Raw genomic sequence first — 57,671 nt, forward strand, 5'->3', positions numbered from 1 at the left:
AAAAAAACAATATCTGGCGAAAAAAATTAAACTCCAAGAATATTTGGGGAAGCTTTATAATTTAGCGATTTTTTATAAAAGGCGCGCAGATAAGGATGTGACCGGCGCATTTTCAAGAACATTTTTGGAAGATATTATCAAAATTGAACATGCTCAGGTTTCGAGAAATCCAAATCAATTTATGTGTTTAATGTTAATAGACATCGATTATTTTAAAAAATATAATGACACTTTTGGTCATCGTGCTGGCGATGATTTATTGAATAATTTAGTGGCATTGCTTAAAAAACATTCCCGAAAAAGTGACATTATTTGTCGATATGGTGGTGAGGAATTTGCCGTTATTTTAACTAATACTAATGACGAAATTGCCCTTAAGATTAGCAAACGGTGGCGAAAATTGATAAAAGATAATTTAAAAATTACCATTTCAGCGGGTATTTGCCAAGATATGGAAAAATATTCAATCGAAGATTTGATTAAAAATGCCGACTCTGCCTTATACCAAGCAAAGGAGTCTGGCAGAAACCGCGAGGTGATTTTTAAATGATTAAAATAATTTCAAAACAACTGAAACTTGTGCCCAAAAAGCCTGGGGTCTATTTTTTTAAAAACCAAAAAGGCGATATTTTGTATGTTGGAAAAGCGCAAATTCTAAAAGACCGGGTTTCATCATATTTTGCCAAATCAGCCCAATTGGAAGCTCGCATTAAATTAATGGTTTCGCAATTGGTAAAAATTAGTTGGGTTAAGACTGATTCGGAAATTGAAGCGTTGATTTTAGAAGCAGAGATGATTAAAAGGTTTAAGCCAAAATATAATATCAGGCTGCGCGATGATAAAAGTTATTTATATTTAGGCATCACCCGAAAAGAAGATTTTCCGCGCGTTTTTTTCGCCAGAAAAGGTGATCTTAATAAAGTTGAGGCGGAATATTTTGGACCATACACCTCAGCTCGGGATTTAAAAACTGCGGTGAAATTATTTCGAAAAATTTTCCCAACCCGAAACTGCCAGCGGATGCCCAATAAAGTTTGTCTTTGGTATCATTTGGGTCGTTGCGAAGGACCCTGTGAGGGTAAAATTTCCCGCGCTGAATATCAAAAAAATATTCGACAATTAATTTTATTTCTAAAAGGCCGGAAAAAAGAGGTAATTTTAAAACTAGAAAAAGAAATGGAAAAGGCAGCCAAAAAATTAGATTTTGAAAAAGCACGAATTGCTCGGGATAAACTAATAGCTTTGCGGCACTTGGCAATAATTTGGTTGGCGACGGCACAAACAGACGAAAAAATCCCGAAAAAGATTGAATGTTATGATATTTCTAATATAATGGGAAAAGAGGCGACGGGTTCAATGGTAGTTTTTGTTGACGGAGAGCCAGATAAAAGCCAATACCGTCAATTTAAAATTAAAACCGTTCAGAAAATTTCTGATTACGAAATGCTCGCCGAGATTTTAAAAAGAAGATTTAAGCACCACGAATGGCCTGAGCCGAATTTAGTCATCATTGATGGTGGTGTCGGTCAATTGAATATCGCGCGAAAAATTATTTTAGAAAAAACGAATTTCAATATTCCTATTATATCTATCGCTAAGGGTCCAAAAAGAAAAAGAGATTTACTCTTTTTTGCCGGTAAAAAAATTTTACAGGATAAAAAATTAATTCAGCGAATTCGCGATGAAGCGCATCGTTTTGCGATTAAATACCATCGACTTTTAAGATCTAAAAAATTATTTGAAGATTAGCTAATGCTGGGAGTTATAAAAATGAGAGGACCAAATATTGTCGTGATTGGTGGAGGTTCGGGGTTAGCGACGCTTTTGCGTGGTTTAAAGAATTATTCTGATTCAATATCGGCGGTGGTTTGTATGACCGACAACGGTCGAAGCTCTGGAAAATTACGAGAAGATTTAAAAATGTTACCGCCGGGTGATATTCGTCAATGTTTGGTCGCACTTTCATCTCAAGAATCTTTACTATCGGAATTGTTCAATTTTCGTTTTAAAAAAGGCCAGCATCTTAATGGTCATTCTTTAGGGAATTTATTATTGGCGGGATTGACGGAAATGTCTGGAGATTTTCGAAAAGCGGTGAAATTGATGAGCCAGATTTTAGATATTAAGGGTCGGGTATTACCGGTGACCTTAGAGCAAATTCAATTAGGGGCCAGACTCGCCAATCGTAAAAAAGTGATTGGTGAAAGCGAAATGTCTCTTGCGGGGCATAAATCCCCGATTAAAAAAGTCTTTTTTGTGCCCAGAAAAGCTCGCGCAAACAGAGAAGCGGTGATGGCAATTAGGGAAGCAGATTTAATAATAATTGGTCCTGGTAGTTTGTATACCAGTATTATTCCTAATTTTCTATTTCGGGAAATTACAAAAAGCGTTTCTGACTCATTAGCGTTAAAAATTTTTATTTGTAATGTTTCAACTGAACGCGGTGAAACTGAGGGGTTTAGTGTTAAAGATCATATTCAGGCAATTGTTTCACACGCAGATTCAAAAATATTTGACATTTGTCTGATAAATAGTAAGATTTTAAAACGAAGCCGAAAAGCGGGTGAAATGGGTGAAGTTTGCAACATTTCATGTGTAGAAAAAATAATTGGAAGATACAAGATTAAAAAAGCCAACATTATTAATTTGGAAAACGCTTTATACCATGATAGTTATAAATTAGCTCGTGAAATTATGAAAATTTATTGGGATATTTTGTAAATTTTGATATAATAAGGTTGTTAATTTTAATTAAGGGGGGAAGATGGGTGACTTAGAACAGGCAACTGATGCAAATTTTGATTTAGAGATCGCGGAAAATGAGTTACCGGTTTTGATTTATTTTACTAATGCTTGGTCTCGAGATGGCCGTGAATTGTTGGAAATTTTACAGGATATTATGGAAAAATATCAGGGTCAGCTTATGTTGTACCGGATGAATACCGATCAGAGTCCGAGAATTTCTTCAAGGTTTAATATTTTAACCATTCCCACTATTATAGTTTGTGATAAAGGTGAAGAAATCCAAAGATTTGTTGGTGAAATTAATTTTGTAGAATTGGAGGGATATTTAAATGAGTTGCTTCGACAACGTCTGGAAATTAAAGATAATGTTAATCATAACCATTTTAAGATTCAACCCAAAATAAATTATAAACCAGCTTCTAAGTCAGATCGCAAAACTAAAACAAAAGTTAAAGCCAAAATTAAAGCTAAAAAACAAGTTAAACAAAAATCAAAACCAAAAATAAAGGAGACCCAAGTTAAAAATAGACCAAAAAATATCTTAAAAAAAGAAACATTGAAAATGTCTAAAAGGAGTAAGAAGTGAAAAGAAAAACAACGGTGGTTGCAAATTGGAAAATGAACCTAAACCACGACGAAGCCATTAAATTGGCAAATCACATAAAAGATAGCTTGGTGAGCTTAAGTACTGCTGAGATTGTAATTTGTCCTTCTTATTTATATTTATTGGAAATTGAAAAAATTTTCAAGGACACGGTGGTAAAAATTGGTGCCCAAAATGCTTATTGGGAAACTAAAGGTGCTTTTACGGGTGAAGTTTCGGTTTCGCAATTGAAAGGAATTGTCGATTTTATTATTTGTGGTCATTCAGAAAGACGTGAACTTTTTGGCGATACGAATGAGCAGGTTAATGAAAAAGTCAAAAGCATCTTGGAAGCCGGAGTTTTACCAATAATTTGCGTTGGGGAAAGTGTTGAAGCTTGGAGAAAAGGAGAAATTGATACAGTTTTGGAACAAGTTGAATCATCGATGTCGGGAATTTCACCTGAAGAAGCGGAAAAAGTAATTTTTGCGTATGAACCGGTTTGGGCAATTGGGACAGCAAATCCCGCTTCTGCCGGGTATGCAAATAAAATCTGCATGCAAATACGTTTAATGTTAGATAGTCTATACAGCCGAGATATTGCCAAAAAAATTAGAATCTTGTATGGCGGGAGCGTTACAAATGACAATGCCAATAAATTCGTTGCCGAATCAGAAATTGATGGTTTGTTAATTGGCGGTGCGAGCCTTAAAGCCGAAGAATTTATTGAAATATGTAAAAATGTGAGTCGAATTAAAACATAATCAAATAGAAAGGCGAATATTATGAGATGGGAAAAGTGGCACTTCGGTTTAGTGGCCCTAATAGTGGTGGTGGGAATAGCTATCGGAATTTGGCTTATAGCTAAAAATTCTAATGGCGAAAAAGTTTTAGGAAACAATTCCGAACAATCAGAAACTACCACGACCGATACCTCTAAATCATATTTTGATGATAATGCGAATGTAATGTATTTTTATTCTGATGAATGTCGTTGGTGCATTGAAGAATCGAAAGTTTTTGAAGAGATTGCACCTTTAGGCTATAAAGTAAAGCCAATGAATATTGGGACGGATCGATCTTTGGCTTCAAAATATAATATAGAAGGAACCCCGACATTTGTGGCTAAAAACGGCGAACGCAACGCTGGTTTTATGGAAAAAGACGCGCTTATAAAATGGTTGGACGCGCATAAATAGAATAAAATTCGAAATCCCAAATCCCAAATCATAAATCCTAAACAAATCACAAATTAGCAATAATAAATATGTTTAAAAAATTGGAAAATTAGGCTTTGGGATTTATTTGGAAATTAGATATTAGAAATTAGGATTTTCGACCGAAGGGAGAACTTATGTGTTTGGCAACACCAGTTCAGGTTAAAAAAATTTTGAACAATTTTGCGGTCGTTGAAGGTGGAAAAAAAATTGATGTTTCTTTAGTGCCTAATTTGCATAAAGGTGATTATATTTTAGTTCATGCCGATTTAGGAATTAACAAATTAGAAAAAGAGGAGGCTTTAAAAATTATCGCCCTGTCAGCCGAATGCCATCATCAACATCCTGAAAATCATATCGCTGCAGGAGGTGTTGTTCATGCAAGAGAATAGGATTCCTAATCTTTCGGTTGGCGCCGTGCGAGGATTGGCGAGAGCGAATTTGGGCGGTCCAAATTGTAGCCCGGCAGGTGATTTGAGACCATTGCTAAAACAAACACGCTCAATGTCGTTAAAGGAAATTGCTGTTCTTTTTGGTGAAATGGGACCAGATACATTTTTGGCAAGCTATGCGGTTCAGAACAATAAATATTCCTTACGGAGTGCTGATATTGCCGAGGCGTATTGTTTTGATCATATGTCGATGGTTCAAGCTGCTGAGAAAATATTTTTTGAACGGGGTTTCGAGGATGATTACTTTCGTCAAATGCGTGAAAATCGCTTTGTGGTTACACCTGAGAATTTGCCCGAATATCTTTTTTCTTGTCTTGGTAAAATTGGTAAAATTGTCGAAAGAGGAAGAAATTGGGTGATGATAGATTATTTTTATTTTGATCATGGTTCTTTCGGAAGAAACACTATCGAAAGGGACATTGCTATTTCGTTATATGGCGTGGTATTACCTGATGATGCTTGTGAAGGTGATTATGTGGCAGTTCATTTTGCTTCTGCATTCTTGTGCAACCTGGAATTTCCACGAAGCATCTCATCCGGACAAGTCACAGATAATAACCTTCTTAAACTATTGAAAACATTATCAAGGGGCAAAAAAACAGTTAAGATTGATTATCATAATGTATTTAGTCGGGATCTGACTGAATGGACGCAAAAAAGATTATCGCCAAAATCGTGATCAAATTCTTCGCCTGTAATTTTAAGGGGTAAATCGCAGGCGATTTTTTTATTGCATCGCTTGCAAGGCGAAGCCGCAGCCCCGAAGGGGTAGTGCAAGCACGTAACAAGGTTCTCGAGCGAAGCGAGGGGTTCTTATTTTATAATTATTTAGTGTGCCGAACAAGTCAAGCACGGATCATAGGCGCGGATTAAAGTTTCAATTTGGGCTTTAATTTCTTCGGGTTTAGCGTTGGATTTAGATTTTTTAATATCTGCCACTAAAATTTCGACATCTTTCTCAATGTTGGTTAGCATTTGGTTGGTGGGAGTAATAATATCAGCTTTGGCAATTTTACCATTGGCGCCGACTTCATAATAATGATAAAGAGTGCCGCGGGGAGCTTCAATAGCAGCAACCCCATGTGATTCGCGGGTTTTGTATGGTTCGGGTTCAATATTTAATTTCTTTTTTTGCAAAATTGAGGTGAGCTTAATAGCTTCTTCAATTAAGTGTAAAATTTCAATCGTTTGGGCTAAGATGTTGTCAAAAGTATTGAAACTGCCAATTTGAAAATCAAGAGCATCTAATTTAGCTCGAGCTTGAGGATTTAAGAATTGATAGCCTAAATTCAAACGAGCAATCGCCCCGGTCATGACCGGATTTTTCCGCCAATAAGCTAATTTGGCTTTGGAATTTTTGAAAATTTCTTCGGTAAACTCCGATTGGTATGAATTTGCATCAAAATCAATATTTTTATTTGAGGTGACGGGTCCGTCGTAAACCTCATATTCATCTTTAGATTTTAAAGCTAAATATTGAGTTGGATTTTTTATAATCGGAAATTTTATTTTCGAAAAAAGATCAATCGTATATTTGGCATCATCGACAACATTTTCGAGATCAAATTGAAGTTCAGAAAGCTGATGATGGGTGACAGATTTGGAAAAACCATCAATAACGGGGTTTACAGGGTGAATTGAGCGACCGCCAACGGTTTCTAAAATTTTATCCGCCATCCTTTTTAGGTTAATCGCAATGTGAAATTCGTCAGGATATGAATTGGCAAGAATTTGGCCAGCCTTTAAATTTAAATAATCTGGCAAAACCAAAAAATATAAATGCAGATTATGACTTTGAATAATTTGTGCCACAATAAGTAATTTGCGCAAAAGCACTGTGGTTTCAGTAGGTTCAATTTTAAAAATTTTCTCCATCGCTTTAATGGCAGCTAAATGATGAGCAGTTGGACAAACACCGCAAATACGAGCTACCAAAAAAGGAATTTCTTCTGGAGTTCGGCCCAAGACCAACTGTTCAAAAAGCCGTTCGCCTTCAGCAACTTCAAAATTAGCTTTGTTTTTAGCAAAATCAAAATACAACAAGCCGTGACCTTCAATTTTAGTGATATATTCAGAATATATAGGTTTCATTTGCCCCCTTGATTAAATATTCCTCCAAACCGTATTGAATTGATTTTTAATTTCTACGTCGGTGAGCCCAATTTTTTTAAGGCGATTTTTTTCCGCCTCAAAATTTGCATCATCTATAGGACCCAAACAACCGAAGCAAGAGGCGCCGTGAGATGGGCAAACAGCATTACAACCGGCGGCAGTGATTGGTCCTAAACATGGTTTGCCTTTTAAGAGTAAGCATTGATTTTGTCTGGCACGGCAGGGGAGACAAACCGGATATTTTTTATTGGTGAATATTTTTCCAGTAATCGCGTCTGTAAATAATTTCTCTAAATCTGAAAAATTTACTGGACAGCCCCAAATCACCCCATCGATTTTAATATAATCTGAAATAGGTTTTGCGGGCAAGGAATCATATTTTAGGCCAGGATAAACTTTGGCAAAAGCCGAGGCTCTTTTTTGAGGATCTAATAAGGCGGGTATGCCGCCAGAACAAGCGCAAGTGCCTAAGGCAATCGCATTTTTAGCATGCTTTCGGATTGTTTTTAAAAGTGCAACCTCCTCATTTTTAATGGGCGTACCTTCAATTAAAGCAAAATCCATCTCTTCCCATTCATCATCATTTTGAGATAGGTTCCAAGCAGGGGTACCCTCCACGACCGCGAGATTAACTTCACCCCATTTTTTATTATCTTGCGCTAAGCGCCAATTAATAATTTGAATTTTTTCTAATAAATCTGAAAACTTTTCTCGAAAATTAAGCATTTCTAATTCGCAACCTTCGCAATCAGTTAGATCGAAAATTCCTACCTTAATATTGTTCAGCATTTAAACCTCAAAAGATTATTAAATAAATTACCCTAAAAATCATTCGCGATTTCGCTATATTGAAAAACTGGTCCATCTAAACAAGTATACTTTTTGCCCAGGGTGCAGTGTTGACACTTACCTACCCCGCATTTCATTTTCGCTTCCATGGAAACTAAAATTTGCTCAGGTTTTATATCTAATTTTGCTAAAGCCTCAGCGTTGTTTTGATACATTAGGACTGGTCCGCACATTACTACCGCGGTGTTTTGAGGGTTGACTTTGATTTGGTCGCGATGGCATAATCCAGTCACAAAACCAGTCTTGCCTTCCCAGTTAGCATCTTTTTCTTCAACGCAAAGTTCTATATTTATTTTTTTCTGCCATTTTGTATAATGATTTCGAAATAGTAGCTGCGAAGTGGTTTTTGCACCGTATAATAAATAAATTTGATTAAAACTGCGTCGATTTCTGAGTAAAAACTCAATTAATGATGCTAAGGGTGCAATTCCCATACCGCCAGCGACTAATATCAAGTCTTTTTTGGATAATTTTTTGAGCGGAAAGCCATTGCCGAATGGTCCACGAATATCAACAAAATCATATTTTTGAAGTTTTTCTAAAGCGGTGGTGACGATCCCAACCCTTCGAATTGATAGTTGGAATTGGTTAGATTTTGCCGGGTCCGAGCAGGGAGCAAAAGGCGCTTCGCCAAAACCTGGCAGGCTTAACATGACAAATTGACCGGGAATAAAGCTAAAACCTGGCAGATTGAAAGTATAAAGATTAATTCCCTCTGCTTGTTTTTTGATGGAAATTAATTTGGCCCTATTGCCTAAATATTGATTGGTAATTTTTTTCATTTTAACTCGCAGGTTTTCTGCTATTTTTAATTAATTCTTCTAAGACTTCTCGAAAATTAATTTTGGCTGGGCATTGGGCAAGGCATCTGCCACAACCAACACAACCTGGATGGTCATATTCTTCGGGCATTCTCACAAATTTATGATGATACCAATTATAAATCCGATCGCGCAATTTCGGTTTGGTGCAATTCTTGTTGGCAATTGTCCAAAAATCCGCTAAAAAACAAGCATCCCAACGACGATATCGGCATTTTTGGCGGTTATCAAGGCCGATCTCGTCTGAAGTTTCAAAACAATAGCATAATGGGCAGACATATGAACAAACTCCGCAGCCAAGGCAGATTTTGGCAAGTTTGTCCCAGACTTGGCTGTCTTTATTTTCTTCGATGATTTTGGCGGTTTTGGGAGAAAAGACAAAATCTGGTTCGAAATCTTTGACTCGTTTAATTTTCCAACTCGAATCTTCAAAAAAGGGCAATTCAACTAATTTCTCGCCAATTTTTGAACCGACAGTAACGATAAAAAAACCTTTCATTTGACTTAAAAATAAATCAAAACCACCTTTTAATTCAAAAGGGAAATAGTGGTCGAAATGAAGCGGAGTGCGTTGATTTTCGATGCCGATAATAATCGTTCTTTGGCGGCGGGAAAGATAATAAAAATCTTCAGTAGGTTTAGACATGACTTTATCTAAAATATTGATTGCCTGAATATCATAATCATGAACGCCAAACAACACTTGAGTAGGTAATTGGTCGATGGTGGCGCGATTTTTGGGTTTTGTGAAATCTAGCATTAACTCTTTGGGTGGCATTAGGGCGATTTTATTTGGTGGCAACATCGTGGTGGGGTAATCTAAGGCGATTTTGGGGATTTGCGAAGGTCGACCATAGTGAGGATTTATCAATTCAAACACAAATTGAGCCTCTTTTTTAATAGGGGCAATTACTAAATATTTTTTTTCGAGCCAATCTAATAATTTTGGCACCTGAGAACGCCGAATAATCTTAGCCAACCCACTCCTTATCCCGCCAGGGCGGGGAATTTCTAAATACTAAGCACTAAATCCTAATCAAATTCAAATTTTTAAATTCTAATAATCCAAACAAATTTAGAAATTAAAATTTAATATTTAGATATTGTTTAGAGTTTAGAAATTAGGATTTAGGATTTTTTACCTATCCTTATTATATCAGAAAAAATCTTTGAGTAAAAAGAAAAGAGACCGATTTATATACCGCTGCCCCAAAGGGGCATTGTTGGGAGTGAACCCAACAGGTCTCGCGGTTTGGATCTGGGTGTAGGTGTTAGTCGAAGAAATCGAGCGTCCAACTGTCAGTAGACCACTGTTTCGTGATCGTTACAGACGCTCGGGTCAGTCTTGCTGTGCCGTTCCATACTCTTTCGAATTCCCCTGTCCGCAGATCGTCAGAACCCGACGGTTTTTCGACCGTGCACCAGCCGGAGTAAACCGTAAGGTTGAGAGTGGCTTCTTCACCAGTCGACTCATCCCGTAAAGCCATCCGGACATCTCTCTTGGTCCGGGCGATTGGAGTAGGGGCCTCCCTTATAATGATGGAGCTGGAGGTTTCTTGCTCGACCCCTCCCCAATCTATACGGAAAATATTGAGGAGTGGAAGAAGCGGCCAGTCGGGGAGATGAATGCAGATCATCTCCGATGCCACCTCAAGTGCGATCCTGTAGCCCAACGGAAACGGTCGGAGTGACATTTGATACACCTCGCATAGTGCGAGATAGGTACGCTAAAGCGTACCATTCACCATAGTGGTGAAGTAGCTTTATTATAGCATATAATATATATTTTGTCAATATTATTTACAATTTTCTACGAAATACAAAAATCAATACAAAAATACAAAAATTAAGGAGAATAAAAAAAGCTGCTGGTAAGAATGATGAAAATAATGGAATTATTTTGCTTATACCAGCAGACGGGATTAATGGAATTCGATAAAAAGCTTAAATAATGAGATCTTAGGATCCTTTTTTGTTATGGAAAGCTTCTATCATTCGAGCGGTTTCTTGTCCTTTTTGGATCTCAATTAAATTCCTTTGGGCTTTATCAACTTTCTGTGTAATCAATTCGAGACGATGATGCAATTCTGCGAGAGATTGTACGTGTTGTGGTTCAAGGATTTCAAGAATTCCCAGAATCAATTCCCAAATTATCTGTTGTTCGCGTTCTTCGGGAGTGGATGTTGGGAAGGTGTGAAGGGTTGTTCGAGTCATCAATGATTTTGCAAGATTGACCATCTCATGCCAGGTGTAAATCGGTTTGGTTTTTGGAATATCACAAATGCTTCGAGGTGCGTTTCTTGATCGTCTAATTCCGGGAGTTCCAATACCTGTCGATTGTAAAGTTCGAATATCCTGGAGAAGATTGGCTCTTCGTTTTCTTGCTTTTTCCGGGATTCTCAAGGTATAGTCCCCCTTTTTCGGGTCGCAGTAGCCATAAAACTAAAATTAGTATATCATAGGTGTCCTTAATGTCAATATTTTGTTTTTTGGTTTCCTATTATATAATGGATTTGAGGTAAAAAAATGAAAACATTACAACAAGTCGATGTTAAGAATAAAAAAATATTAATGCGTGTTGATTTTAATGTGCCAATTGAAAATGGAAAAGTCAAAGAAGAATTTCGCTTAAAAGCGGACACGCCAACGATTGATTATTTAATTAACGAGGGAGCTTCACAAATTATTTTAATTTCACATTTAGGTCGACCAGAAGGCAAAGTTGTCCCAAAATATTCGCTCATGCCAGTGGCTGAGAGTTTTCAAAAAATTATTGGCGCTAAAGGTGGAATTAAAAAAACCGAAATTGATAGTTTCCCTGCTTTTGAAATATCTCCTAAAATCACCTTATTGGAAAATATCAGATTTTATCCAGAAGAAGAAGCGAGTGACCCGGTTTTTGTCAAAAAATTAGCCCAATTAGGTGATATTTTTGTTTTTGATGCTTTTGGGGCGGCACATCGAGAATCAGCATCGTGTACGGGATTGGCGAAAATTATGCCGTCATTTGCGGGATTTCTGTTGTTGTTGGAATTAGAAAAATTAAATCATTTATTGGTTGATCCTCCCAAACCCTTTGTTTTGATTTTAGGTGGAGCAAAAATTGCGGATAAGTTGCCGGTGATGAAAAATTTATTTGGCAAAGTTGACACTTTTATGGTGGGCGGCGCGATCGCAAATACTTTTTTGGCGTCTAAAGAAATTTCAGTCGGAAAATCATTAATTGAACCTGAATTAAAATCTGAGGCGGCGATAATTTCCAATATGATTTTGGACGATCCCAAAAAAGATATTTTTATCCCACAAGATGTGGTGGTTTCCAAAGACACAAGCAAGGCGAAAGAATTGCGCGATATTGCCAGAAATGAAGTTAAAAATGATGATTATATAGTTGATCTGGGGATGAAAACTATTGAAATGATTCAGCCGAAAATAGCCGAAGCTGGGACCATTTTTTGGAACGGAAGTTTGGGAATTTGCGAGGTCCCGGAATTTGCTAAGGGCACCAAATTAGTGGCAGAGATGGCGATAAAAAGTAAAGCTGAAAAAATATTAGCTGGCGGAGACACAATTTTGGCTGTAAATTCCGCTGGGTTTTTAAATAAATTTGATTTTGTTTCAACAGGTGGTGGTGCGGCTTTAGAATTTTTAGCTGGCAAAAGACTGCCTGCAGTTGAAATGTTAGAATAGTTCTATTTGACACAATTTATTTTTTTGGTAAAATAACACTATCCTTGTTCAGGAGGTGTTGTTGTTGATATACAAAGCTCGTGCACCAGTTCGAATTTGTGATATGGGTGGTTGGACTGACATTGAATTGTGCAAAAAATTAGGTGGCGGTTGTGTGACTTCAATGGCGGTAAGTTTGTATAGCCAGGTTGCGGTCGAACCTAACGGGTCTGATGGCTTAATGATTATTTCTGAAAATCTCGGTACCAAAGACTATATTGAGGACTATCGAAGAATTGAATATGATGGAACCCTGAATCTTCTCCGAGCGGCTTTGAAACGAATGGGTATTAACCAAGGTCTAACGGTTCGGATAAAGGCTGATGCACCGCCAGGTTGTGGAGTTGGGACTTCAGCATCGGTAGCAGTGGCTTTGTTAGGGGCGATTCATTTGATGAGGGGATTACCAATTGATAAGTCAAAAATTGCCGCCTTGGCGCAAAAATTGGAAACTGAAGAACTTAAACTCTTGTGCGGTGTTCAGGATCAGTGGGCAGCCGCTTTTGGCGGTTGGAATATGATGGAGATTGACTATCCCGAGGTTAACCTCACGCCAATTACGCCCCCTGAAGGTTTAATCCCTGAGCTGGAAAGCCGAATGCTTTTGGTTTATTTTGGGCCAAGAAGTTCTAACAAGCAACATGGTAAGATTTTGAATAATTTTGCTTCTGGTCACGATCGATCAGTACAAGCATTTTCGGAATTAAAGGAAAATGGTCAAAGAATGTATCAGGCTCTGCAGAATGGAGATATAAACTTAATTACTTGGGCTATCAACCAAAACTGGAGATCTCAAAATAAATTAGTTCCTCCTGGATGTTACGGGATTAATACACGGCAGATTGATTGGGTGAGTGAGGTAGCCTTTGAAAACGGAGCAATTGCTTTTGATACCAATGGTGCTGGCGGCGGCGGATCTGCTATTCTGCTTGCTGAAGAAGGCAAAGAATATCAACTTGAAAAGGCGTTGAGGGAAAAGGGCATTCAATTATTACCATTTAGGTTCGACTTTACCGGTTTACAGGTCTGGAAAACATAATTTAAATTACTTGGGGCTTGGGCTCATTTTTTGGGTCTTAGCCCTTTTTTCTTTTTTGGTCTTGTTTTTGAAGCCGTAAAATGATAAAATAATTTAAAAGGAGAAATAAATATGGAAATAAAATCAGAAAAATTACCCAACAGCCAAGTTAAACTGCAAATTACTTTATCGACTAAAGAATTTGCGCCTTTTTCCGAACAAGCATTTTTGAGATTATCAGATTCGACCGACTTGAAGGGGTTTCGTCCCGGGAAAGCGCCTCAAAATTTAATTCGCGCTAAAATTGGTGAAGATAAAATTTTTCAAGAAGCTTTGGAAATTTGTTTACCAAAAACATATTTTGAAGCGGTGAAAAAAGAAAAATTAACGCCAGTTTCTGATCCGGAAATCAAAATTGACAAATATGATGAAGGTAAACCCTTAGCATACACCGCGATTGTGGATATTATTTCGGAATTTAAATTGCCAGATTATAAAAAGATTAAAATTACTAAAAAAACCGTGAAGGTTGGCGAAAAAGAACTTCAAAAATCACTTGAAGATTTGCAAAAATCATATGCCGAATACGAACATAAAAAGGATTCAGCCCAAAAAGGTGACAAAATTGAAATTAATTTTGACGGATATTTAAAAAGCGTCAAAGTTGAACAATTAGCCAGTAAAAACCATCCCTTGATTTTGGGGCAAGGTGGCTTTATCCCGGGTTTTGAAGATAAATTAGTCGGTGCGAAAAAGGGGGAGACTCGTGAATTTGAACTGAAAATGCCGACTAAATTACGGGACCAAATATTGGCGGGAAAAACTATAAATTTTAAAGTGACGATAAATGAAGTTTGGGATGTAGTTTTACCACAAATTGATGAAAAATTTGCCCAAAAAGTTGCCAAAAAACCATTGGTGGAAATGAAAAAGGAATTATTGGCATCGCTTAAAAAACGCACCGAGCTCGAGGTAGATCGGGCTGCACAACAAGAAGTGGTGACTAAAATTGCCGAAAAAACCGAAATTGAAATTCCGCGAAGTTTGGTGGAAAAAGAACAGCTTCACGAAATGCATCATTTGCGAGAAGATATTGAATCTAAAGGTTTAAACTTTGCTGATTATTTATCAAGCATTGGCAAAAAGGAATCTGAATTAGTGAGCGAATTAGAAAAGCAAGCACAGCAAAGAATCAAAATTAGTCTAATTTTGGCGAAAATTCGAGATATTGAAAAAATTAAAGTGAGCCAAAAAGATGTTGATCGCGAATGGGAAATTCTGTCGCGATCCGGATATAAAACTGAAGACGAAGAACCAGCCAAAGCGCAAATTGAAAGACATTTGGAAACTGCCAATGTTTTGAATTTTTTGGTTGATTTAGCTTCAAAATAATGGTATAATATAATTAATGTCAAAGCTCAAAGCTCAAAGTTTAAATGCCAAATGGATTTTAAATTTAAAAATTTAAATTTTTCGGGAGGAAGAATGGATAAAAAAAGAATTACAAATCAGCTCGTGCCGATGGTGATTGAAAAATCAGCCTATGGCGAAAGAGCTTTTGATATTTTTTCCAGGCTTTTGAAAGACCGCGTCATTTTTTTGGGCGGTCCAATTGATGATAATGTCGGTAATTTGATTATTGCCCAATTGTTATTTTTGGAAGCCGAAGATCCCAAAAAAGACATTCAGTTGTATATTAATTCGCCAGGCGGGGTGGCAACCGCAGGTTTGGCAATCTATGATACGATGCAGTATATCAAACCTGACGTTTCCACAATTTGTATTGGTCAAGCCGCCTCGGCAGCTTCAATTTTGTTGGCGGCGGGTGCCAAAGGAAAAAGATTTGCTTTACCATCATCTCGGATTATGATGCATCAAGTGATGGGTGGCACCGAAGGACCAGCCAAGGATATTGAAATTCGCACTCGGGAAATTTTGCGTGTCAAAGAAGCGGTAAACAAAATTTTGGAAAAGCATACCGGGCAACCTTTTGCGAAAATTGAAAAAGATACTGATCGCGATTTCTTCTTGGATGCCAAAGAAGCCAAAGATTATGGCGTGATTGACAAGATTTTCTAAATTGATATTTATTAGTTCAATAATATCCAGAAATAGGGCTTGACAGCCAGTTTTATCTGTATTACAATGAATGCAGATAGGAGGCTGTAAAGATTAAAGCATAAAATTTAATCTTAGCCACGAAGGGTGGATCCGTCGTTGACGGAAAATTTCAAATCTGCTATTATCAGCCTTGGCAGATTTTTCTTGACTTTAGTTCTTTAACAGTTAGGAAATGATAAGAAGCAGCGTTATGTACAAAATACCCTACTCGAGGGTTTAATTTCGAGTAATAAAATTTTTTGAGAGTTTGATCCTGGCTCAGGATAAACGCTGGCGGCGTGCTTAACTCATGCAAGTCAGCCCCGCCTCACGGCGGGGGGCGAACGGGTGAGTAACACGTGGGCAACCTACTTCCACCACGACGATAATTTGCCGAAAGGCGGACTAATAGTCGATAGTTTCCGAGAATGAAACTTTCTCGGAATAAAGATTTATTGGGTGGAAAGGGGCCCGCGGTTTATCAGCTTGTTGGTAGGGTAATGGCCTACCAAGGCGATGACGAATATCCGGCTCGAGAGGGTGAACGGGCACACTGGGACTGAGACACGGCCCAGACTCCTACGGGAGGCAGCAGTGAGGAATATTGCGCAATGGACGAAAGTCTGACGCAGCGACGCCGCGTGAAGGATGAAGCCCCTCGGGGTGTAAACTTCGATAGCTAGGGATGAAATCTTGACAGTACCTAGCGAAAGCACCGACTAACTACGTGCCAGCAGTCGCGGTAATACGTAGGGTGCGAGCGTTATCCGGATTTATTGGGCGTAAAGAGTGCGTAGGTGTTTTAATAAGTTTTTGATTAAATCTCCGAGCTTAACTCGGGAACCGTCAAAAAAACTATTAGAATTGAGGATTTTCGAGGCAAACGGAACTTACGGTGTAGGAGTGAAATCCGTTGATATCGTAAGGAACACCAATGGCGAAGGCAGTTTGCTAGGAATTCCCTGACACTGAGGCACGAAAGCGTGGGGAGCGAAAGGGATTAGATACCCCTGTAGTCCACGCCGTAAACTATGCTGGCTAGATATTTTCGGCATCGACCCCGAAAGTATCGAAGCTTACGCGTTAAGCCAGCCGCCTGGGGAGTACGGCCGCAAGGCTAAAACTCAAAGGAATTGACGGGGAGACGCACAAGTGGTGGAGCATGTGGTTTAATTCGACGACAAGCGAGGAACCTTACCAGGACTTGACATCTGGCGAACCCCGCAGAAATGCGGGGGTGCCCGCAAGGGAACGCCAAGACAGGTGCTGCACGGCTGTCGTCAGCTCGTGGCGTGAGCTGTTCCGTTAAGTCGGGAAACGAGCGCAACCCTTGTCCTGTATTATATGTCTTACAGGAGACTGCCGCAGTTAATGTGGAGGAAGGTGAGGATGACGTCAAGTCAGCGTGGCCCTTATGTTCTGGGCGACACACATGCTACAATGGTCGGTACAACGGGATGCAAAACCGCAAGGTGAAGCTAATCCCATCAAAGCCGACCCCAGTTCGGATTGAGGGCTGAAACTCGCCCTCATGAAGCTGGAATCACTAGTAACCGCCAATCAGCCATGTGGCGGTGAATACGTTCTCGTCTCTTGTACACACCGCCCGTCACGTCATGGAAGTCTTGAATACCGGATGTCCGCCTTATCGCGGACCAAGGTAGGCAAGGTGACCGGGACGAAGTCGTAACAAGGTATCCGTACGGGAACGTGCGGATGGAACACCTCCTTTCTAGGGAGAAATCCCCCGCCTCTTTGGCGGGAGATACGGTCGTTCTGCTTTCTTATCATCTCCTAACTGCGAAAGAGCCAAATCCCAAACTAATTTGGGATTTTTTATTTTGACTAAACAATTTTTCTGGTATAATAGAAATAGATTAAATTAAAATCCGTCAAGAGGTGGGAAGAGCTAATAATTTAACAAATTATTAAGTTTTATTATTTATTGAAGTAAACTTATCAAATTTATCAGAACTGAGGAGGGGAATTTGGAAAATAGCCAAACCATTCAAGCAGGTTTTGGCCTTTGGTCGTGGTATATTTTTTCAATTAAAAGCCTATTTAGTAATATCAAGCTAATTGTTCTCAAAACATTAGATTATTTTTCGGTCACGATTTTGTTAAAAACGCTTTTTTATCCTTGGCGGCGAGATGTGATGACGACCCGAAATTTGCCGATCAATATTAGGTTTCGCGTGATGATTTTTAATTTATTATCTCGGCTAATTGGTGCTTGTGTCAGGTTGGTGACAATTTTTATTGGCCTAATAATCACCTTTTTAGTATATATTTTAGGAGCGGCCACAATCGTTGTTTGGATATTAATGCCAATGTTGGTGTTGGCAGGTTTTATAATTGGAATTTCTAAAATTTTAACTGGGTAAAAATGCCAAATTATTTATTTAATCCTGAAAAATCTAAAATTTTTCAAACTGCAAAAATTGAAAAACTATATCATCAATTTTATATCAAAATAATTCAGGTGTTAGTATGGGTTTTAATGTTTTTGGGAATTGTGATTTGGATTTTGAATTTATTAGAACTATATGAATTTAATAATCGTATTTTGGGATTAGCATTGGCAATAATTTCTACGGGGGTTTTTCTAATAATTTTGGATAGCTATTTCAATTTCCTTTTTAAATTTTCAAATTCGAATTTGGCAAAAATTAAGAGTATGGAATCAGTGAATTGGGCAGATTTTATCGATTTAGAAGTGGCACAAATTGTAAATGCGGCCGAAAAAATTGCCTCCAAGGCCAAAAATCATAACTTGACCACTCTTGGAATTTTTTTGGGAAGTTTAAAAAATCGTAAAATTTCATATTTGCTCGCCAGGGCTGGTATTAATTTGAAAAATTTTCAAAATGAATTTCAAGCATCCGTGGCATATTCACAATCGAGTGAAATGGAAAATAAAAGCCATATTTTGTCTTTATGGTTGGAAGCGGCAAATTTTGCCATCAGCCAAAGACATACTCGAATTCAAGTTGGAGATCTTTTTTATGCCCTAACCAAGACTGAAGCATTTTTGCAAAAAATTATGTTTACTTTAGATTTGAAAATTGAAGATATGGCGAATTTGGTCCACTGGCAAAATTTGGTTTTTCAACGTTTTGAAAATCAACGTCGCTTTTTTTCACCTGATTATTTTGAAAAAACCGGTGGTATTGGTCGCGAATGGTCATATGGCTATACGCCAAATTTAAATTTAATTAGTTTTGATATTACCTCCCAAATTCAAAAAACCGGTTCAAATTTACATATGGTTGGTCATCAACTTGAAATTGAAGAAATGGAAAGGATTTTATCCCGTTCGGGTAAAAATAATATTTTATTGGTCGGCGAGCCCGGGGTTGGTAAAAATACGATTGTTTTAGGGTTTGCAAAACGGATTTGTCAGAATCGAGCTTTAAAATCATTAAGGTATAAAAAAATTTTTAAATTAGACATGGGCAGATTGTTAGCGGGTGAGCCAGCGGAAATTGAAGCAAAATTGGTGACAGCATTAAACGAAGCGGTGGCGGCTGGGGATATTATCTTATTTATTGAAAATATCGAAACTTTATTCGGTGGTGGTGAGTCCAAAATTGGGGCAATTGATGCTTCGGAAATATTAGCACCATATTTAGGTTCCACGGCGTTACAATTGATCGGGACATGCAGCTATCGAGATTATCACCAGTTTGTTGAAGCTAAGCCCATAATTGCTGGCGGTTTTGAAAAAATTGAAGTCGCCGAACCTAATGAAATCACCACGATTAAAATTTTAGAAGAAGTCACACCTTTTATTGAAGGGCAGTATCAAATTTTTACTTCATATCAAGCGTTGCGTGAAATTGTAAAATTAGCAAAAAGATATTTGACCGATAAGCCATTTCCGGAAAAAGCAATTGATTTATTGGATGAGGTTGCGGTTTATGTGTCTTCGAAAACCACAGATAAGTTAGTTCAGCCTGTTCATGTGCAAAAAATTGTGGCAGATAAGACTAAAATTCCAACTGAGCAAGTGCAAGCGGCCGAAAAAGAGAAATTATTAAACTTAGAGCAATTTTTGCATCAACGAGTTATTGGTCAAAATGAAGCCGTTAAAGCTATTTCTGAGGCGATGAGAAGGGCTAGAACTGGCTTAAAATCTGAGAAAAAACCAATCGGTTCATTTTTATTTTTGGGTCCGACCGGGGTGGGTAAAACCGAAACTGCCAAAGCCTTAGCGGAGAGCTTTTTTGGGTCAGAAAATTCGATGTCCAGATTAGATATGTCAGAATTCAAAATGCATGAAGCTTTGGACCGTTTAGTCGGAACGCCAAATAGTGGAGAAGGAGTCTTGACGGCTAAAATTAAAGAAAATCCATACTGTTTATTGCTTTTAGACGAAATCGAAAAAGCCCATCCTGATGTTTTAAATTTATTTTTACAAGTTTTAGATGAAGGACAATTAACCGATAGGTTAGGCAGAAAGGTTAATTTTACGAATACAATTATTATTGCGACTTCAAACGCCGGTGCGGAGCTAATTCGAGAAAATATTAAAGTTCGAACTGACCCGTCTGTTTTGAAAGAAAAATTGTTGGAATATTTACAACACGGGGGCATTTTTAGACCAGAATTTTTGAATCGTTTTGATGACGTAATTTCCTTCAAGCCCTTGGAGATTTCGGAAATCCAGCAAGTTTGCCAATTGATTTTAGTTAAATTAGCCAAAAGGCTCAAAGATGAAAAAGAGATTGTGTTAGGGGTCGCTCCGGACGCGGTTGCCAAATTAGCCCAATTAGGCTATGATCCAGAAATGGGGGCGAGGCCAATGCAGCGGGTGATTGCTGATAAAGTTGAAAATTGGCTTGCAGAAAGATTGCTGAGAGGCGAAATTATTAAGGGCCAAAAAGTCATCTTTCGACTCAATGATATTGCTTGATTATCGGGAAAATTTAGAGTATAATAGGTTGGAATTTAATAATTTTACATTTTGATTTTTAACTTTTGATTTTTTTGGGCGATTAGCTCAGTGGTAGAGCGCATCTCTGATAAAGATGAGGTCGATGGTTCGATCCCATCATCGCCCACCATTCGACAAGCTCATGGCTTTCAGCCAGGAGATAGAAGAATGCCCTGAGTTTATCGAAGGGCAATTCATGAAATACTTTACTTATATTTTACTTTGCGAGAACAATAAATATTACGTTGGTCATACTAATAATCTAGAAAATCGCTTCGAATATCATTTAAAGAAATCTGGAGCTAAGTTTACATCACAAAATAAACCTAAAAAATTTGTCTGGTCACAAGAATTTAGTAAAGAAATTGATGCTATCAGACGAGAAAAACAGATTAAAGGATGGTCAAGAGTAAAGAAAGATAAACTAATTTCAGGAATTTAGAAATAATTATGATTGCAACTCCACATATGATTGTCGGGGCAGTCCTCGGCGATCTGATCCAAAATTTACCCTTGGCATTTTTGGCGGGATTTGTCTCGCATTTTGTTTTTGACGCGATTCCTCATTTTGAATCAACCGCATTTTTGCCAACTAGTCAGCGTAAAAATTATCCTTTAAGCCGAAGAGCAGCGATTCTTGAATTTTTTGAAGTGATTTTTGGCGCAACATTAGTGATACTTTTTTATTTAAAAGTTCATCATCTATCGGTGGTAATTGCGGCGGTGGCGGCGGTTTTGCCTGATTGGGATAAATTTCCACTTATTGGCGAGAAACTAAAAAATGTTTGGGGTTTTCGGCAATTTCATAATTTTCATGAGTCTATTCATATTCAACTTAAACCTAAATACTGGATTTTCACCTTCCCAGTTTATATAATTATAATAGGAATAGCAATTTGGGCGTGGTTTTATAAATGATTATTTTAAAGATTTTAATTTTTGTGTTAGCGTCGATTATTGGACTTTGTTTTTTGGTATATGCTGAACCTTTGGTGCGGACTTTTGGAAAGGCTGAGTGGGCAGAAAGACGTTTTGGGACGATGGGTGGTTCGTATTTAGTCTGGAAATTAGCTGGTATATTAATAATTGTTTTAGGATTTTTATTTCTAATGGGCGGTTTGGATTGGTTAATTTTCCCAAAATAAATAAGGGGCTATAGTTTAATGGTAAAACGGCGGTTTTGCATACCGCGGATGGCAGTTCGATTCTGCCTAGCTCCACCAAAGTTTATTTACAGCGGAATTCCCCCCACACCCCCCTTCCGCCTCGCCCGAGCCGAAGCGAAGCCCCGCCGCCCTGCTCGTTCAGAGCAGAGTCCCGCAAAAAAGTTTTCTTTTCCTTTTAGAAGAAAAAAATCGCGCGCCAAATAAAAAAATGCGAAGAAAACTTTTTTGCGGAACAGCGAGCGAAGCAAGCGGCGGCGAAGCGGAGCGAATTAGTTGGGATTTTGTTCAAAATGAGTTCTGACTTTTTCCAACAAACACCAAATTGACAGGTTGGGGGTTTCCGTCATGGCTCGGCGCCATGCCGAGACAGACGAGTCCCCTCGCCTTCAGCCATATTTTTTGTAGTACCAGCATTAATTCAAATTCCTGTTTTATCGTCTATATTATTGTTTGCCACAAGATTATTCTTAACCGTTGCTCTGGTCGGAGTTAAAAAAACCGAATTTGTAAACAAGGGATAGAATAATCACAGGAAATAGTAAATAATTATGTAACTTAGAAGGGCAAGAAATGAACTTAATAATTGGTATCGTTTTAGTGGTCATCGGTTTTGCACTAAACCAGTGGATATCACATTCTTTGAGTAAAGATGCATTGTCAAGACCTATGTTTTTGAACTACCCAGCAAGCATACTTATTTCTACTATTGTATATATCACCATATATGTTATTGGATTGTTTTTTCTTTATAAGGTTTCGATATGGGTACCAGTTGTCTTGATAATATTGTTTCTGCTCTTAATAGTATCTAATTTATTTAAAAAGGTTAAATAGAAAACCGTGATTAAAGAATCTGCTCCAAAAAAGAATTGAATATCTTGACTAAAATTAGAGAGAGGAATTCCCAGCCAATGACTGATCCGCCTTTGGCGGAGAATTTGTTCGGATCCACATAAAAATTGAAGAGGAATCATGATGAATTATAAAAAACCAAAAAAATTGAAACAAGGTGATACTGTGGCAATCGTGTCTCCGTCTTGGGGAGGTCCAAGCGTTTTCCCTGATATTTATGAAAATGGTCTTAAGGTTTTGCGCGAATGGAATTTGAAAATTAAAGAATTTCCAACGACCAGAATGGATCCCGATTCTTTAAGGGCAAATCCGCGGGTTCGTGCGAAGGATATTAATGAAGCATTCGCGGACCCGGAAATTAAGGCTATTTTTGCTTCGATTGGCGGCGACGATTCTATACGAATTTTGCCCTTTTTGGATAAAAATATTATAGTTAATAATCCAAAAATCTTGATGGGGTATTCGGATACTTCAACGCTCCATGTATTTTTAAGCTTGCAGAGTCTTGTAAGTTTTTATGGATTAACAATTATGGCTGGTTTTTCGCAGATGGAAAGTCTGCCCGAAAGTTTAAAATCTCATGTTCATGAGATGCTTTTTAAGCCAAAAGACGGTTATGAATATAAAGCTTATGGAGAATATTGCGATGGTTATCCTAATTGGTCGAATGAAAAAAATCTCGGAAAAGTGAATCCAATAAAAAAAGATGATGGTTGGCATTGGCTGCAAGGAAATAAAAAAGTTCAAGGTAAATTATTCGGTGGTTGTTTTGAGATTTTAGAAATGATGAAGGCAACCGATTTTTGGCCATCGCGAGATTTTTGGAAAGAAAAAATATTTTTTCTTGAAACTTCCGAGTCGAAACCGACAATCGACAACATTGATACTGAATTGAGAAATTATGGAATGTTAGGAGTATTTAATGAAATAAACGGGTTAATTTTTGGTCGAGCAAGAGATTATTCGCAAGATGAGAAAAAAGAGCTGGAAGAAAAAATAATTTCTATTGCAAAAGAGTTTAATAAACCAGATTTACCAATTGTGGCTAACTTCGATGTTGGTCATACCGATCCTCAATTAGTGTTGCCGCTTGGGGTAAAGGTTGAAATCGATTGTCAAAATAAAAAAATAGGATTGAAGGAATCATGGTTAGAATAAAATTTGTTGATAAATTAAAGGAATAAATCATGATTAAAAATAATCTTTTTGAAAAAAGCGAAAAATTTAAAGCAGATGCAGATAAGATTTTAAAAGAATCTGATTTGATTAATTTTCTTTCAAAATACGGTAAGGTAAAACCAGTTGGCGCTTATCATTTTGATATTATGATGAGAGGAGATATTGATTTTCATATATTTATGGAAAAAGTTGATAAAGAAAAAGTTATTGATGCCTTGAATAAACTGATTGGGCAAGGATATTTTCAGGCATATATGTTTGACGATTTTGTGAAGTATTCACGACTAATTAAAAACTCTAACGATCAGTTTCCATATGGTTATTATTTAGGGTTAATTGTTATCCCAAAAGGTTATGATAAGAGATGGAAAATTGACATTTGGTTTATTGAGAAAGACAGCCTTTCTGGCAAAAAATATTATCAGCTTTTGAAGAATAATCTCAACGAAGAAAATAAAAAACTGATTTTAGAGCTTAAGGATTACAAAATAAAAAATAAATTAGATTTTCCCAGCACGATTATTTATGACGCGGTTTTGGTTAAGGGTATAAAAAATATAAATGGATTTATAGAATATATTAAAGATCTTTAGGGTAGGTTGGAGATTTAGGGTGGGAAATAAACTTCGAAAATGTTTATATATTTCCCACCTTTTTATTTTTAATAGAATTATTTTCTCTTGACAACTAAAACCCACGTGCTACGATAAATTTAAAGGTCGATACTATCAATTTCATTTTAGAGGTCTAAAATGAATGACGGAATTATTGCGAGTTGGGCCGATGCTTTGAATATTGCTTGGCACACCATTGCTGATCGGATTATTAACTTTATCCCGAACTTACTTGGCGCGATTTTAATTTTGATTATTGGTTGGATTTTGGCAGTTTTATTAGATCGATTAGTCGATCAGTTAATGAGAGTAATTGGCCTTCAAAGCTTAGCGGAAAAAATGAAGCTCGAAGATGGCATCAAGAAAGTCGGCATTAAAAAAGATTTTGCGGGTTTAGTGGGCGCTTTTGTAAAATGGGTGATCATAATTGTCGCCTTTTTAGCCGCTGCAGAAGCTTTACAACTCACTCAAGTGGTTGAATTCTTAAACAGCATCTTAAATTATGTCCCTAATGTCGCCGCCGCCGCTGGAATTTTGTTGATTGGTGTTGTTTTGGCTAATTTCTTGGCTGATGTGGTCGGTTCTGTGACTAAAGGGATTGAAATTGGTTATTCTGAACTTTTAGCTTTATTGGTGCGTGGTGCGATTTTGGTTTTTACGGTTTTAGCCGCTTTAGTCCAACTTAATGTGGCGAGTTATTTAATCCAAACCCTATTCACCGGTTTTGTGGCTTTGTTTGCAATTGCGGGTGGATTAGCCTTTGGTTTGGGTGGCAAAGATGCCGCCGCTGAATTTGTTGATAAAGTCAAAAAAGATATCCAAAAGAGATAATTTTTACTATTTTAGTGCTCTGTTCCGCTTTTTGGCGGAACAGAGGCTAGAATAGGGCTTGATCCCACACAATTTATCTTTCGCCTTTTGGGAACTATTCGTTCACGGCTCAAGATGCGATTTTGAGGGATCAATACCAGCTAATTAATATTTTAAAGAAGAGGTATTGACATCGGTTTTTTTATTTGGTAGACTTAAAACATCACTATGAATTAATTTTTTTATAGGTGATAGGACAAGATTAATGTTAAATATATTGACAATTTGGACGGAGGTTTCAGGCGGCTAATTTAAAGCTGAATTTTAGCTTGATTTTGGACCGCCATGGCGGTCTTTTTTCATCTCTTGATTTAAAAATCTTTAAATTACCAAAAGTAATTTGAAGCAATTGCATCAAGCGTTGTTCATTAACAATTGATATTTTTGGTTTTTACCTGTTAGTCTCCGATGCTCAGTCAGGGGGTCGGGGTTTTGAAGTCTCTTTTTGGCTTCAAAACGGAACAAATTAAATTACAGAATGCATATGGTGGATGCCTTGACATTAAAAGCCGATGAAGGACGTGGTAGGCTGCGATAAGCTCGGGGGAGTTGTCAAACAAACTTTGATCCCGAGACTTCCGAATGGGGAAACCCACTCCGATGTAAATCGGAGGATCCGGCTCTTTTGGAGCTGGATGGTAAGCTGGCGAACTGAAACATCTTAGTAGCCAGAGGAAAAGAGAAAGACATTTTATTCCCCTAGTAGTGGCGAGCGAACGGGGAAGAGCCCAAACTAGCCATTGCTTCGCAATGGAAGCACTAAATCCGAAATCCGAATTTCTAAACAAATTTATGAAATTCAAATCATAAAGACAAGTTTTGAATTTAGAATATTAAAAATTGTTTAGGATTTAGAAATTAGAATTTAGAATTTCCGCTGCGGAGTAGCGGCTGGGGTTGTGAGATATTGGTGTTTTTAATAACAAAGCTTTGAGAATTTTTAGCTAAACGAGTCTGGAAAGGACGGCCATAGAAGGTAATAGCCCTGTAAGCGAAAAAAATTTGAAAAGCTCTGATTTTCTCGAGTACTATCAGACACGTGAAATCTGGTAGGAATCTGCCCTGATCACGGGGCAAGGCTAAATACTTTTAATGTCGATAGCGAACTAGTACCGTGAGGGAAAGGTGAAAAGATCCCCGGTGAGGGGAGTGAAATAGTACCTGAAACCATATGCTGACAAAGAGTAGGAGCCCCGCCTTTGGCGGGGTGACTGCGTGCTTTTTGCATAACGAACCAACGAGTTAGCTGTTGCAAGCAAGCTTAAGTCCACTGGATGGAGGCGAAGCGAAAGCGAGTCTTAATAGGGCGTTTAGTTTGCAGCACTAGACCCGAAACCAGGTGAGCTAACCTTGAGCAGGGTGAACTCCGCAGAAATGCGTAGGGAAGCCCGAACCCGTCGAAGTTACAAATTCGTGGGATGACTTGAGGTTAGAGGTAAAATGCTAATCGAACCTGGCGATAGCTGGTTCTCCCCGAAATATATTTAGGTATAGCCCAAAGTGATCGTCTTTTGGGGTAGAGTACTGGATGAATTTCCCCCGCCTATGGCGGGGGGCTTTAACCAAACTCCGAATACAAAAGATTTCAGCTTTGGAGTCAGGTTGTGGGGGATAAACTCCATTGTCCAAAAGGGCAACAACCCAGACCATAATCTAAGGTCCCTAAGTGATAGTTAAGTGGGAAAGGATGTGATTAACCTGAGACAACTAGGAGGTTGGCTTAGAGGTAGCCATTCCTTTAAAGAGTGTGTAACAACTCACTATTTGATGGTTGATTGCGCCGAAAATACACGGGGCTAAAACTATCCACCGAAGGTATGGATTTCCGTCTTTTGACGGAAGTGGTAGGGGAGCGTTCTACATTTTGCGAAGGTAAAGCGCAAGCTTTGCTGGAAGGTGTAGAAGTGAGAATGTTGGTATGAGTAACGATATCCCGATGAAAACTCGGGACACCGAATTTCTGAGGTTTCCACCGCAACGACAATCGGCGGTGGGTTAGTCGGTCCTAAGCTGAGGCCGAAAGGCGTAGGCGATGGTAAATCCGTTAATATTCGGATACCATAAATATTGCGTTTGTACGATGGGGTGACGCGGTTTGAAGGCTAAGCGGTTACAAATTATCCGTCTAAGCCTGAATTTGGCTCTTTGGCAAATCCGGGAGCGTAATAATTCAGGCAAATGAAATTCCTTTCTGGGAAATTTAGCTGTAGGAATCGCCAAGAAAAACCTCTAAGGAGTGATATTTATGTCCGTACCGTAAACCGACACAGGTAGAATACTATAAGAGTAGTAAGGTGTACGAGAGAACCCACCAAAAGGAACTCGGCAAAACAGCAGCTGTAACTTCGGGATATAGCTTTCCCGCCTCATCGGCGGGACGCAGCTAAAGACTCCAGGCGACTGTTTATCAAAAACACAGGCCTCTGCTAACCCGCAAGGGGATGTATAGGGGCTGACGCCTGCCCAGTGCTAGTAGGTCATGGGGATCCCTGACCTCCGCCTTTGGCGGAGTAAGGGGAGAACTCAAGCCCTAGTAAACGGCGGCGATAACTATAATCGTCCTATGGTAGGAAGTGCTGCCATAGTAAAATTTGGCTATATGCTGGAAAATCTGTTGAATTTGAGGCTACTATGGTATAATATGTCCATAGAAGGACAATTATGCCAAGTAAAAAAGCAATCAATGCAGACAACCAGCAGGAAAGACTAAAAATTGAAAATTGGATCGTTGGTTTTACAGATGGAGAAGGTACATTCTCGGTAAGTAAAATAAAAAATTCTACCACAAAATCTGGCTTTCAAATTTTTCCTGAATTTGTAATTACTCAAGGAGAAAAAAGCCACTCAGTCTTAGTGAGTATTAAAAAATATTTCGGTTGCGGAAACATTTATATTAATAAAAGGTACGACAATCACAAAGAAAATTTATACAGATATTGTGTTAGATCAAGAAAAGATTTAACCGAAAAAATAATACCATTTTTTTGCACAAATCCGCTAAGAACTGCAAAAATAAAAGATTTTCAAAAATTTTGTAAAATTGTAAAAGCAATGAATCTAGGCGATCATTTAAAGAATAATTTCAATTTTTAGAATCCTCAGAGACTATACGCCAAACCTCGACGTGACGTCGGGGAAGATATAGTCCCATCTGCATGGCGACATGCAGGTCCAATTTAGGACAATCCATTTTTTTTGGAAAAGAACATAAGCGAAATTCCTTGTCGTGTAAGTTACGACCCGCACGAATGGCGTAACGGTCTGGAGACTGTCTCTTGGTGGGACTCGGTGAAATTGCAATGCCGGTGAAGATGCCGGCTACTTATGGCAAGACGGAAAGACCCCGGGAGCTTTACTATAGCTTGATATTGAGTTGAAATTTTTGATTGTGTAGGCTAAGTGGGAGTCCCGCCTTTGGCGGGACGCAAGGTGAAATACCACTCTTTCATGGTTTCGGTTCTAACTCCTAACGACACGTTAGGAGAACAGTGTCAGGTGGGTAGTTTGACTGGGGCGGTCGCCTCCTAAAGAGTAACGGAGGCGTCCTAAGGTCAGCTAAGCGCAGATGGAAATTGCGCTGATAGTGTAAAGGCATAAGCTGGCTTAACTGCGAGACTTACAAGTCAAGCAGAAACGAAAGTTGGGCTTAGTGATCCGGTCCGCCCGTGTGAGAGGCGGATCGCTCAACGAATAAAAGCTACCCCGGGGATAACAGGCTTATCTCCTCCAAGAGTTCACATCGACGAGGAGGTTTGGCACCTCGATGTCGGCCCATCGCATCCTGGCTCTGAAGTCGGAGCCAAGGGTTTGTCTGTTCGCCAATTAAAGCGGTACGCGAGCTGGGTTCAAACCGTCAAATTTTGGCATCGAGATATACGGCGGCTTTTCGCCGTAAGGCGAATCGAATAAATTGACTCATATCGGTGAAACCCTAACATTTGATAATTAACCTGTCGGATGTTAGGATGATACCGAGGGAAGTCTTAGAAAATTTAAGATTAAAAAGTAAAAATGGAAAATTTAAATTTTGAACTTTGATTTTTGATTTTTTGATGACCCCGTAGAGACTGATCCTTAAGTGGAGAGATTCGATATAACAATATAACAATCGAATAAAACGTCAATCCCCCCGCCGACGGCGGGGGTGATGGTATAGTCCATACATTTGGTAACAAATGAAAAAATTACGTAAGACAGGTTGGTCCTAATCTGCCATAAGCGTTGAAGCTTGAAGGGGTCTGCGCATAGTACGAGAGGACCTGCGTGGACGAACCTCTGGTTTATCAGCTGTCCCATTCGGGGCACTGCTGAGAAGCTATGTTCGGTTCGGATAACCGCTGAAAGCATCTAAGCGGGAAGCCATCCCTAAGATTAGGCTTTTGAGATTGGTCGTAGACTACGACCTTGATAGGTCTTGAGGTGTAAGGTCAGTAATGATTTCAGCTTCAAGATACTAATATCAATTAAATTTAATTTGTGCAGACTTGAGAGTTTTCGAAGTCTCAAGTCTGCGACGACTGACAGGTAAAAACCAAAAATAATCAAGAATCAAATTTCGTCGTTTAAACGCTGGTGTTCATGGCGGATGGGTCACACCTGATCCCATTCCGAACTCAGAAGTTAAGCCATCCTGCGCTGATGATACTGCTTTTGTGGGACAGTAAGTCAACGCCAGCGCTTAGATGATGAACCGAATTTAGATCATAAAAAAACGGCCGTTTGGCCGTTTTTTAGTTGAAATTTTTGCAAACTTATGGTTTAATTTATTAGGATACGCCGATTATCAGAATATGCAAAGGAGGAAGGCTGGATGGTTCAGTTGGGCGAGATCCAACTTCAGAGCCGAATTGTGGTCGCATCTGGTGCATTGGGCTACGGTCGGCGCTGGCCGCATCGTTGGTTGATTGATTTTCGTCAGCTTGGTGCTATCACCTTAAAAACTGTCACTTTAAATCCTGAAGAAGGAAATTACCGATGGTATGCACCTTGGAAAGTTTTGCGCAGGTTCCCAGATGGTTGTGGTTGGATAAATTGTTTCGGACTGACAAATTCTGGCTTATCTGATTTGATTGAACATAAATTGCCAAAAGTTTTAGAGTTACCGGTAATTGTCAGTATTTGGGGGGATACTTATTCTGAGCTCGCGACAATGATAGCCATATTAAATGAAACCGATATTCTAGCAATAGAATTAAACATTTCTTGTCCGAATGTTGCTTATTCAAAATTACAAGATTTGGATAATATTGAAGATGCTTTCCCAAGACTCATTCGTGAATCTCGTCATCCTTTAATTATCAAAGTTGGCGAAGGTCAGGATTACATTAAAATTGCCCAAATTACACAACAGGCTGGATTTTCAGCAATCTCGGCAATAAATACGGTCAGATCTAATAATTCTGGGGGAATTTCCGGGCCAATGATTAAAAATCGAGCCGTCGAAGTAGTATCCCAAATCCATCAGGCAGTACCCAAATTGGCGATTATTGGTGGAGGCGGTATTGAAAATTGGGATGATGCTCAAGATTTTCTAAATGCCGGCGCAACCGCGGTTAGCCTGGCGAGTATGTTTATTTGGTATCCGCCTTATCAATCTTTTCCATTTTGGAAAATTAGACAAATTATTAAAGAGGAAAGAAAATCTTAACTCGGCGCCTAGTTTGGCACAATGCAAAATTAGGCGTTTTTTTATTGCAAATTTTGAAGTTTTATTATATAATTAAACCACTTCAGGAAGGAGTGAGAAGGTTGAGGGCAGACGCTACTGTCCAAGCCGAAACCGATAGTTTAACAGAAGTTACTGATGAGAAATTGGAAAGTTTACTTGGACAAGCACGAGCTTTGCAGGATGGAATAAGTGGCGTGGCATATCTGAGAAATGCAAAACATGATTATGACCGATGTGATTTACTTGGACTTAGAAATCGTGCCATACAAGGAGTTGCAGATGCGGCTGAATATATATTAGACTCGGAGTTTGAAAAAATTTCGAGAATTTATTGCAACCACGATGATCCGGTGGTTTGTCCTTGTTCAGTTTGCGAGATAGTTTATATGATAAATCCGGAAACAGAAAAGAAAATCCAAGCAAAACTCCAACATTTACTACCCTCTTGTGTTAAGCTGGATGGAAATTTCAAAAACACTGATGCAGTCCTATTTGTACGAAATCTTGACGGTACTTCGTCCCCTCAACAGATACCGGTAAAGTCCATTACTCGAATTAAGATTATCCGAAAACAATAACCCAAGTCTTTTTCCGCGTGCGGAGTCTGTCCTAAGTGGACATACCAATTAAAATACTCTGCGCGCTTTTTTTATTCTTGAATTCAGCTTGTGCTATAATAGAAAAGGAGGATTAATGCGACAAATTGCGGATTTACATACACATTCAAAATATTCGAGAGCCACCAGCCCAGATATGAATTTGGAGACAATGGCGGAGTGGGCTGGGAAAAAGGGGATAAATATTTTAGCCACCGGCGACTTTACTCATCCGGCGTGGTTTTCGGAGCTCAAAAATAAATTAGTCGAGAAAAAACCGGGTTTGTATCAATTAAAAGATCAAAAAAGCCCGAATTTATATTTTATTTTAAACACAGAAATTTCCTCAATATATTCAAAAACCGGCAAAGTTCGAAAAATCCATAATATAATCTTTGCGCCAAATTTAGAAACTGTCGCTAAAATTAATGTTAGGCTTTCTAAAATCGGCAATTTATGGTCAGACGGCCGACCGATTTTGGGTTTGGATTCAAAACAATTACTCAAAATTATCTTAGACATTTCACCTGATTGTTTTTTGGTACCAGCTCATATTTGGACGCCCTGGTTTTCATTGTTTGGTTCAATGTCGGGTTTTGATACGATTGAAGAATGTTTTGACGAATTATCTGGCGAGATTTTTGCGGCAGAAACTGGTTTGTCATCAGATCCGGAAATGAACTGGCGTTTATCACAGTTGGATCGAATCAGCCTAATTTCAAATTCTGATTCGCATTCACCGGCAAACTTAATCCGAGAAGCGAATGTTTTTGACATTGATAAAGATAAGTTAAGCTATTTAGAAATTCGTCGGATTTTAAAAGAAAAAGACAAAAAACACTTTTTATACACGATTGAGTTTTTTCCAGAAGAGGGCAAATATCATTTTGATGGCCATCGTAGTTGTAATATTTCCTTTTCACCGACCGAAACCGCCAAGAATAAAGGGATTTGTCCGATTTGTCATCGTAAATTAACGATTGGAGTTTTAAACCGAGTGGAAGAATTAGCAGATGCTGACCGTCCAGAGGGATTTCGACCGAAAAATGCGATTAATTCTAAACATTTAATCCCGTTATCCGAAATTTTAGCGGAAGTGTTAGGGACGCAAAAATATTCGATGCGGGTTAAAAATGAGTATGAAAAATTAGTTCATCATTTTGGGAATGAAATCGAGATTTTGCTGGATGTAAAAATGGAAGATTTAGCCAAAGTGACTTTGCCGCAAATTGCCGCGGATATTAAAAAAATGAGAACCGGCGAAGTGGAAAAAATTGCCGGATTCGACGGCGTTTATGGAAAAATCAAGGTAAAATCTGAATCCGTCGAAGCTGAAAAAGTTGACGAAAAAGTTCAATTTAAAAACGCCTCAAAACAAAATAGCTTATTTTAAAAGGAGTCGAATGCTTGAAGAATATCAGGCAAAAAGAAAATTTGAGATTACTCCTGAGCCTAAGCCCAGCAAGGCCAAAAAAACCAAGAAAGGTTTAATTTACGTGGTTCAAAAACATCAAGCACAAAATCTGCATTATGATTTGCGATTGGAAGAAAATGGTGTTTTAAAATCCTGGGCAGTTCCTAAGGGAATTCCCAAAAAATTTGGCGAAAAGCATTTGGCAATTCAGACCGAAGATCACCCTTTAGAATATGCTGAATTTTCGGGTAAAATTCCCGAAGGTGAATATGGCGCAGGTCTGGTGGAAATTTGGGATAAAGGCGAGTATCGAGTTATTAAGGATTCTGTGGAAAAAGGCCATTTGCAATTTGAGATTAGAGGTGATAAATTTAAAGGGAAGTATAATTTAATCAGATTTAAGCGGGACGATCATAAACTGCTTTGGTTACTTTTTAAAATAAATAAATGAGTAATTTCTCGACATAGCTTCCTCGAGCATACTCGGGACAAGTCGAGACGAAGGAGGAATTAATGTTCCAAATTTATTCACAGGATGTCGGAGGAGCAACTCCGACCGATCCTGCCGCAACACCAGGTTCAGATCCGTCACAAATGCCGGTTGCGCCGACACCAACCCCATCATCAACCATGCCATCTGATCAACCAGCGGTTACGCCCACCCCAGATCAACCAGATGCAATGCCACCAGTTACTTTACCAGCACCATCAACACCCGATTCAACTCCAGGGATGCCAATTCCGGGTGGCGCGACGCCCGGTGGCGATGATTTAGCAATACCAACCCCACCCAAAGATACGCCGCCTGCTGATACTCCAGATTCTAGCATGCCAACCCCACCTCCGGCGGAATAAGGAATTTTCTAATTCGAAGATAAAAGCCCAAACATAATTTGGGCTTTTCGGGTGAAGGGCTTTAAAACCGGAAGGCATTATAATATGGATAAGGTTATTAAAGTTGATGGTTTTGAGATTAAATTAACTCATCTTGATCGTATAATTTGGTCTAAGGAAAAAATTTCAAAAGCTGATTTAATTAATTATTATCAGCAAATTTCTAAGGTAATTTTGCCTTATCTTTATAATCGACCCATCACAATTAAACGATGTCCAGGTGGGGTTGATCGGGAATGTTGGATTCAAAAAGACTTTAAAGGTGAGAAGTTACCTAAATTTGTGAAAACTTATTCGACCATTGCCAAATCAACACAACATCGGGTTGATTATATTTTAGTCAATAATTTAGCAACTTTGTTGTGGTTAGTAAATTTAGACACAGTTGAATTTCATCTTTGGTTGTCGACGATAAAAAAGCCCAATAATCCTGACTGGTTGGTTTTTGATGTCGATTTGACAAATGGCGGGAAAATAAACGATGCGGTTCGGGTAGTTGAGATTCTTAAATCAAGATTATTAAAACTAAGACTAAGAAATTATTTGAAAACAACGGGGATTTCGGGTTTGCATTTGGTGATACCCTTAGCTACCAATAATTCATATTTAATGATTCGCAAATTTATGAAAGACTTAATATATAAAATTGATTTAGAATTTCCCGAATTAATTGCCACAGAAGCTCGGATCAAAAAAAGACAGGGCAAAATTTATTTAGATCCTTCACAAAATTCCAAAGGGCGCACCATTATTTGCCCTTATTCTTTACGCGCTACTCAAACCGCAACAGTTTCGACTCCACTTGATTGGGCAGAATTAGCTAATTTGAAAATTAAAAAATACAATTTGAAAACTCTGCCTGGGCGATTAAAATCAAAAGGCGATATTTTTAAAGCAATTTTATCTCAAAAACAAAAATTGATAATTTGACCTTTTTAATATTAAGGAGGATATGCCTGAATTGCCCGAGGTGCAAACAATTGTTGACGAATTAAATCAGAAGGTCGTCGGCCGGAAAATTGCCAAAATTAAGATATTATCGCCGAAATCTTTTGTGGGTGATAAAAAAGTTTTAATTAATAAGACAATTAAAAAAATTCGCCGTCGGGCGAAGATTTTGATTTTTGAACTGGACAGCGGATTTTTTGCCGTGCATCTGAAGATGACAGGACAGATAATAATTCAAAATTCAAAAATCAAAATGCAAAATGGATTGAAACACATAAGAGTAATAATAAAATTTACGGATGGGACAGAATTAGTTTTTAATGATTTGAGGAAATTTGGGTGGATAAAAGTTATAGATAAAGACGGACTCGATAAAATTGAGACCGCTCACGGCATTGAGCCGTTTTCAAAAGATTTTAGCAAAGAAAAATTTTGGCAAATAATTTCTTCTCGGCGAATTCCGATTAAAACTGCGATTATGGACCAGAGCAAATTGGTTGGCGTGGGCAATATTTATGCAAATGAAGCGCTCTTTTGTGCGGGGATTATGCCTAATCGACCAGCGAATAAATTAAGTCGTCAAGAAGCAAATAAACTTTTTGATTGTATTTTGTTGGTTTTAAAAGAGGCGATTCGCGACAAAGGAACCTCGAGTGAAAATTATGTGCGCACTGATGGCAGTTTAGGCAGACACGATAAAAATCTAATGATTTATGGCAAAAAAGGACAGCCTTGTCCCAAATGTACCGGCAAAATCGAATGGCTGAAAATCGGCGGTCGCGGCTCATTCTATTGTTCAAAGTGCCAACATTGACATTTTAATTTAAAAATACTAAAATAAAAACAAGGCAATGAAAAAAACAATTGTTGATAATGTTTTAACTCTAATTCTAAACAATTCATTTTAGGATTGGGGAAAAAGTTGCCGATTTCTTTAGAAAGCTGGCCCCGATCCGGGGCTAGTTTTTAAATTGGTTCAAATTTTAGGATCCTAGAAAGGAGGAGATAAGTGTGAGGGTAAGCCGAGATCCAGTTTGTGAAATGATAGATCATATGACAGTGGCTGAAATTGATGGTTTACCAGAGGAATCTAAAGAGACAATTCGCAAATGGGGACTAGGAAACGGCGCTGGTAGTGAAACCTTTGTTCTGAAAGAAGTTGGTGAAGTTTTTAATCAACAGGGAGAAACTGCCGCAATTCAAGTTGTAGAAAAACAAAGGGGAATTTTCAAGATAATCGCATACAATTTTCTCAATAAACTGCGTACAGAAAGGGAGGCCAAACATCATAGAAGAGCTGGTTGAAAAAAGCATTAAATGCAAGTGTGGACAAATCAATCTGGTCTCAAAATTAAAGGATAACTATGATTTGTTTTCTGGAACTGGGAAAATTACACTTTATTGTTATGGGTGCGGCGCGGAAATTGCATTTAAGGATTATTATAATCTACAGAGAGGATTATTTAAAATTTTTGCATCAAAGGTTTTTGTAGGTTAAATTTTATCACAAATTAGGGGAAAGTACTCCAAACCACAAAACATTGGAAGCTTTCCCTCTTTTTATTGAGTAATCTTGGCTTTGGGAATATAATAGAATTAAGAGGGAGGTGAATTGATTCAACACAAGGATTCAGGCATAATTATTCGGGGCCGGGATTTTTTTGAAGCGGATAAAATTCTCACGATTTTAACCGGTAAAAGAGGTAAAATTCGCGCCATCGCCAAAGGAATCCGCAAACCAACCGCGAAATTGGCTGGTAACCTTGAATTATTTTCATATTCTAATTTAATCTTAATAGAAGGCAGAAATTTAGAAATCGTCGCCTCGGCTGAGATTATTGAGAGTTTTAAAAATATTAAAAAAGATTTAAAAAAAACCTCGGCCGCTTTTATTATTTGTGAGTTATTGGATAAGCTTTTGAATGAAAAAGAAAGCCAACGTCGAGTATTTTTTCAAACCTTAGCCGCATTTCATAAACTGAATTCATCTGAAGGGCTTGACCTCAAACTAATAATAGATTATTTTATGATTAATATCTTAGCAATTTTGGGATACCGGCCCGAGATTAAAAAATGCCAAAATTGTCCAAAACCCATCACCGCTAAAAATAATTATTTTAGCATCAAACATAGTAGTGTAGTTTGTCCTGGTTGTGCGGCAAAAGAAGATTTTGTAGTTCCTATATCGTTAGAAAATTTAAAAATTATTAAATTATTTCTCGAACACGACATTGATGTTTTGGATCGAATTCGACCCAAAAATCTTTCTCAGCTTAATCTTTTTCTAGAAATGTATATTGAAAATATTTCGGAAAAAAAATTGAAATCATCAAAGTTTTTTAATATGGTTAACCAGAGGCAAGAATGAAAAATTACGTTGAGGTTAATTTAGGCCATATTGCTGAGAACTGCCAGAATTTAAAAAAGGCGGTTGGGGGCACCAAAATCTTAGTAGTTTTAAGCGCCAATGCTTATGGTCATGGTATAGTCGAGGTTGCCAAAACCGCCGCTCGAGTGGGCGCAGATTTTTTGGGAGTAGACTCAGTTGAAGATGGTTTAATGTTGCGCAAGAATAAAGTTACTTTACCAATTTTAGTTTTTGGCCGTCCTGATGAAGATTTATTGGTAGAGGCAGTAACCAAGGATTTATCTTTAACGGTTTTTGACCTTGAAATGGTTAAAAAAATATCCCATACCGGCTTACAAACGAAAAAACCAGCCAAAGTGCATGTTAAAGTTGAAACTGGTTTGTGCCGATATGGAATTTTGGAAAATGAAATTTCAGCATTTTTTGATCATCTCAAACATACTCCTAAAATTGAAATTGAAGGTGTTTATTCAACCTTTGCCGCCGCCGAAAATCGCGATAAGTCTTATACTTTTAAACAATTGGGCACTTTTCAAAAAATTACCGATGTGTTGCGACACGAGGGATACGAAATTCCTTTAACTCATATAGCAAATTCCGCCGCGGCGCTATCAATGTCAAGTACTCATTTTAATATGGTTCGTGTGGGTTTGACGGTTTATGGATTATTTCCGAACCCAGAATTAGGCAGTTTTTTTGAACTAAAACCCGCACTAACCTGGAAAAGCCGAATTGTTTCTTTGAAAAAACTTTCTGGCGGTGAAAAAATTGGTTTTTCAGGAGCATGCACCACGACTTTTCCGATTAAAGTTGCTGTAATCCCAGTCGGATATTCAGATGGGATTGATCGTCGGTTGTCAAATATTGCTAAAGTTTTAGTCAGAGGCAAAAGAGCCTTAATAGTGGGGAAAGTTTCAATGTGCGATTTAATGGTTGATGTTAGCCAGGTTGAAGATGTGGCGCTTGGCGACGAAGTGGTTTTAATCGGCAAGCAGGAATCAGAACAAATCACCGCTGGTGAACTAGCGGGATTATTAGGCACAATTAATTATGAAATCGTTTCTCGGATTTCACCAGCCATTCCAAGGGTGTATGTGAGATAAAAAGTTAAAACTCAAAAGTCAAATGTCAAAATTTTTATATTTTTGACTTTTATAAGCTCGCTTGTTATATTTAAGTTGAAAATTAAGGAGTAAAATGGCGGAAAATAAATTAGAAAAAATTGTCTCGTGGGCGAAAAGAAGAGGTTTTATGTTTCCATCTTCGGAAATTTATGGTGGTGTAAATGGTTTTTATGATCTCGGACCATATGGGGTCGCCTTGAAAAATAATCTTAAAAGACTGTGGTGGAAGAGATTTGTTGAGGAACGGGATGATGTAGTTGGTTTAGAATCATCAATTATTATGAATCGAAAGGTCTGGCAGGCGTCAGGACACGAAAAAGGGTTTATGGATCCTCTGATGGAATGTCAGAATAAAAATTGTCAAGCGAGATTCAGAGAAGATCTTATTTTTGTAGATGAAATTCCCAAGACTAGCAAAGAATGGATTCTATGGGCACAAAATTGGGAAGATCTATATTTTATGTTTCATCCGGAAGGAGATGGATATAAAAAGAATATAAAATTAGCGAGAGAGACTTTGGCAAAAAGTGGTGAGGTAATTTGTCCCAAATGCGTAATTAGCACCAATTATAAAATCAAGCAGTTTAACCCGATGTTTAAGACCAATATTGGTGTGATTGAAGACGAGAACTCAAAAACATATTTGCGGCCGGAAACCGCACAGGGAATGTTTTGCGATTTTAAGCTAATTTTAGAAACTGCACGACAGAAAATTCCTTTTGGAATTGCACAAGTGGGAAAATCATTTCGGAATGAAATCAATACTAAAGATTTTCTTTTTCGAGTGCGTGAATTTGAAATTGCGGAGATTGAATATTTCATAAAACCCGGCGAAGACGAAGCGGCTTTTGACGAGTGGCTAAAAAATTGGAAAGATTTTGTCCTATCGCTTGGCATAAAAGAAGAAAATATTAAAGAATATGAACATCCGAAAGAAGATTTATCGCACTATTCAAAACGGACTGTGGATTTGCAATTTAATTATCCGTTCGGGTGGAAAGAATTAACCGGAGTAGCGAATCGGACTGATTTTGACCTGAAAGCTCATGAAAAAGCTTCTGGTAAAGATTTACATTATTTTGATCAGGAAAGCGGGAAAAAATATTTACCATTTGTGATTGAACCGACTTTAGGGATAGAACGTTTAATGTTAGCGGTAATTTGTGATGCCTTTGAAGAAACTGAAGCGAGGACTGAAACTACCAAAGCTGTGACTGAAAAAGAAACAGTTTTGCATTTTGCCCCCTCAATTGCACCGGTCAAGGTGGCAATTTTGCCATTAGTTAAAAAATTATCCAATAAGGCTAATGAAATTTATAAGGATTTGAAAATGTGTTGGCCAGTTGAATTTGATGAATCAGGCTCGATTGGTCGTCGCTATCGACGCCAAGACGAAATCGGTACGCCATATTGTGTAACCGTAGATTTTGAAACCGAGAAAGATAAAAAAGTGACGATTCGTAATCGTGATACCATGAAACAAGACCGCGTTGCCATTTTAGAATTGAAAAATTATTTATGGGATAAAATTGGAGCATAAATGATAGAAATTAAAATATATAAGAAGAATCAGATTGCAAAACAGATTGACAAGTTTGTTTTGGAATATAACTCAATTGGATACAAAGATCGGATTTTTGTTAGGAAAATGTTGTTGAGTTCGCTTTTTTTAGGGATTGCATATCTTAATAATAAAGCGGTCGGTTTGGGAAGAATTATTGGAGACGGGGTTCGTTATAGTTTTATTGTTGACGTGATGGTAAATGATGATTATCGAGGTAAAGGAGTTGGCAAAAAATTAGTCCAAAAATTAGCGAGGACAAATAACACTACCTTTATTCAGCTCAACAATGATCCAAAAGATCCTGGGCTGAAAGAATTTTATCAAAAAGTTGGTTTTAAAATGTCTAAAGATATTCATGTTTTTGAGTGGCCGAATAATAAGAAAGTTTAAAAATGAATAGTTTAGTGATTTATGATTCAAATTATGGCAGTACTAAAAAAATTGCCCAAACAATTGCGGAAAAATTAGAGGCAGAAATATTTGCTGTTTCGGAAATTACCGATGACCAATCTTTTAAAATCGATTTATTGGTTGTTGGAAGCCCGGTAAATGCTTTTCGGCCATCTAAAAAAATGTTGGATTTTTTGGATACTTTAAAGAGCGGTGATTTGGAGAATATTAAAGCGGCCGCTTTTGATACCCGGGTGAAGCTATTTATCCATGGGGATGCAGCCGGGAAAATATCCAAAAAATTAGCCCAAGCTGGAGCGGAAATGGTGGCTTCGCCGCAAGCCTTTTATGTAAAAGGCAAAGAAGGACCGTTATTTGATGGTGAAATTGAAAAAGCACAAGAATGGGCCGAAGATCTCAAAAATAAGATTTAATTAATAATTTATTAAAAATTCAAAAAAGGCTAAAAAGCCTTTTTTTGTTTGGAGTTATCAACAGATGGGTATCTTGACAGAAAATCGGGGTGGATTATAATGGGGTTAATGATACAAATTGTGGATAAAAGTGGGGCAACGTGGAGAGATTACGATGTTTATCGGCGAATACCAGCATTCAATTGATCACAAGGGCAGAATTGCCATTCCAGTTAAATTTCGACCAAAATTGGCCGAAGGTTGTGTTATTACCAGAGGATTAGACAATTCTCTTTTTATTTATACAAATTCTGAGTGGGAAAAGTTAGCTGATAATTTATCTAAATTACCCATTAGCCAGTCAGACGCAAGAGCCTTTTCAAGATTAATGTTTTCAGGCGCGGCTGATCTGGAAATTGACAAGCAGGGCAGAATCGTCATCCCGTCATTTTTAAGAAGTTTTGCCGGCTTGAAATCTGAAGTTATTATCTGCGGTTTATATAATCGCCTTGAAGTCTGGGATCGAGTCCGTTGGGATGAATACAAGAAGGAATCAGAAAAAGAATCCACAGATATTGCTGAGCATCTCGGTGATCTGGGAGTATGAAGAAGATTAAAAATCAAAAATCAAAAAGCAAAGAGCAAAAACAAAGAGTGAAAATGCTGATTAAAAATATTAAAATAAGCTTTTTGATCTTTTCGATTTAATCTTTTATCTTAATTATAATAGCGGCCAGCTCCATCCTCTTTCGGGGGAGCTTTACCCCATTCTGGGGATATATCACGGATTATTATTTTAGGGGGGGCATCCGTGACCTCCAATAATTTGTTTTGTTCACCTCCTACTTTGAATTAAAACAAAAAGGAGCTGGCTGCTGCTAGATTCGGACTTTTAAATGAGACCAATGACTCTAAACGGCTCCTTAGCCTTTGAAAAATCAAAATTTACTTCTATTAACAAACGCTTAAAAATTGGGCCGGTTTCTCTTAATTTTATTACGATTATTATTATTTCGGTTTTAGCGTTATTTTATTTAGTGCAATCTCAACAATCAAGTGCCAAAGCATATCGAATTAAAGCCATGGATGAAGCTAAAATGGAATTAATTTCACAAAATGAAAGCCTGCAAGTTCAAATTTCCCAGCTAAAATCAATTGATAATATCAAAAATACGGCTGAGGGTTTGGGAATGGTGCCGTCGGTGGAAATCAATTATTTAAAAACCAATAATACAATTAGCAAAAAATAGCTTAGGTCTAGACTTTTCATGAGTATTCTCAACCGTCGTTTAAATATAGTTTTTGCCATCATCATTATAATTGGCCTAGGCTTGGTCCTTGGGCTTTTTAAAAAACAAGTTCTCCAAAATAATTACTACACTGCTTTAGCTAAAAAACAATATACTGTGACCAAAGACTTAGTCGCCAACCGTGGCGAAATTTTTGTTTATGATCAAGGCGAAACTGAACCGCAAAAATTAGCCACCAATTTACATTTTTACGATTTGTTGATGGTGCCGAAAAATATTAAGAATCCCAAAGAAGTGGCGCGTAAATTATCCGGGTTAACGGGAATGACAGAAAAAGAAATTTACGATCAAATCAATAACAATAAACCTTATATTCCGCCGGTGAAGAAAAAAATTGACACCGAAACTGCCAAAAAAATTGAAGATTTGAATATTAATGGGGTGATGTTAGTACCGAATATGTGGCGGTATTATCCCGAAAATAATTTAGCGAGTTTTGTTTTGGGTTTTGTTGATGCAGAAGGCGAGGGCAGATATGGCTTAGAAGGATATTATAACCAAGAATTAAAAGGCACCACAAATCAAATTGATGTTGAAAAAGATTTTTTTAATTCTAATAATTTTTTACTGAGTAATGAAAAAGCCTTTGACGGCTCAGATTTATATTTATCGATAGATCGAACTATTCAGTATATCGCTGAACAAAAAATCAAAGAGGCGGTGGCTAAAAATCAAGCCGGTTCTGGATCGATATTAATTATGGATCCCAAAACTGGTAAAATTTTAGCCATGGCAGGATCTGCAGATTTTAATCCAAATTTATTTTTTGAACAAAAATCCGTGGATATTTTTAATAACCCGAATACAGTTTATCCGTGGGAGCCGGGGAGTATTTTTAAACCAATCATAATGGCGGCGGCGATTGATACTGGTGAAGTTCAGCCTGACACAGAGGGTGTTTTTGGGTCTTCAGTTAAAGTCGGTTCATATACAATCAAAACTTCAACCGGTGAAGCTTATGGCCGGGAAACAATGACTCAAGTATTGGAAAACTCAGACAATGTGGCGATGGTTTGGTTGGGAAATTTACTCGGTAAGGAGATTTTATATAAATATGTTCGAGACTTTGGCTTTGGCCAAAAAACTCAAATTGATCTTGACGGAGAAACTCCCGGAGAAATTCCGGAATTAAAAAATTGGCGACCAATCAATTTAGCGACGGCTTCGTTTGGACAAGGGATTTCGACCACGCCAATTCAAATTGCAACGGCATACAGCGCAATCGCAAATAAGGGCAATTTAATGCAACCTGAGGTGGTAGAAAAAATAGTGGGACCAAATAATGAAACAATTGTTCGTAAACCAAAAATTGTGAGAAGGATAATTTCTGAAGAGACCGCTAAAAAAATAACCGAGATGATGATTTCAGTAGTTGAGCGTGGTCATGGTAAGAAGGCTAGGGTGGCAGGTTATTGGGTGGCTGGAAAAACTGGCACAGCACAAATTCCAGATCCTGACAAGGCCGGATACCTTGAAGATGCAAATATTGGCTCATTTGCAGGTTTTGCGCCAGCTCATGATCCAAAATTCGCCATGATCGTGAAAATAGATCGACCTAAAAATGTCGAATGGGCAGAAAGTTCAGCCGCACCAGTTTTTGGTGAAATGGCAGAATGGCTTTTAAATTATTATCAAGTTCCCAAAGAAAGATAGTAAATTAGCTTGAATTTTGGTTAATTTTAGGATATAATTAGCAAATATCAAATAAAGTAATTTCCATGAAAAAAATTTATCTAAATTTTTTATTTTGGCTCTTAAAATTAGAAAGCCATGCCATAATTCGCAAGTTCAAACCAGAAATTATTGGTATTACGGGCAGTATTGCTAAAAGCAGTACCAAAGAGGCGGTTTTTGCAGTTTTAGAAATAAAATTTGGTCAACAAATTTATCGAAATTTTGGGAATTTGAATAACGAACTGGGTTTACCTTTAGCGATTTTGGGAATTGCTCGGACACCTGAAAAATGGCAATGGTGGCAGGTTTTAGTTTCGGGGATTAACAAATATCTTTTTTCTAAAAAATACCCGAAAGTTTTGGTTTTAGAAATGGCGGCTGATAAACCCGGTGACATTGATTATTTACTTTCAATTGTAAAGCCTCGTGTGGGGATTGTAACTGCTGTCGGTCCGACACATTTGATGAATTTTAAATCAGTGGAAAATGTGGCGCGCGAAAAGGCGAAATTAGTGCAAAATTTACCCAAAAATGGATTTGCAATTCTGAATGAGGATGATTCGCGAGTTATGGCCATGGCTGAAAATCTCAAAGCTAAGGTAATAACCTTTCGATCGGATGGATTTAATTTAGCTAAAAATGCGGCCAAAAAAGTAGCGCAGATTTATCAAATTGATCCTGAGAAATCCGAACAAGTCTTAAAAAACTTAGCACCACTTGTGGGTAGGTTTAATTTGCTGAGAGGGGTGAGAAATAGTAAAATTATAGATGATGCTTATAATTCAAATCCGCTGTCGTGTTCCTTGGCTTTAGATATGTTGGCGCAAACCGAAGCTGGCAGAAAAATCGCAGTTTTAGGTGATATGATGGAATTGGGAAGTTATAAAAAAAAAGGGCATAAGGAAATTGCCCAAAAAGCTCGAAAGATAGCCGATGTTTTAGTGTTGGTCGGGCCGAATTTTGAATTTTACAAAAAAGCTGATTTTTGGTTTGCAGATTCAAAAAAGGCGGTAGCAAGAATTTCCAAGTTAGTTCGTGAAGATGATTTAGTTCTAGTTAAGGGTTCGCACAGCTTAAAAATGGAAGAGGTAGTGGCAGCATTGTCCACAAAGGAGTCAAAATGTCAGAATTTATCAGTTTAGACGTTGCTAATTTAATGAGAATTTTTGGTTATACCGCTTTATCCTTCGTGATTGCGGTGGCTTGGACACCTTTATTGAGTCGTCTCTTATATAAATATCATGCAGCAAAGCATATCAAAAAAGCCGATAGCCCGGTTTATAATAAACTACATCAAGGGAAAGAAAATACCCCAGTGTTGGGTGGATTATTAATTTGGGTGACAACTTTAGTTTTGACTTTAGTTTTTAATTTAAGTCGATCGCAAACTTATTTGCCTCTTTTTGCACTCATTAGTTTTGCGCTTTTGGGCGCTTTTGATGATTATTTGAATATTCGCCAAGTCGGTCCTTTTAAAGGCATGCGCGGTCGTCATAAATTCATCTGGCAGCTGGTAATTGCAATTTTGGGCGCTTGGTGGTTTTATTATAAGCTAGGTTGGAATTTTATTCATATCCCGGGTGTAGGTGATTTCACGATCGGTTTGTGGTATTTACCACTTTTTGTTTTTGTCATTGTGGGTATGAGCAACGCCGTCAATATTACTGATGGCTTAGACGGCTTAGCGGGTGGATTATCGGCAATTGTTTTATTTGTATTAGGGGGAATTGCTTTTATTGAAGGCCATTTTGGTTTAGCTATTTTTTGTGGCACCTTAGTCGGGGCGACTTTGGCTTTTGTGTGGTTTAATATCTTTCCAGCGAGATTTTTTATGGGTGATACCGGTTCATTAGCCTTGGGAGCGACAATTGGTGTGGTGGCGATGTTGACTGATACTATCGTGGTCTTGCCGGTGATTGCCTTTATCTTTGTAATTGAAACCTTATCAGTTATTATTCAAGTAACATATCGAAAAATTACTGGTGGTAAAAAAATCTTTTTATCATCGCCATTTCACCACCATTTAGAAGCAAAGGGTTGGCCAGAACCGAAAGTCGTGATGAGATTTTGGGTCCTAGGTTCGGTAATGGCATTTTTAGGATTTTTTATTGCCTTAATTGGTCGTGGTTGAAGAGCTGAGACTAAGATTAGGAAAGAGGTTTTATGGATTTTAATAATAAAAACGTGACGGTGATGGGTTTGGGAACACATGGCGGTGGTGAAGGCTTGGTAAGATATTTGGCCAATCAAAAGGCAAAAGTGTTGGTAACTGATTTAAAAACTAAACTCGAGCTTAAACCGACATTAGATAAACTTGCTGATTTAAAAAATGTAGAATATCATTTAGGCGAACATCGTTGGTCAGATTTTAAAAATGCAAAAATGATTTTTATAAATCAAGCGATTCCGAAACATTCTTTATGGATAAAAAAGATTATTAAGGCTGAAATCCCAGTTTCGTCAGAAACTAATTTATTTTTTGAAAATTGCCCGGCACAAATTATTGGTGTGACAGGAACTAATGGAAAATCTACGACTTGTCATTTAATTTTTGAAATTTTGAAAAATAAATATCAGCCAATATTTTCCTTAGATTCAAATCGGGAATATGGCTCTAAACAGAATCGAATTTATTTTGGTGGCAATATTGGTGGTTCATTATTGGGGCATCTGGATAAAATTTCTAAAAATGATTTGGTTTTATTAGAGCTTTCGAGCTACCAACTTCAAGATTTAGCCCAAATTAAAAAAAGTCCGCATATCTCAGTTATCTTAAATATCACCCCAGATCATTTAGATATTCACCGCAGTTTTGCAGATTATGTCGCCGCAAAAAGTAATATTTTAAAATTTCAAGGCCATCACGATTTTGCGATTTTAAATTTTGATCAGCCAATAATTAAAAAACTAGCCCAAAAAAATCTCAGCCACAATTTATTTTTTAGTGCAAATGAAAAAAACTCAACTTCAAGTTATTTTGATCAAGGTCAATTAATGATTAAATTTATGAGCAAACAATATCAATTAGGATCTGTTAAGAATTTGAAAATGATTGGCAAACATAATTTAGAGAATATAATGGCGGCAAGTTTGGTGGGAATTTTATATCAAATTAAACCTGAAGAAATATATCAATCACTAATAAAATTTCCAGGCCTTGAACATCGGATAGAATTTGTTGGCGAAAAACTAAATCGCAAATTTTACAATGATTCAAAATCCACCACTCCTGAATCAACAATCGCCGCTCTATATAGTTTTGATGAACCATTGATTTTAATTTGTGGTGGCAAAGATAAAAATTTTGATTTTTCTAAATTAGCCAAAACTATTTTATGCAAAGTAAAGTTTTTAATTTTATTGGGTGAAAGTGCGACGCAAATAAAACGGGAGGTTGAAAAATATTTACGTCAGCCAAATTCAGTTTTAAAAAATATCATTGTTGCTAAAAATTTAAAAGAAGCCTTTGAAAAAGCAAACCAAATTTCGATTGCCAAAGATATAATTTTATTATCACCGGCATGTTCGAGTTTGGATCAATTTCATGATTTTGAGGAGCGAGGTAAATTATTTAAAAAATTGGTCGAGGAGATAAAAAATGATTAATCATGCCCGCAAAAAACCAGATTTTTCTATTGCTCTCATTGTTTTTGGATTAGTGGTTTTAGGTTTGGTAATGATTACCTCAGCCTCAATTGTCAGATCATATCAAATCACCGAAGGAAAATCGAATTATTATTTTTTGGTGAGGCAGCTATTGGCCTTTGGAATCGGGATTATTTTTTGGGTTATTTTTTATAATATTGATTTTAATTTTTGGAAGAAAGTATCACCTTATCTATTTTCGATCAGTTTAATTTTATTGATGTTAGTTTTTTTTCCAACAATTGGTAAAAATATCGGCGGAGCGCATCGTTGGATTAATTTGGGGCCATTATCTTTTCAACCATCTGAAATTATGAAATTAGCCCTAATTTTATATTTTGCCGGTTGGCTTGATAAAAAAACCAGTGACGTGGCAAGTTTTTGGAAGACGTTTTTGCCTTTCGCCGCAATATTGACTTTGACCCTTTTTTTGGTAATGAGAGAACCTGATATGGGGACAGCGGTTATTTTGGCGGCAATTGGATTTGGGATTTATTTTATGGCTGGCGCCAAGCTTTGGCACCTTTCCTTATTTATTCCTATAATTGGTATTGTGGGATGGATATTAATTAAAAGTGAACCATATCGTTGGGCACGGGTGATTGCCTTTATTAACCCTGGCAAAGATGTTTTAGGAGTTTCGTACCATATCAACCAAACCTTAATTGCGATTGGTTCTGGTGGTTGGTGGGGTTTAGGCTTTGGAAATAGCCGACAAAAATATAATTATTTACCCGAGGCTCATACTGACTCTATCTACGCCATAATTTGTGAGGAGTTTGGGTTTTTGCGGGCAGTGTTGGTAATTTTAGCTTTTATCTTTTTTGCAATTCGGGGTTTGGCAATTGTTAAGAGAGCCCCAAATAATTATGGTCGATTATTGGCTTCAGGAATAATTATTTGGTTTGTAGGGCAAGCTTTTATTAATTTGGCGGTGATGCTGGGATTTTTACCTTTTACGGGTGTGCCTTTACCATTTATTAGTTTTGGAGGTACTTCTTTGGTAATTTCTCTGGCGGCAGTGGGAATTTTAATGAATATTTCCAAGCATACCGTCGAGAAAAAACATTAATTTAGGATTTATAAAATGAAGGTTTTAAAGAAAATTGTTTTAACTGGCGGAGGGACCGCAGGTCATATTCGACCAACTTTAAGCGTGGCTGATGAAATTAAAAAAATTGATCCTGAGATTGAATTTATTTATATTGGTTTAAAATCGGGCATGGAAGCTAAGATTGTCTCAGGGACTGATTTTAAATTTTATGGAATTCATGCCGGAAAAATTAAAAGATATTGGTCCGGAAGTAATTTTCTAACACCTTTAGTGGTGATTTTGGGTTTTTTCGAATCTCTTTCGATTTTACTTCGAGAAAAGCCTCAAGCAATTTTTGCTAAAGGCGGATATGTAACCGTGCCGGTAGCAATGGCTGGCTGGTTTTTAAAAATTCCGATTTTAATTCATGAATCAGATAGTGTGATGGGTTTGTCAAATAAATTTCTGTCCAGATTGGCAAAAAAAGTTGCCACCGTCTTTCCAGCTTCGAGTTATTCTAAAAAAATTCAACCAAAAATTATTTGGTCAGGGTTACCAATTAAAAAAGAAATCTTGAATTTACAAAAAAATAAAGCATATCAAATTTTTGGGCTATCCGACCAAATACCGATTACTTTAGTTTTTGGGGGTAGTCAAGGATCTTTTCGAATTAATGAATTAATATTGAAAAATTTGAAAAAATTATTAAGCATTACTCAGATTTTGCATTTTACGGGAGTGGAAGATTTTGAAAGGGTGAATCAGAAAAGAAAACGATTAGCCACAGAATTAAAAGAACGATATCAAATTTTTGATTTTTCCGAAGAAATTTATTATGGTTTAAAAGCAGCCAATTTAGTGATTGCGCGAGCCGGTGCTTCATCTTTATCGGAAATATCTGCATTCGGCAAAGCCTCAATTATTATTCCTTTGCCAACCTCGGCGGCAAACCATCAAGTATCAAATGCCGAAATTTATCGTGAGGCAAAAGCGGCCGTAGTTCTCAAAGAAGAAAATTTAAGCGCCAATTCATTTTTAAAGAAAGTCCAAAGTTTGATTTCTCGACCATTTTTATTAGAACAATTAGGCAAAAATGCAAATTCATTATATAAAGCCAATGCCGCCACGACGATTGCTAAAAACGTGCTCGATCTCATTAAATAAAACCTAAAAATGTGCTATAATTTGAGCAGAAGGAGTTTTTAAAATGCGCTATTTTTTAATTGGGATTGGAGGCATTTCGATGTCTGCCATTGCCAAATATTTAATTTTGAGAGGCGAACAGGTTTCAGGTTCGGATATTCGAGAAAACAATGAAATTAAGAATCTTGAAAAAATGGGTGCAAATATTGTAATTGGTCAAAAACCGGCAAATATTACTAATAATATTGACGAAGTGATTTTTACTTCAGCGATTACTCCAAATTCTGTGGGGCACACAGAGTTACAAAGAGCTAAGAAAATGAAAATCCCTACCTACAAGCGTTCAGTTTTTTTAGGCAAACTAATATCAGACAACTTTGGTATTACTGTTTCCGGAATGCACGGCAAAACCACTACCACCGCAATGCTGGGTTTTGTTTTGAAAAAATTAAACCAAAATCCAACAGTTTTTGTGGGTGGGGAATTTAGACCTTTTTCAAATTCAAATTTAGAATTTAATAAAAAGTCAAAATATTTTATTACTGAAGGTTGTGAATATGACCGAAGTTTTTTGGATTTTCAAAATCTGGCCGCAATTATTTTAAATATTGAACCTGAACATTTAGATTATTTTCAGGGGGGATTGCCGGAAATTTTAAAAACTTTTCGTATATTCCTATCCAAAATACCAAAAACCGGTTTTGCGGTTTTGTGCTGGGATAATGAAAATGTTAGAAAAATGGCCAACTCCGCTAAATGTGAAATTATAAAATATTCAAAAAAAGATTTATCTAAGTACAATTTACATTTACAAATTCCAGGTGAACATAATTTAATGAATGCCTTGGCGGTCATTAAAGTTGTTGAAAAATTAGGTTTATCGGTTTCGGAAGCTGAAAAAATTTTATCTGAATTTCCTGGAGTAGGTCGTAGATTTGAACATTTGGGGAAAATTGGTAAAACTGATTTTATTGATGATTATGCACATCATCCTACAGAAATTGCGGCAACCCTGAAAGTGGTTGAGCAGAAATATTCTGGAAAAAAAGTTTTAGTAATTTTTCAACCCCATCAGTATTCGCGAACCCGTTTATTATTTGATGATTTTGTGAAAATTTTTTCTGGTGTCGAAAATTTAGCGATTATGTCGGTTTATGAGGTGGTCGGTCGTGAAGAAGATAAGAGCGTTGGTGTTCAAGAATTAGCTGGGGCAATTTCTAAGTCATCAGCGAGAAAAATTCAGGTTTTTCGCGATCAAAAAGAGGTATTAAAATATTTAGTGCAAAATTATCAAAAATATGATCTAGTTGTCACCATGGGTGCGGGAATATTAGACTTGGTCGCTAAAAAGTTTATCGCCCAACATCAGATTTAATCAATTTAAATAAATATCATTTTTAGGAAAATTATGGAAATTAAATCATTATTAAAAGAAAAATTAGGTTCAAAATTAAAATTCAAAGAACCAATGCGCAAACATACTACCATCAAAATTGGGGGGCCGGCCGAATATTTTTATCATACCCCGGATTCTAATGAATTAATTGCGGCCGTAAAATTTGCCCACGAAAAAGAAATACCCTATTTGGTGATTGGTGAAGGTAGCAATATTTTGGTTTCTGATGCGGGTTTTGAGGGCTTGATTATTAAAAATGAAACCGCTAAATTGGTTTTTGGCCAGAATTCAGCTTTTGCCGAATCTGGGATTTTACTTTTAAATTTAATTAGACGGTTAGCTGAATCAAACTTGGGTGGTTTAGAATTTTTAAGCGGGATTCCTGGGACTTTAGGCGGAGGAATTTACGGAAACGCTGGTGCATATGGAAAATGTTTAGCTGATGTGGTTGAAAGCGTGACGATTTTAGATTCAGATGGAGAGATTAAACAAATTGACAATAAGGATTTTGGTTTTAAATACCGCCAGTCGATATTAAAATCTCGTGCTAGTTTGAGCTCGAATAATTTCAAAAGACCGGTGATATTATCGGCTCGGATTAAGATAAAATCGCAAAGTCGCGAAGGGGTTTTAAGGGTTGTAGATAATTATTTAAGGATGCGATCAAAAAAAATTCCCTTAGAATCATCAGCCGGTTGTGTATTTAAAAATATCGAAACAGCACATCATCAAGTAGATCCGAGCATGCAAATGGTTGCCATTGAGGGTAAAATTCCCGCCGCACTTTTAATTGATAAAGCCGGAGCAAAAAAAGAGCGTTGTGGAAAATTAATAATTTCACCAAAGCATACTAACTTTATTATTAATCGAGGTGGGGGGAAGGCTCGGGATTTTGTAGCGTTAGTCAAGAACGTACAGCAAAAAATTAAAGAGAAATTTAATCTTGAGCTTGAAGAAGAAATTGAATTTCTAGGCAATATGGAAGTTAAAAAAAGTGGACTATTCTCTAAATTTATCAAAAATAGGATTTAAATGAGACGAGTTTATCACAATCCAAAAGTTTATACGTATAGACCAGCGAAAACCCGAGAACCTGTTGAGGTTTCACCAAAAATTATCTGGTTTTTGTTATTGGGGATTCTGATTGTTGGATTAGTATATTTCTTTTTGTTTTCATCTTATTTTAAAATTAAAAATATTTATATCGAAGGGGCGGATCTTTTTGAGCCACAAATTTCGGAAATTGTTCATCAAAAAATAACGCAGCGGGATAATGTTTTTCTTTTTCCAAATAACGAAACACAACTGGAAATTTCCCAAAAATATCCAATTTTTAAAAAAATCGCAATTTATAAAGGAATTCCTGACGCGCTTAAAATTGTCTTGGAAAGAAGGGAAGCTAAATTGATAGTGAAATTTAATGCTAATGATTATCTCGTTGATAGTGACGGGGTGACTTTTAAAATGGAGAAAAATCCTGAAAATTTACCGCAAATCGAGATCAATCGAGATACTAAACTTGGTGATAAAATTTTTACCCAAGATTTTGTGGGTTTTGTGAAGGATTTATGGACCAAATTTCCAAAAGAAACTGGTTTAAGCATTAAAAAAGTTTTAATTCCCGAAACTGATTTTGTGGTAGAAATTTATCCTGAAGCTAACTGGAAAGCAATTTTTGATAGCACTAAAAGTGTTGACAAGCAACTTTCGAATTTGAAATTATTATTACCAGAGATTCAAGGTCAAAAAATAGAATATATTGATTTAAGACTTGAAGAAAAAATTTATTATAAATAAAATGGCAAAAAATAGTTTAGTTTATGTTTGTGAGAATTGCGGTACCGAATTTTTAAAATGGCAAGGCAAGTGCTCGAATTGTGGTAACTGGAATAGCTTGGTTGAATATAAGCCAGCCACCATTAAAGCCTCGGGTGGTAAAGCGCAAGCGGCAACGCCAATTGAATTTTCGGAAATTAAAATTGATGATGCACATCGATTTGGTTCAGGTTTTGGTGAAATCGATCGAGTTTTGGGTGGTGGAATTGTGGCCGGATCCGTCATTTTAATTGGCGGAGAACCAGGCATTGGCAAATCAACCCTGTTAATGCAGGTGGCGGGTAAGATTGATCAGGTTTTGTATGTTTCGGGCGAAGAATCAGCATCACAGTTAAAATTAAGAGCAAATCGACTTGGCACTAAAAACACCGGACAATTATTAGTTGAAACAGATGTGAATGTAGTGGCGGCGACAATCGAAAAAGTTAAACCCAAATTAGTGATTATTGATTCTATCCAAGCTATGTTTGATGAATCATATCCCTCAACTGCTGGATCTTTGGTGCAAGTTAGGGAAACTGCTTTAAAATTACAACGCTTAGCAAAAAGTATTTTAGTGCCAATAGTTTTGGTTGGTCATGTGACGAAAGAGGGAACCGTGGCTGGACCGAAGACTCTGGAGCATTTGGTAGATGTAGTTTTGTATTTGGAAGGCGAGCGATATCATGAAAATCGAATTTTAAGAACGGTGAAAAATCGTTATGGTGCCACCGATGAAATCGGCATTTTCCAAATAGTAGAAAAGGGTTTGGTGGAAGTTAAAAATCCGTCCCAGTTTTTTTTGAAAGAACGATTGGCAGTACCAGGTTCAGCGGTCACCGCGACTATTGAGGGAACGAGACCGTTGTTGGTGGAAATTCAAGCTTTAACCACGACCACGGTTTTTGGCTATCCGCGGCGGACAGCGAGCGGTTTTGATTTAAATCGTTTACAGTTATTGATTGCGGTTTTAATTAAACGAGCGGGTTTGCAATTGGCTAGCCAAGATGTTTATATTAATGTAATTGGTGGGGTAAAATTAAGAGAACCGGCGTGTGATTTGGCGGTCGCGGTGGCGATTGCGTCTGCATTTAAAAATTACAAAATTAAAGACAATTATTGTTTATTTGGTGAATTGGGATTATCTGGTGAAATTAGACCCGCTTTAGCCTTCGAAAAACGCGCCAAAGAAGCCGGTCGTTTGGGATTCAACAAGGTGGCTGAAAATAAAATTATTAATAAAGTTTTAGCAGAGGTATTGGAGAAGTAAATGGGAATAATTGTTGAATTTAATCCTGATTTGGCCTTGCGTGATTGGTCTGAATTTCAAAAAAAGAGGCGGAAAAAACAAGAATGTATTCCGCAAAAATTACAAACCGGAAAGATTTATGATTTTTTAAAAAAAGGACATCGAAATTATTGGTTAATGGGTGAGTGCCCGTTAGTAAAAATTAAAGGTCAAGGAAATTTATCCAGGCCGATTGCAAGCATTATTATTTTAGAAGCGACTCATTTGCTAATTAAAAATGAGCCATACACAAAAGGAAAATATAAAGTTATTGAAATATTTGATGACGATCAAATCCATTTTGATGGTTTTACAAAAATATAAATCAAATTTTAAGGAACAATAAAATGAGAAAAGTTTATAATAAATTAATTAGGGATAAAATTCCAGAAATTATTGTGGCGGCAGGTGAAGACCCAAAAATTAAAAAATTAAATAAAAAAGAATTTAATATTGAATTATCAAAAAAAGTTTTGGAAGAGGCAAAGGAATTAACAATTGCGAAAACGAAAAAAGATATTTTGAGTGAAGTTGTTGATATTCAAGAGCTTTTGGATTGGATAATCAAAGAGCAAAAATTAAATCGTTCTAAGATTAAAAAATTTCAGAAAGAAAAAAATATAAAACGCGGCAGTTTTAAAAAACAGTTATTTTTAGAATATACAATAGTAAAAAAATAGTTTTTACTTTAAGCGGATTTTAGTTGACATTGGTATTATTTACGATTATAATAATGACAGCGTGGATGATCCTAATCTACAGAACCCGAACATGATCGAGAAGGGGTGATAGGAAATGTTGCCGTTGCCAATCTGGTTCCGAGAAGCTTGTGTGGCGATTAATCTTATAGGTATCTGGTATTTTATTGTGGGTAGGAAATTTCTTATTGGTAAATTGGATCGGAATCAAACTTATTCTAAAATGATGATTTTTCTAAGTTTTGCTTTGATGTTGCTTGGTGTGGGAATGATGTTGGCTGCACTTGTTAACCCACAGACTAATCTCGCGACTGTTATCGATATTGTCGGCATAATCCTTACGGTTTTCGTTTTCGCAAACCTGTATTATGCGCATCATCAAGTTTATATGTATTACCGCTACACCGGGATAAAGGAAGCTGTAAAGATGGAATTGATAAATTCGGGAACTGCTCGGAAATATCAGCAAGATATGTATTCGATATTTTGGTGGTTTAAGGTCGTTTGGCCCATTATTAAAGAAGATCGCAAGAAATATGTTCATCTACAATACAAAGATTTGTAGTATTTCTCCCAGCGCTTCATCTAATTATCCACACCTTTTTTGTTCCCAGTTCGGGACGAGGACAGATTTCTTCGTCCCTTTTTAATTTGTTAAATTTTTTTAATAGGTTTTAATTACTATTGTTCTAATTTGAAAAATATGAGATAATATTATCAGAGTAAAATACCAAATTATTTACTCTTATATTAATTTTAGAAAGGAAAATAATGCAATTTGATCCCGCGAGTTTAGGAATTATTATTGTCGGTGCGTCTTTATTTTATTTTTTAGGTCGTCGAAGTTTAGCGGTCTTATCTGCTCAGAATGTTCAAGAAAATAAAATTATCGTTGATACGTCGTCATTAATCGATGGCCGAATTTTAGAAGTGGCAAAAACTGGTTTTTTAACCGGTAAATTAATCATTTATAGTTTTATCTTATCTGAGCTCCAAAATATTGCCGATTCATCTGATCCCTTGCGTCGCGCTAAGGGACGTCGGGGATTGAGAATTTTAAAGAGTTTACAAAAGCTGCCTTTTTTTGAGGTTAAAATTGTCGAATCTGAGATCGAAGATGTTTCTGGAATTGACGCAAAGTTAGTTGAAAAAGCTAAGGAAATCGAAGGTAAAATATTAACCACTGATTATAATTTAAATGAAGTGGCGAAGATTCAAAGTGTCATAATTTTAAATATTAATGAATTATCTAATGCAATTAAACCAGTGTTATTGCCTGGAGAAGAAACTGAAGTAAAAGTTGTTCAGAAAGGCAAAGAACACGGTCAGGGCGTCGGTTATTTAGAAGATGGCACGATGATTGTGGTTGAAGATGGTGAGAAGTTTTTGGGTCGTAAGGTCCATTGTGAGGTTTCGCGAATTTTTCAAACTGATGCGGGCCGGATGATTTTTGTCAAACCCAAAGAATTGCCAAAGCGAAATTTTGTTAGCAAACAATTTTCAAATATTTTTCGTCGACCTCAGTTTTTTAGCCCTCGTCCTAAAAATAATCCATATCATAAAAATAATTACAACCATAAAAAAAATAATCCAAACAACAACAATAACAATAACAATAATAATAATAATAATCAATATCGTTCTAATTAATTTGTTGAAAATATTAAATTTTAGAGAACTAAGTTAAAGAGCCTGCCCAGAATATTTATTTGAATTTGAATTTTCGTTGTTTGAATAATCAACCGGTCTAAAAACAAAGTAATAAGTTTGACCAGAAATCAGGCCAGTAATAGTAATTTGATGGTTTGAAGTTTTAGTATACCTATTTGCAACAGAAGGTATAAAACCAGCATCAGTACTTTTATAAATATTTGTTCCTGAAAAATCAGCATCTGAAGGATTTGTCCAGGTTAGAGTAATTTGTCCGGCCCCTGGTCCTGGCGTGATCGAAACACCACTAACTTCGCCAGGTGGGGATGAGTCTGGGGCAACAGTAACTTCTATAGAGTGAGTCGCGGAATAATCGCCCCGATCAATAATTTCAGCTTTAATTTTATGACTACCAGCCGATAATGAATTCATATCATAAGTAAAACTAAAGGGAGATGAGGCACGGCTACCAACATAAATATCATCAATATAATATTGAACTTTACTCACTCCATTTGGAGCAGTAACGGAAACCTTAATTGTGGTTCCGCCAGAAACATTTGCCCCAGCTGTTGGAGAGGTAATGACAATTTTTGGTTTATTAGCTTCGGTGTGAATTGGGCAAACTTCAGTGGGGGCAAGTGATCCCAAGCCAGCACTTTTTGCCCAGGCTCTGACCGGACCTTCCCAGTTTGGTTTATCGGGTACTTCGGAATGAATATTAGCAAAAGTAACTTCTTTTTTAAGCGAGGGTGGAGTTAGGTCTGTGGCTAATTTATCACCACAAGACATATCGATCGTGGCAGTGGTGTATAAATCCGCTCGGTCTTTAGGAAGCTGCCAACTGGCAAAAATATCTGTTCTCAAGCCTAATGGTGAAGTTTTACCTGGCAATAAGCCAGTTAAAGCATCAACAGTTGCGTCTTGAATTCCTTGAGGTTTAGCAAAATCTTCGTTTGGTTTACCTGATAATGATTTTTCCATAAAGCTATGCCACAAGGGGGCAGCTGCCATGGCACCGGCGCCATTATTATACATTGGTGAATTATCATTATTTCCAACCCAAACCCCAGTTACTAATGAAGGAGTATAGCCGACTGTCCAAGCGTCTCTATAATTTTGAGCGGTACCAGTTTTGGCTGCGACAGTGCGGTCTGGAAAATATAAGGCTGAGCGAGATCCAAACATCGGGGATCGAGCTTGATTGTCAGACAAGATTGAAGAAATTTCATATGCAATTTGTGAATCTAAGATTTGTTTGGGTTTGGTGTCTTTTTTCTCTTCTAAAACCTTTCCCCGGCTATCAGTAACTTTAAGAATTGGCGAAACATCAAATTTACTGCCTTGATTGGCAAAGACTGAATATGCGCCGGTTAATTCTAATAATTTAATCTCGC

General features: G+C 37.3%; 55 protein-coding genes, 2 tRNA genes and 3 rRNA genes (1 of these 60 running past the window's edge). 54 read left to right on the forward strand and 6 right to left on the reverse strand.

Annotated elements, in window-relative coordinates; all coding sequences use genetic code 11:
* The 8 genes from VJJ80_00005 to VJJ80_00040 form a co-directional block, all read left to right on the forward strand.
* Positions 1-550, forward strand: a 550-nt coding sequence (locus VJJ80_00005; GenBank protein HLC38506.1) for a GGDEF domain-containing protein, incomplete at its 5' end; no start/stop codon positions are given.
* The gene (locus tag VJJ80_00010; protein ID HLC38507.1) at positions 547-1,749 is read left to right on the forward strand and encodes an excinuclease ABC subunit UvrC; all 1,203 of its coding nucleotides are present in this window, start codon (positions 547-549) and stop codon (positions 1,747-1,749) included. The genes VJJ80_00005 and VJJ80_00010, both read left to right, overlap by 4 nt.
* A gap of 21 nt (positions 1,750-1,770) precedes the next feature.
* Entirely contained in the window at positions 1,771-2,721 is a 951-nt protein-coding gene (locus VJJ80_00015; GenBank protein HLC38508.1) for a gluconeogenesis factor YvcK family protein, read from the forward strand.
* 43 nt (positions 2,722-2,764) lie between these two features.
* Entirely contained in the window at positions 2,765-3,331 is a 567-nt protein-coding gene (locus VJJ80_00020) for a thioredoxin domain-containing protein (GenBank protein ID HLC38509.1), read from the forward strand.
* A complete protein-coding gene (gene tpiA, locus VJJ80_00025; GenBank protein ID HLC38510.1) occupies positions 3,328-4,092 on the forward strand; it encodes a triose-phosphate isomerase in 765 nt (254 codons plus the stop codon). Before VJJ80_00020 ends, tpiA begins: the two co-directional genes overlap by 4 nt.
* A gap of 21 nt (positions 4,093-4,113) precedes the next feature.
* Positions 4,114-4,527, forward strand: a complete 414-nt coding sequence (locus tag VJJ80_00030; protein ID HLC38511.1) for a thioredoxin family protein — start codon at positions 4,114-4,116, stop codon at positions 4,525-4,527.
* Between the two features lie 155 nt (positions 4,528-4,682).
* Complete coding sequence (locus VJJ80_00035; protein ID HLC38512.1) at positions 4,683-4,937, forward strand: HypC/HybG/HupF family hydrogenase formation chaperone; 255 nt, start codon at positions 4,683-4,685, stop codon at positions 4,935-4,937.
* The gene (locus tag VJJ80_00040) at positions 4,924-5,676 is read left to right on the forward strand and encodes a hypothetical protein (protein HLC38513.1); all 753 of its coding nucleotides are present in this window, start codon (positions 4,924-4,926) and stop codon (positions 5,674-5,676) included. Before VJJ80_00035 ends, VJJ80_00040 begins: the two co-directional genes overlap by 14 nt.
* A 149-nt stretch (positions 5,677-5,825) precedes the next feature.
* On the opposite strand, the gene VJJ80_00045 is transcribed toward VJJ80_00040, so the two are convergent.
* The 5 genes from VJJ80_00045 to VJJ80_00065 all read right to left on the reverse strand — a co-directional run bounded on the left by VJJ80_00045 (position 5,826) and on the right by VJJ80_00065 (position 11,182).
* Positions 5,826-7,088: a Ni/Fe hydrogenase subunit alpha gene (locus tag VJJ80_00045; GenBank protein ID HLC38514.1), complete on the reverse strand. Its 1,263-nt coding sequence runs from the start codon at positions 7,086-7,088 to the stop codon at positions 5,826-5,828.
* 12 nt (positions 7,089-7,100) lie between these two features.
* Positions 7,101-7,898, reverse strand: a complete 798-nt coding sequence (locus VJJ80_00050) for a hypothetical protein (GenBank protein ID HLC38515.1) — start codon at positions 7,896-7,898, stop codon at positions 7,101-7,103.
* Between the two features lie 32 nt (positions 7,899-7,930).
* The gene (locus VJJ80_00055) at positions 7,931-8,740 is read right to left on the reverse strand and encodes an FAD/NAD(P)-binding protein (GenBank protein HLC38516.1); all 810 of its coding nucleotides are present in this window, start codon (positions 8,738-8,740) and stop codon (positions 7,931-7,933) included.
* A gap of 1 nt (position 8,741) precedes the next feature.
* Positions 8,742-9,758, reverse strand: coding sequence for a 4Fe-4S dicluster domain-containing protein (locus VJJ80_00060; GenBank protein ID HLC38517.1), 1,017 nt, complete (start codon positions 9,756-9,758; stop codon positions 8,742-8,744).
* A 980-nt stretch (positions 9,759-10,738) separates the two neighbouring features.
* Positions 10,739-11,182, reverse strand: coding sequence for a hypothetical protein (locus VJJ80_00065; GenBank protein HLC38518.1), 444 nt, complete (start codon positions 11,180-11,182; stop codon positions 10,739-10,741).
* 123 nt (positions 11,183-11,305) lie between these two features.
* Between VJJ80_00065 and VJJ80_00070 the strand changes: the two genes are divergently transcribed.
* The 46 genes from VJJ80_00070 to VJJ80_00295 all read left to right on the forward strand — a co-directional run bounded on the left by VJJ80_00070 (position 11,306) and on the right by VJJ80_00295 (position 56,274).
* Positions 11,306-12,469 carry a phosphoglycerate kinase gene (locus VJJ80_00070; protein HLC38519.1) on the forward strand — a complete coding sequence of 388 codons (1,164 nt, stop codon included), beginning with the start codon at positions 11,306-11,308 and terminating at the stop codon, positions 12,467-12,469.
* A 58-nt stretch (positions 12,470-12,527) separates the two neighbouring features.
* Positions 12,528-13,547, forward strand: a complete 1,020-nt coding sequence (locus tag VJJ80_00075) for a hypothetical protein (protein ID HLC38520.1) — start codon at positions 12,528-12,530, stop codon at positions 13,545-13,547.
* Between the two features lie 111 nt (positions 13,548-13,658).
* Positions 13,659-14,918, forward strand: a complete 1,260-nt coding sequence (gene tig / locus VJJ80_00080) for a trigger factor (GenBank protein HLC38521.1) — start codon at positions 13,659-13,661, stop codon at positions 14,916-14,918.
* Between the two features lie 93 nt (positions 14,919-15,011).
* On the forward strand, positions 15,012-15,605 hold the full coding sequence (gene clpP / locus VJJ80_00085; GenBank protein HLC38522.1) for an ATP-dependent Clp endopeptidase proteolytic subunit ClpP: 594 nt from the start codon (positions 15,012-15,014) through the stop codon (positions 15,603-15,605).
* Between the two features lie 277 nt (positions 15,606-15,882).
* Positions 15,883-17,358 (forward strand): 16S ribosomal RNA (locus VJJ80_00090).
* A 256-nt stretch (positions 17,359-17,614) separates the two neighbouring features.
* Positions 17,615-18,010: a hypothetical protein gene (locus VJJ80_00095; protein ID HLC38523.1), complete on the forward strand. Its 396-nt coding sequence runs from the start codon at positions 17,615-17,617 to the stop codon at positions 18,008-18,010.
* Between the two features lie 2 nt (positions 18,011-18,012).
* On the forward strand, positions 18,013-20,541 hold the full coding sequence (locus VJJ80_00100; protein ID HLC38524.1) for an ATP-dependent Clp protease ATP-binding subunit: 2,529 nt from the start codon (positions 18,013-18,015) through the stop codon (positions 20,539-20,541).
* A gap of 76 nt (positions 20,542-20,617) precedes the next feature.
* Positions 20,618-20,692, forward strand: a tRNA-Ile gene (locus VJJ80_00105).
* Complete coding sequence (locus VJJ80_00110; GenBank protein HLC38525.1) at positions 20,666-21,004, forward strand: GIY-YIG nuclease family protein; 339 nt, start codon at positions 20,666-20,668, stop codon at positions 21,002-21,004. Before VJJ80_00105 ends, VJJ80_00110 begins: the two co-directional genes overlap by 27 nt.
* 8 nt (positions 21,005-21,012) lie before the next feature.
* Positions 21,013-21,480: a hypothetical protein gene (locus VJJ80_00115; protein ID HLC38526.1), complete on the forward strand. Its 468-nt coding sequence runs from the start codon at positions 21,013-21,015 to the stop codon at positions 21,478-21,480.
* Positions 21,477-21,707, forward strand: coding sequence for a hypothetical protein (locus tag VJJ80_00120; GenBank protein HLC38527.1), 231 nt, complete (start codon positions 21,477-21,479; stop codon positions 21,705-21,707). The genes VJJ80_00115 and VJJ80_00120 overlap by 4 nt, the downstream gene beginning before the upstream one ends.
* 4 nt (positions 21,708-21,711) lie before the next feature.
* A tRNA-Ala gene (locus VJJ80_00125) sits at positions 21,712-21,785 on the forward strand.
* Between the two features lie 915 nt (positions 21,786-22,700).
* Complete coding sequence (locus tag VJJ80_00130; protein HLC38528.1) at positions 22,701-23,738, forward strand: S66 peptidase family protein; 1,038 nt, start codon at positions 22,701-22,703, stop codon at positions 23,736-23,738.
* Positions 23,739-23,767: 29 nt separating this feature from the next.
* Positions 23,768-24,352 carry a hypothetical protein gene (locus tag VJJ80_00135; GenBank protein ID HLC38529.1) on the forward strand — a complete coding sequence of 195 codons (585 nt, stop codon included), beginning with the start codon at positions 23,768-23,770 and terminating at the stop codon, positions 24,350-24,352.
* A gap of 159 nt (positions 24,353-24,511) precedes the next feature.
* Positions 24,512-25,204, forward strand: coding sequence for a hypothetical protein (locus VJJ80_00140; GenBank protein HLC38530.1), 693 nt, complete (start codon positions 24,512-24,514; stop codon positions 25,202-25,204).
* 503 nt (positions 25,205-25,707) lie between these two features.
* Positions 25,708-29,720: ribosomal RNA gene (locus VJJ80_00145) — 23S ribosomal RNA — on the forward strand.
* Positions 29,721-29,811: 91 nt separating this feature from the next.
* Positions 29,812-29,920, forward strand: a 5S ribosomal RNA gene (gene rrf / locus VJJ80_00150).
* Between the two features lie 133 nt (positions 29,921-30,053).
* Positions 30,054-30,890, forward strand: coding sequence for a tRNA-dihydrouridine synthase (locus VJJ80_00155; GenBank protein HLC38531.1), 837 nt, complete (start codon positions 30,054-30,056; stop codon positions 30,888-30,890).
* 44 nt (positions 30,891-30,934) lie between these two features.
* Positions 30,935-31,489, forward strand: a complete 555-nt coding sequence (locus VJJ80_00160; protein HLC38532.1) for a hypothetical protein — start codon at positions 30,935-30,937, stop codon at positions 31,487-31,489.
* Positions 31,490-31,604: 115 nt separating this feature from the next.
* Complete coding sequence (locus VJJ80_00165) at positions 31,605-32,900, forward strand: endonuclease Q family protein (protein ID HLC38533.1); 1,296 nt, start codon at positions 31,605-31,607, stop codon at positions 32,898-32,900.
* Between the two features lie 10 nt (positions 32,901-32,910).
* Positions 32,911-33,372, forward strand: a complete 462-nt coding sequence (locus VJJ80_00170) for a DNA polymerase ligase N-terminal domain-containing protein (GenBank protein ID HLC38534.1) — start codon at positions 32,911-32,913, stop codon at positions 33,370-33,372.
* Between the two features lie 62 nt (positions 33,373-33,434).
* Positions 33,435-33,776: a hypothetical protein gene (locus VJJ80_00175; GenBank protein HLC38535.1), complete on the forward strand. Its 342-nt coding sequence runs from the start codon at positions 33,435-33,437 to the stop codon at positions 33,774-33,776.
* A gap of 84 nt (positions 33,777-33,860) precedes the next feature.
* The gene (gene ligD / locus VJJ80_00180; GenBank protein HLC38536.1) at positions 33,861-34,745 is read left to right on the forward strand and encodes a non-homologous end-joining DNA ligase; all 885 of its coding nucleotides are present in this window, start codon (positions 33,861-33,863) and stop codon (positions 34,743-34,745) included.
* 22 nt (positions 34,746-34,767) lie between these two features.
* Complete coding sequence (gene mutM, locus VJJ80_00185; GenBank protein ID HLC38537.1) at positions 34,768-35,577, forward strand: bifunctional DNA-formamidopyrimidine glycosylase/DNA-(apurinic or apyrimidinic site) lyase; 810 nt, start codon at positions 34,768-34,770, stop codon at positions 35,575-35,577.
* A 239-nt stretch (positions 35,578-35,816) separates the two neighbouring features.
* Positions 35,817-36,068: a hypothetical protein gene (locus VJJ80_00190; GenBank protein ID HLC38538.1), complete on the forward strand. Its 252-nt coding sequence runs from the start codon at positions 35,817-35,819 to the stop codon at positions 36,066-36,068.
* Positions 36,069-36,375: 307 nt separating this feature from the next.
* Entirely contained in the window at positions 36,376-37,131 is a 756-nt protein-coding gene (gene recO, locus VJJ80_00195) for a DNA repair protein RecO (protein ID HLC38539.1), read from the forward strand.
* A complete protein-coding gene (gene alr, locus VJJ80_00200) occupies positions 37,128-38,234 on the forward strand; it encodes an alanine racemase (GenBank protein ID HLC38540.1) in 1,107 nt (368 codons plus the stop codon). The genes recO and alr overlap by 4 nt, the downstream gene beginning before the upstream one ends.
* Positions 38,235-38,328: 94 nt before the next feature.
* Positions 38,329-39,795, forward strand: coding sequence for a glycine--tRNA ligase (locus VJJ80_00205; protein ID HLC38541.1), 1,467 nt, complete (start codon positions 38,329-38,331; stop codon positions 39,793-39,795).
* The gene (locus VJJ80_00210; GenBank protein HLC38542.1) at positions 39,796-40,209 is read left to right on the forward strand and encodes a GNAT family N-acetyltransferase; all 414 of its coding nucleotides are present in this window, start codon (positions 39,796-39,798) and stop codon (positions 40,207-40,209) included.
* 2 nt (positions 40,210-40,211) lie between these two features.
* Positions 40,212-40,643: a flavodoxin family protein gene (locus tag VJJ80_00215; GenBank protein HLC38543.1), complete on the forward strand. Its 432-nt coding sequence runs from the start codon at positions 40,212-40,214 to the stop codon at positions 40,641-40,643.
* Between the two features lie 154 nt (positions 40,644-40,797).
* Entirely contained in the window at positions 40,798-41,229 is a 432-nt protein-coding gene (gene mraZ / locus VJJ80_00220) for a division/cell wall cluster transcriptional repressor MraZ (protein ID HLC38544.1), read from the forward strand.
* A 298-nt stretch (positions 41,230-41,527) separates the two neighbouring features.
* Positions 41,528-41,872, forward strand: a complete 345-nt coding sequence (locus VJJ80_00225) for a hypothetical protein (protein ID HLC38545.1) — start codon at positions 41,528-41,530, stop codon at positions 41,870-41,872.
* Between the two features lie 18 nt (positions 41,873-41,890).
* Positions 41,891-43,585 (forward strand): penicillin-binding protein 2, encoded by a 1,695-nt coding sequence (locus tag VJJ80_00230; GenBank protein HLC38546.1) that lies wholly within the window; start codon positions 41,891-41,893, stop codon positions 43,583-43,585.
* 65 nt (positions 43,586-43,650) lie between these two features.
* Positions 43,651-44,748 carry a UDP-N-acetylmuramoyl-tripeptide--D-alanyl-D-alanine ligase gene (gene murF, locus VJJ80_00235; GenBank protein HLC38547.1) on the forward strand — a complete coding sequence of 366 codons (1,098 nt, stop codon included), beginning with the start codon at positions 43,651-43,653 and terminating at the stop codon, positions 44,746-44,748.
* Complete coding sequence (gene mraY, locus VJJ80_00240) at positions 44,727-45,737, forward strand: phospho-N-acetylmuramoyl-pentapeptide-transferase (protein ID HLC38548.1); 1,011 nt, start codon at positions 44,727-44,729, stop codon at positions 45,735-45,737. The genes murF and mraY overlap by 22 nt, the downstream gene beginning before the upstream one ends.
* A gap of 32 nt (positions 45,738-45,769) precedes the next feature.
* Positions 45,770-47,212, forward strand: coding sequence for a UDP-N-acetylmuramoyl-L-alanine--D-glutamate ligase (gene murD, locus VJJ80_00245; GenBank protein HLC38549.1), 1,443 nt, complete (start codon positions 45,770-45,772; stop codon positions 47,210-47,212).
* On the forward strand, positions 47,205-48,323 hold the full coding sequence (gene ftsW, locus VJJ80_00250) for a putative lipid II flippase FtsW (protein ID HLC38550.1): 1,119 nt from the start codon (positions 47,205-47,207) through the stop codon (positions 48,321-48,323). The genes murD and ftsW overlap by 8 nt, the downstream gene beginning before the upstream one ends.
* 15 nt (positions 48,324-48,338) lie before the next feature.
* Positions 48,339-49,448: an undecaprenyldiphospho-muramoylpentapeptide beta-N-acetylglucosaminyltransferase gene (murG, locus tag VJJ80_00255; protein ID HLC38551.1), complete on the forward strand. Its 1,110-nt coding sequence runs from the start codon at positions 48,339-48,341 to the stop codon at positions 49,446-49,448.
* A gap of 43 nt (positions 49,449-49,491) precedes the next feature.
* On the forward strand, positions 49,492-50,802 hold the full coding sequence (locus VJJ80_00260; protein ID HLC38552.1) for a Mur ligase domain-containing protein: 1,311 nt from the start codon (positions 49,492-49,494) through the stop codon (positions 50,800-50,802).
* Between the two features lie 33 nt (positions 50,803-50,835).
* Entirely contained in the window at positions 50,836-51,855 is a 1,020-nt protein-coding gene (gene murB, locus VJJ80_00265; protein HLC38553.1) for a UDP-N-acetylmuramate dehydrogenase, read from the forward strand.
* Positions 51,856-52,620, forward strand: a complete 765-nt coding sequence (locus VJJ80_00270; GenBank protein ID HLC38554.1) for a cell division protein FtsQ/DivIB — start codon at positions 51,856-51,858, stop codon at positions 52,618-52,620.
* Between the two features lies 1 nt (position 52,621).
* The gene (gene radA / locus VJJ80_00275) at positions 52,622-53,908 is read left to right on the forward strand and encodes a DNA repair protein RadA (protein HLC38555.1); all 1,287 of its coding nucleotides are present in this window, start codon (positions 52,622-52,624) and stop codon (positions 53,906-53,908) included.
* Positions 53,909-54,250 carry a hypothetical protein gene (locus VJJ80_00280; protein ID HLC38556.1) on the forward strand — a complete coding sequence of 114 codons (342 nt, stop codon included), beginning with the start codon at positions 53,909-53,911 and terminating at the stop codon, positions 54,248-54,250. It abuts the gene before it with no gap.
* A 23-nt stretch (positions 54,251-54,273) separates the two neighbouring features.
* A complete protein-coding gene (locus VJJ80_00285; protein HLC38557.1) occupies positions 54,274-54,606 on the forward strand; it encodes a nucleoside triphosphate pyrophosphohydrolase in 333 nt (110 codons plus the stop codon).
* A gap of 115 nt (positions 54,607-54,721) precedes the next feature.
* Positions 54,722-55,189, forward strand: coding sequence for a hypothetical protein (locus VJJ80_00290; protein ID HLC38558.1), 468 nt, complete (start codon positions 54,722-54,724; stop codon positions 55,187-55,189).
* A gap of 206 nt (positions 55,190-55,395) precedes the next feature.
* Positions 55,396-56,274 (forward strand): TRAM domain-containing protein, encoded by an 879-nt coding sequence (locus VJJ80_00295; protein HLC38559.1) that lies wholly within the window; start codon positions 55,396-55,398, stop codon positions 56,272-56,274.
* A 33-nt stretch (positions 56,275-56,307) separates the two neighbouring features.
* Here the strand turns inward: VJJ80_00295 and VJJ80_00300 are convergent, their stop codons facing one another.
* On the reverse strand, positions 56,308-57,671 hold the final stretch of the coding sequence (locus tag VJJ80_00300; GenBank protein HLC38560.1) for a PBP1A family penicillin-binding protein. Its footprint extends 1,447 nt past the window's final position; the window shows 1,364 of its 2,811 coding nt (coding positions 1,448-2,811); its start codon lies beyond the right edge, outside the window; its stop codon occupies positions 56,308-56,310.

Source organism: Patescibacteria group bacterium (genome assembly GCA_035288465.1).
Classification (GTDB): domain Bacteria; phylum Patescibacteriota; class UBA1384; order DATEAH01; family DATEAH01; genus DATEAH01.

Excerpts from the sequence above, each read along its gene's own strand:
- ftsW (HLC38550.1), top strand. The coding sequence starts at position 47,205 with ATGATTAATCATGCCCGCAAAAAACCAGATTTTTCTATTGCTCTCATT.
- alr (HLC38540.1), top strand. The coding sequence starts at position 37,128 with ATGAAAAATTACGTTGAGGTTAATTTAGGCCATATTGCTGAGAACTGC.
- mutM (HLC38537.1), top strand. The coding sequence starts at position 34,768 with ATGCCTGAATTGCCCGAGGTGCAAACAATTGTTGACGAATTAAATCAG.
- VJJ80_00015 (HLC38508.1), top strand. The coding sequence starts at position 1,771 with ATGAGAGGACCAAATATTGTCGTGATTGGTGGAGGTTCGGGGTTAGCG.
- VJJ80_00175 (HLC38535.1), top strand. The coding sequence starts at position 33,435 with ATGTTCCAAATTTATTCACAGGATGTCGGAGGAGCAACTCCGACCGAT.
- VJJ80_00260 (HLC38552.1), top strand. The coding sequence starts at position 49,492 with ATGCGCTATTTTTTAATTGGGATTGGAGGCATTTCGATGTCTGCCATT.
- VJJ80_00230 (HLC38546.1), top strand. The coding sequence starts at position 41,891 with ATGAGTATTCTCAACCGTCGTTTAAATATAGTTTTTGCCATCATCATT.
- murG (HLC38551.1), top strand. The coding sequence starts at position 48,339 with ATGAAGGTTTTAAAGAAAATTGTTTTAACTGGCGGAGGGACCGCAGGT.
- VJJ80_00290 (HLC38558.1), top strand. The coding sequence starts at position 54,722 with ATGTTGCCGTTGCCAATCTGGTTCCGAGAAGCTTGTGTGGCGATTAAT.
- VJJ80_00020 (HLC38509.1), top strand. The coding sequence starts at position 2,765 with ATGGGTGACTTAGAACAGGCAACTGATGCAAATTTTGATTTAGAGATC.
- VJJ80_00110 (HLC38525.1), top strand. The coding sequence starts at position 20,666 with ATGGTTCGATCCCATCATCGCCCACCATTCGACAAGCTCATGGCTTTC.
- clpP (HLC38522.1), top strand. The coding sequence starts at position 15,012 with ATGGATAAAAAAAGAATTACAAATCAGCTCGTGCCGATGGTGATTGAA.
- VJJ80_00010 (HLC38507.1), top strand. The coding sequence starts at position 547 with ATGATTAAAATAATTTCAAAACAACTGAAACTTGTGCCCAAAAAGCCT.
- murF (HLC38547.1), top strand. The coding sequence starts at position 43,651 with ATGAAAAAAATTTATCTAAATTTTTTATTTTGGCTCTTAAAATTAGAA.
- VJJ80_00115 (HLC38526.1), top strand. The coding sequence starts at position 21,013 with ATGATTGCAACTCCACATATGATTGTCGGGGCAGTCCTCGGCGATCTG.
- murD (HLC38549.1), top strand. The coding sequence starts at position 45,770 with ATGGATTTTAATAATAAAAACGTGACGGTGATGGGTTTGGGAACACAT.
- VJJ80_00140 (HLC38530.1), top strand. The coding sequence starts at position 24,512 with ATGAATGACGGAATTATTGCGAGTTGGGCCGATGCTTTGAATATTGCT.
- tig (HLC38521.1), top strand. The coding sequence starts at position 13,659 with ATGGAAATAAAATCAGAAAAATTACCCAACAGCCAAGTTAAACTGCAA.
- VJJ80_00045 (HLC38514.1), bottom strand. The coding sequence starts at position 7,088 with ATGAAACCTATATATTCTGAATATATCACTAAAATTGAAGGTCACGGC.
- ligD (HLC38536.1), top strand. The coding sequence starts at position 33,861 with ATGGATAAGGTTATTAAAGTTGATGGTTTTGAGATTAAATTAACTCAT.
- VJJ80_00030 (HLC38511.1), top strand. The coding sequence starts at position 4,114 with ATGAGATGGGAAAAGTGGCACTTCGGTTTAGTGGCCCTAATAGTGGTG.
- VJJ80_00035 (HLC38512.1), top strand. The coding sequence starts at position 4,683 with ATGTGTTTGGCAACACCAGTTCAGGTTAAAAAAATTTTGAACAATTTT.
- VJJ80_00165 (HLC38533.1), top strand. The coding sequence starts at position 31,605 with ATGCGACAAATTGCGGATTTACATACACATTCAAAATATTCGAGAGCC.
- VJJ80_00215 (HLC38543.1), top strand. The coding sequence starts at position 40,212 with ATGAATAGTTTAGTGATTTATGATTCAAATTATGGCAGTACTAAAAAA.
- VJJ80_00050 (HLC38515.1), bottom strand. The coding sequence starts at position 7,898 with ATGCTGAACAATATTAAGGTAGGAATTTTCGATCTAACTGATTGCGAA.
- mraY (HLC38548.1), top strand. The coding sequence starts at position 44,727 with ATGTCAGAATTTATCAGTTTAGACGTTGCTAATTTAATGAGAATTTTT.
- radA (HLC38555.1), top strand. The coding sequence starts at position 52,622 with ATGGCAAAAAATAGTTTAGTTTATGTTTGTGAGAATTGCGGTACCGAA.
- VJJ80_00225 (HLC38545.1), top strand. The coding sequence starts at position 41,528 with ATGACTCTAAACGGCTCCTTAGCCTTTGAAAAATCAAAATTTACTTCT.
- mraZ (HLC38544.1), top strand. The coding sequence starts at position 40,798 with ATGTTTATCGGCGAATACCAGCATTCAATTGATCACAAGGGCAGAATT.
- murB (HLC38553.1), top strand. The coding sequence starts at position 50,836 with ATGGAAATTAAATCATTATTAAAAGAAAAATTAGGTTCAAAATTAAAA.
- VJJ80_00190 (HLC38538.1), top strand. The coding sequence starts at position 35,817 with ATGACAGTGGCTGAAATTGATGGTTTACCAGAGGAATCTAAAGAGACA.
- VJJ80_00070 (HLC38519.1), top strand. The coding sequence starts at position 11,306 with ATGAAAACATTACAACAAGTCGATGTTAAGAATAAAAAAATATTAATG.
- VJJ80_00210 (HLC38542.1), top strand. The coding sequence starts at position 39,796 with ATGATAGAAATTAAAATATATAAGAAGAATCAGATTGCAAAACAGATT.
- VJJ80_00270 (HLC38554.1), top strand. The coding sequence starts at position 51,856 with ATGAGACGAGTTTATCACAATCCAAAAGTTTATACGTATAGACCAGCG.
- VJJ80_00130 (HLC38528.1), top strand. The coding sequence starts at position 22,701 with ATGATGAATTATAAAAAACCAAAAAAATTGAAACAAGGTGATACTGTG.
- VJJ80_00135 (HLC38529.1), top strand. The coding sequence starts at position 23,768 with ATGATTAAAAATAATCTTTTTGAAAAAAGCGAAAAATTTAAAGCAGAT.
- VJJ80_00285 (HLC38557.1), top strand. The coding sequence starts at position 54,274 with ATGAGAAAAGTTTATAATAAATTAATTAGGGATAAAATTCCAGAAATT.
- VJJ80_00155 (HLC38531.1), top strand. The coding sequence starts at position 30,054 with ATGGTTCAGTTGGGCGAGATCCAACTTCAGAGCCGAATTGTGGTCGCA.
- VJJ80_00100 (HLC38524.1), top strand. The coding sequence starts at position 18,013 with ATGCCAAATTATTTATTTAATCCTGAAAAATCTAAAATTTTTCAAACT.
- VJJ80_00055 (HLC38516.1), bottom strand. The coding sequence starts at position 8,740 with ATGAAAAAAATTACCAATCAATATTTAGGCAATAGGGCCAAATTAATT.
- VJJ80_00295 (HLC38559.1), top strand. The coding sequence starts at position 55,396 with ATGCAATTTGATCCCGCGAGTTTAGGAATTATTATTGTCGGTGCGTCT.
- VJJ80_00170 (HLC38534.1), top strand. The coding sequence starts at position 32,911 with ATGCTTGAAGAATATCAGGCAAAAAGAAAATTTGAGATTACTCCTGAG.
- VJJ80_00120 (HLC38527.1), top strand. The coding sequence starts at position 21,477 with ATGATTATTTTAAAGATTTTAATTTTTGTGTTAGCGTCGATTATTGGA.
- VJJ80_00040 (HLC38513.1), top strand. The coding sequence starts at position 4,924 with ATGCAAGAGAATAGGATTCCTAATCTTTCGGTTGGCGCCGTGCGAGGA.
- VJJ80_00205 (HLC38541.1), top strand. The coding sequence starts at position 38,329 with ATGGCGGAAAATAAATTAGAAAAAATTGTCTCGTGGGCGAAAAGAAGA.
- VJJ80_00280 (HLC38556.1), top strand. The coding sequence starts at position 53,909 with ATGGGAATAATTGTTGAATTTAATCCTGATTTGGCCTTGCGTGATTGG.